The 57671-nt window shown below is 47.8% G+C and carries 56 protein-coding genes, 1 tRNA gene and 2 other annotated features (1 of these 59 running past the window's edge); of the genes, 12 read left to right on the top strand and 45 right to left on the bottom strand.

From position 1 onward, the window contains the following. The 18 genes from EJP77_RS19940 to EJP77_RS19855 all read right to left on the bottom strand — a co-directional run. Positions 1–115, bottom strand: the start of a protein-coding gene (locus tag EJP77_RS19940; protein ID WP_127201019.1) for a Spo0B domain-containing protein. It extends 620 nt beyond the left edge of the window; the window shows 115 of its 735 coding nt (coding positions 1–115); its start codon is at positions 113–115; the stop codon falls past the left edge of the window. A gap of 127 nt (positions 116–242) precedes the next feature. Continuing rightward, positions 243–554, bottom strand: coding sequence for a 50S ribosomal protein L27 (gene rpmA / locus EJP77_RS19935; protein ID WP_127201018.1), 312 nt, complete (start codon positions 552–554; stop codon positions 243–245). A gap of 18 nt (positions 555–572) precedes the next feature. Further along, positions 573–905, bottom strand: coding sequence for a ribosomal-processing cysteine protease Prp (locus tag EJP77_RS19930; protein WP_127201017.1), 333 nt, complete (start codon positions 903–905; stop codon positions 573–575). A gap of 13 nt (positions 906–918) precedes the next feature. Further along, entirely contained in the window at positions 919–1230 is a 312-nt protein-coding gene (gene rplU, locus EJP77_RS19925) for a 50S ribosomal protein L21 (RefSeq protein WP_127201016.1), read from the bottom strand. A gap of 13 nt (positions 1231–1243) precedes the next feature. Beyond that, positions 1244–1320 (bottom strand) — a sequence feature (ribosomal protein L21 leader region). Between the two features lie 79 nt (positions 1321–1399). Next, positions 1400–2629: an Rne/Rng family ribonuclease gene (locus EJP77_RS19920; RefSeq protein ID WP_127201015.1), complete on the bottom strand. Its 1230-nt coding sequence runs from the start codon at positions 2627–2629 to the stop codon at positions 1400–1402. Between the two features lie 62 nt (positions 2630–2691). Beyond that, complete coding sequence (locus EJP77_RS19915) at positions 2692–3546, bottom strand: M50 family metallopeptidase (RefSeq protein WP_185897409.1); 855 nt, start codon at positions 3544–3546, stop codon at positions 2692–2694. Further along, positions 3539–4447, bottom strand: coding sequence for a M23 family metallopeptidase (locus EJP77_RS19910; protein ID WP_127201014.1), 909 nt, complete (start codon positions 4445–4447; stop codon positions 3539–3541). Before EJP77_RS19910 ends, EJP77_RS19915 begins: the two co-directional genes overlap by 8 nt. Positions 4448–4602: 155 nt before the next feature. Then, positions 4603–5748 carry an FtsW/RodA/SpoVE family cell cycle protein gene (locus tag EJP77_RS19905; RefSeq protein ID WP_127201013.1) on the bottom strand — a complete coding sequence of 382 codons (1146 nt, stop codon included), beginning with the start codon at positions 5746–5748 and terminating at the stop codon, positions 4603–4605. A 6-nt stretch (positions 5749–5754) separates the two neighbouring features. After that, positions 5755–6549: a septum site-determining protein MinD gene (minD, locus tag EJP77_RS19900; RefSeq protein WP_127201012.1), complete on the bottom strand. Its 795-nt coding sequence runs from the start codon at positions 6547–6549 to the stop codon at positions 5755–5757. Positions 6550–6552: 3 nt separating this feature from the next. Then, complete coding sequence (minC, locus tag EJP77_RS19895) at positions 6553–7215, bottom strand: septum site-determining protein MinC (RefSeq protein WP_127201011.1); 663 nt, start codon at positions 7213–7215, stop codon at positions 6553–6555. A gap of 79 nt (positions 7216–7294) precedes the next feature. Next, entirely contained in the window at positions 7295–7822 is a 528-nt protein-coding gene (mreD, locus tag EJP77_RS19890; protein WP_342773035.1) for a rod shape-determining protein MreD, read from the bottom strand. Further along, positions 7822–8694, bottom strand: coding sequence for a rod shape-determining protein MreC (mreC, locus tag EJP77_RS19885; RefSeq protein WP_127201009.1), 873 nt, complete (start codon positions 8692–8694; stop codon positions 7822–7824). Before mreC ends, mreD begins: the two co-directional genes overlap by 1 nt. Before the next feature lie 51 nt (positions 8695–8745). Then, entirely contained in the window at positions 8746–9780 is a 1035-nt protein-coding gene (locus EJP77_RS19880) for a rod shape-determining protein (RefSeq protein WP_127201008.1), read from the bottom strand. A gap of 38 nt (positions 9781–9818) precedes the next feature. After that, on the bottom strand, positions 9819–10508 hold the full coding sequence (gene radC, locus EJP77_RS19875; protein WP_127201027.1) for a RadC family protein: 690 nt from the start codon (positions 10506–10508) through the stop codon (positions 9819–9821). A gap of 50 nt (positions 10509–10558) precedes the next feature. Beyond that, positions 10559–11161 (bottom strand): Maf family protein, encoded by a 603-nt coding sequence (locus EJP77_RS19870; protein ID WP_127201007.1) that lies wholly within the window; start codon positions 11159–11161, stop codon positions 10559–10561. A 141-nt stretch (positions 11162–11302) separates the two neighbouring features. Then, positions 11303–12454 (bottom strand): SPOR domain-containing protein, encoded by a 1152-nt coding sequence (locus EJP77_RS19865; RefSeq protein WP_127201006.1) that lies wholly within the window; start codon positions 12452–12454, stop codon positions 11303–11305. Between the two features lie 122 nt (positions 12455–12576). Further along, positions 12577–13902 carry a UDP-N-acetylmuramate--L-alanine ligase gene (gene murC, locus EJP77_RS19860; protein ID WP_246021955.1) on the bottom strand — a complete coding sequence of 442 codons (1326 nt, stop codon included), beginning with the start codon at positions 13900–13902 and terminating at the stop codon, positions 12577–12579. A 59-nt stretch (positions 13903–13961) separates the two neighbouring features. Beyond that, a complete protein-coding gene (locus EJP77_RS19855) occupies positions 13962–15326 on the bottom strand; it encodes a bifunctional folylpolyglutamate synthase/dihydrofolate synthase (protein WP_127201004.1) in 1365 nt (454 codons plus the stop codon). Between the two features lie 276 nt (positions 15327–15602). On the opposite strand from EJP77_RS19855, the gene EJP77_RS19850 reads away from it, so the two are divergent. Then, entirely contained in the window at positions 15603–15845 is a 243-nt protein-coding gene (locus EJP77_RS19850; protein ID WP_127201003.1) for a hypothetical protein, read from the top strand. On the opposite strand, the gene EJP77_RS19845 is transcribed toward EJP77_RS19850, so the two are convergent. The 20 genes from EJP77_RS19845 to EJP77_RS19750 form a co-directional block, all read right to left on the bottom strand. Then, the gene (locus tag EJP77_RS19845) at positions 15842–18487 is read right to left on the bottom strand and encodes a valine--tRNA ligase (protein WP_425464267.1); all 2646 of its coding nucleotides are present in this window, start codon (positions 18485–18487) and stop codon (positions 15842–15844) included. The two genes, EJP77_RS19850 and EJP77_RS19845, sit on opposite strands and share 4 nt — an antisense overlap. Positions 18488–18613: 126 nt before the next feature. Next, positions 18614–18878, bottom strand: a binding site (T-box leader). Between the two features lie 111 nt (positions 18879–18989). Continuing rightward, positions 18990–20453 (bottom strand): LysM peptidoglycan-binding domain-containing protein, encoded by a 1464-nt coding sequence (locus EJP77_RS19840; RefSeq protein ID WP_185897408.1) that lies wholly within the window; start codon positions 20451–20453, stop codon positions 18990–18992. A gap of 117 nt (positions 20454–20570) precedes the next feature. Then, complete coding sequence (locus tag EJP77_RS19835; protein ID WP_127201000.1) at positions 20571–21470, bottom strand: RluA family pseudouridine synthase; 900 nt, start codon at positions 21468–21470, stop codon at positions 20571–20573. Continuing rightward, positions 21467–22768 (bottom strand): glutamate-1-semialdehyde 2,1-aminomutase, encoded by a 1302-nt coding sequence (gene hemL, locus EJP77_RS19830; RefSeq protein WP_127200999.1) that lies wholly within the window; start codon positions 22766–22768, stop codon positions 21467–21469. Before hemL ends, EJP77_RS19835 begins: the two co-directional genes overlap by 4 nt. Positions 22769–22812: 44 nt before the next feature. Continuing rightward, positions 22813–23817, bottom strand: a complete 1005-nt coding sequence (gene hemB / locus EJP77_RS19825; protein WP_127200998.1) for a porphobilinogen synthase — start codon at positions 23815–23817, stop codon at positions 22813–22815. A 47-nt stretch (positions 23818–23864) separates the two neighbouring features. Then, on the bottom strand, positions 23865–25412 hold the full coding sequence (cobA, locus tag EJP77_RS19820; protein ID WP_127200997.1) for a uroporphyrinogen-III C-methyltransferase: 1548 nt from the start codon (positions 25410–25412) through the stop codon (positions 23865–23867). Positions 25413–25419: 7 nt separating this feature from the next. After that, positions 25420–26373, bottom strand: coding sequence for a hydroxymethylbilane synthase (hemC, locus tag EJP77_RS19815; RefSeq protein WP_127200996.1), 954 nt, complete (start codon positions 26371–26373; stop codon positions 25420–25422). A gap of 21 nt (positions 26374–26394) precedes the next feature. After that, positions 26395–27045, bottom strand: a complete 651-nt coding sequence (locus EJP77_RS19810) for a precorrin-2 dehydrogenase/sirohydrochlorin ferrochelatase family protein (RefSeq protein WP_127200995.1) — start codon at positions 27043–27045, stop codon at positions 26395–26397. 10 nt (positions 27046–27055) lie between these two features. Next, entirely contained in the window at positions 27056–27778 is a 723-nt protein-coding gene (gene ccsA, locus EJP77_RS19805; protein WP_127200994.1) for a cytochrome c biogenesis protein CcsA, read from the bottom strand. Positions 27779–27897: 119 nt separating this feature from the next. Next, complete coding sequence (gene hemA, locus EJP77_RS19800) at positions 27898–29286, bottom strand: glutamyl-tRNA reductase (RefSeq protein WP_127200993.1); 1389 nt, start codon at positions 29284–29286, stop codon at positions 27898–27900. 251 nt (positions 29287–29537) lie between these two features. Next, positions 29538–29939, bottom strand: a complete 402-nt coding sequence (gene speD / locus EJP77_RS19795) for an adenosylmethionine decarboxylase (RefSeq protein ID WP_127200992.1) — start codon at positions 29937–29939, stop codon at positions 29538–29540. A 228-nt stretch (positions 29940–30167) separates the two neighbouring features. Next, entirely contained in the window at positions 30168–30755 is a 588-nt protein-coding gene (locus EJP77_RS19790) for a non-ribosomal peptide synthetase module (RefSeq protein WP_127200991.1), read from the bottom strand. A gap of 209 nt (positions 30756–30964) precedes the next feature. Further along, positions 30965–31591: a ribosome biogenesis GTP-binding protein YihA/YsxC gene (gene yihA / locus EJP77_RS19785; protein ID WP_127200990.1), complete on the bottom strand. Its 627-nt coding sequence runs from the start codon at positions 31589–31591 to the stop codon at positions 30965–30967. Positions 31592–31606: 15 nt separating this feature from the next. Continuing rightward, entirely contained in the window at positions 31607–33946 is a 2340-nt protein-coding gene (gene lon, locus EJP77_RS19780) for an endopeptidase La (RefSeq protein WP_127200989.1), read from the bottom strand. A gap of 158 nt (positions 33947–34104) precedes the next feature. Continuing rightward, positions 34105–35814 carry an ATP-dependent protease LonB gene (gene lonB / locus EJP77_RS19775; protein ID WP_127200988.1) on the bottom strand — a complete coding sequence of 570 codons (1710 nt, stop codon included), beginning with the start codon at positions 35812–35814 and terminating at the stop codon, positions 34105–34107. Positions 35815–35976: 162 nt separating this feature from the next. After that, entirely contained in the window at positions 35977–37089 is a 1113-nt protein-coding gene (ispG, locus tag EJP77_RS19770) for a flavodoxin-dependent (E)-4-hydroxy-3-methylbut-2-enyl-diphosphate synthase (RefSeq protein ID WP_127200987.1), read from the bottom strand. 107 nt (positions 37090–37196) lie between these two features. Beyond that, positions 37197–38453 carry an ATP-dependent protease ATP-binding subunit ClpX gene (clpX, locus tag EJP77_RS19765; protein WP_127200986.1) on the bottom strand — a complete coding sequence of 419 codons (1257 nt, stop codon included), beginning with the start codon at positions 38451–38453 and terminating at the stop codon, positions 37197–37199. Positions 38454–38470: 17 nt separating this feature from the next. Then, positions 38471–39061, bottom strand: coding sequence for an ATP-dependent Clp endopeptidase proteolytic subunit ClpP (gene clpP / locus EJP77_RS19760; RefSeq protein WP_127200985.1), 591 nt, complete (start codon positions 39059–39061; stop codon positions 38471–38473). Positions 39062–39333: 272 nt separating this feature from the next. Then, positions 39334–40692 (bottom strand): trigger factor, encoded by a 1359-nt coding sequence (tig, locus tag EJP77_RS19755; protein ID WP_127200984.1) that lies wholly within the window; start codon positions 40690–40692, stop codon positions 39334–39336. Between the two features lie 180 nt (positions 40693–40872). Further along, complete coding sequence (locus EJP77_RS19750) at positions 40873–41700, bottom strand: hypothetical protein (protein ID WP_246021953.1); 828 nt, start codon at positions 41698–41700, stop codon at positions 40873–40875. A gap of 237 nt (positions 41701–41937) precedes the next feature. On the opposite strand from EJP77_RS19750, the gene EJP77_RS19745 reads away from it, so the two are divergent. Then, positions 41938–42011, top strand: a tRNA-Arg gene (locus EJP77_RS19745). Between the two features lie 799 nt (positions 42012–42810). Here EJP77_RS19745 and EJP77_RS19740 read toward each other — a convergent pair. Genes EJP77_RS19740 through EJP77_RS19730 form a run of 3 tightly spaced genes read right to left on the bottom strand, consistent with a single transcriptional unit; the run spans position 42811 to position 45100 of the window. Further along, on the bottom strand, positions 42811–43560 hold the full coding sequence (locus tag EJP77_RS19740; RefSeq protein WP_127200982.1) for an amino acid ABC transporter ATP-binding protein: 750 nt from the start codon (positions 43558–43560) through the stop codon (positions 42811–42813). 11 nt (positions 43561–43571) lie between these two features. Then, a complete protein-coding gene (locus tag EJP77_RS19735; RefSeq protein ID WP_127200981.1) occupies positions 43572–44240 on the bottom strand; it encodes an amino acid ABC transporter permease in 669 nt (222 codons plus the stop codon). A 26-nt stretch (positions 44241–44266) separates the two neighbouring features. After that, entirely contained in the window at positions 44267–45100 is an 834-nt protein-coding gene (locus EJP77_RS19730; RefSeq protein ID WP_127200980.1) for an amino acid ABC transporter substrate-binding protein, read from the bottom strand. 150 nt (positions 45101–45250) lie between these two features. On the opposite strand from EJP77_RS19730, the gene EJP77_RS19725 reads away from it, so the two are divergent. Then, positions 45251–45727 carry a glutathione peroxidase gene (locus EJP77_RS19725; RefSeq protein WP_127200979.1) on the top strand — a complete coding sequence of 159 codons (477 nt, stop codon included), beginning with the start codon at positions 45251–45253 and terminating at the stop codon, positions 45725–45727. 59 nt (positions 45728–45786) lie between these two features. On the opposite strand, the gene pstA is transcribed toward EJP77_RS19725, so the two are convergent. From pstA to EJP77_RS19705, 4 genes are all read right to left on the bottom strand, one after another. Then, on the bottom strand, positions 45787–46668 hold the full coding sequence (gene pstA, locus EJP77_RS19720) for a phosphate ABC transporter permease PstA (protein WP_127200978.1): 882 nt from the start codon (positions 46666–46668) through the stop codon (positions 45787–45789). Continuing rightward, the gene (gene pstC / locus EJP77_RS19715; protein ID WP_127200977.1) at positions 46665–47627 is read right to left on the bottom strand and encodes a phosphate ABC transporter permease subunit PstC; all 963 of its coding nucleotides are present in this window, start codon (positions 47625–47627) and stop codon (positions 46665–46667) included. The genes pstA and pstC overlap by 4 nt, the downstream gene beginning before the upstream one ends. Positions 47628–47720: 93 nt before the next feature. Beyond that, on the bottom strand, positions 47721–48584 hold the full coding sequence (locus EJP77_RS19710) for a phosphate ABC transporter substrate-binding protein (protein ID WP_127200976.1): 864 nt from the start codon (positions 48582–48584) through the stop codon (positions 47721–47723). Positions 48585–48619: 35 nt separating this feature from the next. Continuing rightward, positions 48620–50059 carry a stalk domain-containing protein gene (locus EJP77_RS19705; RefSeq protein ID WP_127200975.1) on the bottom strand — a complete coding sequence of 480 codons (1440 nt, stop codon included), beginning with the start codon at positions 50057–50059 and terminating at the stop codon, positions 48620–48622. A gap of 293 nt (positions 50060–50352) precedes the next feature. Here EJP77_RS19705 and EJP77_RS19700 point away from each other — a divergent pair, with 293 nt between their 5' ends. The 9 genes from EJP77_RS19700 to EJP77_RS19660 all read left to right on the top strand — a co-directional run bounded on the left by EJP77_RS19700 (position 50353) and on the right by EJP77_RS19660 (position 57556). Continuing rightward, positions 50353–50733 carry a PilZ domain-containing protein gene (locus EJP77_RS19700; RefSeq protein ID WP_127200974.1) on the top strand — a complete coding sequence of 127 codons (381 nt, stop codon included), beginning with the start codon at positions 50353–50355 and terminating at the stop codon, positions 50731–50733. A gap of 128 nt (positions 50734–50861) precedes the next feature. Continuing rightward, the gene (locus EJP77_RS19695) at positions 50862–51593 is read left to right on the top strand and encodes an ABC transporter ATP-binding protein (protein WP_127200973.1); all 732 of its coding nucleotides are present in this window, start codon (positions 50862–50864) and stop codon (positions 51591–51593) included. Continuing rightward, positions 51590–52618, top strand: a complete 1029-nt coding sequence (locus tag EJP77_RS19690) for an ABC transporter permease (protein ID WP_127200972.1) — start codon at positions 51590–51592, stop codon at positions 52616–52618. Before EJP77_RS19695 ends, EJP77_RS19690 begins: the two co-directional genes overlap by 4 nt. Before the next feature lie 67 nt (positions 52619–52685). Further along, complete coding sequence (locus tag EJP77_RS19685) at positions 52686–53348, top strand: TetR/AcrR family transcriptional regulator (RefSeq protein WP_127200971.1); 663 nt, start codon at positions 52686–52688, stop codon at positions 53346–53348. A gap of 92 nt (positions 53349–53440) precedes the next feature. Beyond that, positions 53441–53839 carry a hypothetical protein gene (locus EJP77_RS19680; RefSeq protein ID WP_127200970.1) on the top strand — a complete coding sequence of 133 codons (399 nt, stop codon included), beginning with the start codon at positions 53441–53443 and terminating at the stop codon, positions 53837–53839. Between the two features lie 102 nt (positions 53840–53941). Beyond that, positions 53942–54640, top strand: coding sequence for a response regulator transcription factor (locus EJP77_RS19675; RefSeq protein WP_127200969.1), 699 nt, complete (start codon positions 53942–53944; stop codon positions 54638–54640). After that, on the top strand, positions 54637–55989 hold the full coding sequence (locus tag EJP77_RS19670; RefSeq protein WP_127200968.1) for a sensor histidine kinase: 1353 nt from the start codon (positions 54637–54639) through the stop codon (positions 55987–55989). Before EJP77_RS19675 ends, EJP77_RS19670 begins: the two co-directional genes overlap by 4 nt. 48 nt (positions 55990–56037) lie before the next feature. Beyond that, the gene (locus EJP77_RS19665) at positions 56038–56955 is read left to right on the top strand and encodes a helix-turn-helix transcriptional regulator (RefSeq protein ID WP_127200967.1); all 918 of its coding nucleotides are present in this window, start codon (positions 56038–56040) and stop codon (positions 56953–56955) included. Between the two features lie 82 nt (positions 56956–57037). Further along, positions 57038–57556, top strand: coding sequence for a DinB family protein (locus EJP77_RS19660; protein WP_127200966.1), 519 nt, complete (start codon positions 57038–57040; stop codon positions 57554–57556). The last annotated feature ends 115 nt before the right edge of the window (positions 57557–57671 follow it).

Raw genomic sequence — 57671 nt, 5'->3', positions numbered from 1 at the left:
CTCCCCATACACATGCTGCAAGATGCAGAATGAGAGAATGAGCAAAATATACCGCGATCATAGGTACTAAAGCTAACATAAGGGCAACTATAGGAGCCGATTTACGATATTTCATAATTCTCCATTCCTTTTCCGGAGGTGACATCATTAACCAGTATATCACAAAAGAATTCGCGCCGCCCCAGTCAGATGCTAACTACAAAAAAGCCCCCGGCATAACTGCCGGGGGCTTAATCAAATTCTTACGCTTCAACTGCAGCCGCTACCGGAGCGACTTGGGCAGGGTAGACGCTCACTTTTTTGCGATCGCGACCCCAACGTTCGAATTTCACTACACCATCAACTTTTGCGAAGAGAGTGTCATCTTTACCGATTCCCACATTGTTACCTGGGTGAATCTTCGTACCGCGTTGGCGAACGAGGATGCTACCACCAGTAACGGTTTGGCCGTCAGCACGCTTCACACCAAGACGTTTCGCTTCACTATCGCGTCCGTTCTTTGTGGAACCTACACCCTTCTTGGATGCAAATAACTGGAGATCCAATTTCAACATTGTTGTCTACCTCCTTCTTTAAATAGTGATATACTTTATCTTAATATACTTGTCGTATGACTGTTCGATACCCTTCAGCATAACCACCAGGGATGACAACAAAAGCTGAGCCTGATCAAATGCGGCAGACTGGCTGGAATTCGGGAGAACTGCGTTTAGAAAACCGTTCTTCATTTCCGACTCCATAACGATACCGGTAAGTTCTTCAATCGAGTTGACTGTACCTACTGTGACAGCAGAGACGCCTGCACATACAATATCTTCACCGGCCTTGGCATAATTCGCATGGCCTTCCACTTTAAATCCTTGAATAGTACTGCTGTTACGGCGCAATATGGAGACGATAATCAATTACCGCACCTTCTTACGCTTGGATTTTCTCGATGGTCACTTTCGTGTATGGTTGACGATGACCTTGTTTCTTACGGTAGTTCTTCTTAGCTTTGTATTTGAATACAACCACTTTCTCACCTTTGCCGTGTTTCTCAACTTTCGCTGTTACACTTGCACCGGATACGAGTGGAGCTCCTGCTACCAAGCCGTCACCTTTAGAAACTGCCAAAACACGATCGAAAGTAACACTCTCGCCGTCACCAGCATTCAATTTCTCGATGTAAAGAACATCTCCTTCTTGAACACGGTATTGTTTGCCACCTGTTTCAATAATTGCGTACATTTGTCTGCACCTCCTCATTTCTCAGACTCGCCTGATTCAGGTGATGCCAAAGGCATTCTTGTGACCCGATCGGAGCGGTTACAGCATGTGCAGAAGAGTTCACTTAAGACACATACTAAATTATAATAGCATGGGCACTCCCCAAAATCAACTCTATCTTTCAGTTTTCTTAACGTTTCAATCTGCCTGTCCCTTGACATACTGAACAAATATCCAAATGAGCCCCGCTGCCCTCACGCATTTTCTTACGAGTCAACTCAAGCAGACCCAATTTGGTCCAGCCAAGAATATGATGCTGTGTCCGGTCAGGTCTCATCTTCAGTTCCAGCATATTTAATACGCTGCTGCGGTTCTCTTCAATCTCCATGTCAATAAAATCAATAATGACTATTCCCCCGGTATCCCGAAGACGGAGCAGTCTTGCAATCTCAGCTGCAGCCTCCAGATTAGTCTGAAATACCGTATCTTCAAGATTGTCCGTACCCGTGAATTTACCTGTGTTCACATCAATTACAGTTAATGCTTCGGTCCGGTCCCAAATCAGATATCCGCCGCCAGGCAGCCAGGTTTTTCTCTGGAAGTCCTTATTGATCTGATGCTGAATGCCATATGCTTCAAAGATGGGCTTGTTATCCTTGTATTCCTGGACTTTCGGGAGATCAACTTGAAGCATCCCTGCTAGGAAAGCTGCTGCTTCTTCCGCCTGCTTCTTGTTATCAAGAATCAGCTCACCGGTTTGAGGAATATACACATCCCTCATTAACCGCTGAACCATGCTTAAATCCTGATGAAGAAGCGCGGGGGCTTGGACTTCTTCGGCCCGGCCCAGAATAGCTTTCCACTGTGCACGCAGAAATCGTAAATCTTCCTCGATAGCTTCAGCCTGTTCGTTCTCTGCAACCGTCCGTATGATTAATCCCTCTTCTTCATGGCGAAGTTCTTCCCCTAGTTGTTTGAGGCGATTCCTTTCATTCTCTCTCTCAATCCGCTTGGATACGGCAACATACCCGGAGATGGGCATATACACGATCCATCGGCCAGGCAGAGAATAATGTGTAGTTACCCGAGCGCCTTTCGTTCCCAGTGCATCTTTCACAACTTGAACAACAAGTTCTTGTCCAACCCTAAGCAGCTCTGTAATGGAAGGCTTGAGCTTTGGCTGCTTCTCTAAATGGGGGTGCAGAACATCGTCAATATACAGAAAAGCATTCTTCTTCTGCCCAATATCCACAAAGGCTGCCTGCATCCCTGGAATTACATTAATTACGCGCCCTTTAAACAAGCTGCCTACCACGCCGCTCTCTTCAGCACGCTCTACCGCGAACTCCACCAGTCTGCCATGTTCGAGCAGTGCCATCTGTGTAGAGCCCGGCTCGCAGCGCACAATCATCTGCTTCATCTACTCACCCCTGCTTACGCTCTGCCGAACTGTTGCCATCAAATTATACCATGGAACCAGGTTCAGTGATTCGATCTCCCCGTCAAATAGGAGGTAATAATCTTCTGCTCCGGTACAACCGCCATAACCTGTCCCTCATGGTTCATTACATAAATAAAATGATATTTCTCTCGTCTTAATAGACGCAAGATTCGGTCCAAAGGTTTCGAGGTGTCCGCAATTATCGGCTGTACGAGGCTACCCTGGATTAAATGCTGTGAGAATGATTTATCCCGGTTCATCAAAAAACGGAGAAATCGATAATGAACGTTTCGATAATCGGTCAAGTTGGAATACAGAAGAAAGCTGCCGATCAGCAGCAAATTAAGCTGAAGAGCTCCGCCCATCAGCCACGGGCCTACGGCATAGATAATAACCAACCCGCTGAACAGAACACTGACCCTGGTGCACCAAAGAATAGTCGAATGATAAGGCAAGGACAAGCTGCATAAGGCCTGACTGATCTTTCCGCCATCCAGCGGCAGAATTGGCAGTAAATTAAACAAAGCAATCAGCATATTACACTGTATAAAATAATCAGGAAAGGCCCCTTCCCAAACAGCGTTCTGATGTAGAAGCAGCGTGATTCCGATTAGAACCAGGTTTTGAAAGGGACCTGCCAATGCAATTACGATTTCTTTCCCCGCTGTAATATTCCCGGTGTCTTCCATAACGGCATTACCGCCAAACGGAAGCATGGTAACTGATAGGACGGAAATGCCGAACCATCTTGCAGCGGCCACATGACCAAGCTCATGAACAAAGACAATACCGAAGAGGGCAATCAGCTCGAGAAAACGGCCTGTCAGCACGGAGGCAAGCATAATAACAACGAACAAGGGGTGTACGGAGAACTGAATTCCCCCCAATCTAATCAAAAGGCACCACTTCAGACGGGTCAATATATTGACCGTCCTTTTTTAAGGCAAAATACAAGACTTTCTGATGATCTACCCCTGAACTCTTCAAGCTGCCTATTTCTTCTCCCCCTTCAATCCAATCCCCTTGCTGTACATTGGCACCGCTCAAGTGTCCGTAGATCGAGTAATACCCTCCGGGATGCTCTATTTGAACGGTTAACCCCAGGTTTACATCCTGGGAAACCTCGGTTACACGACCTGTCTCCACACTTTTCACCTGCGCCCCGCCCGATTTAAGGATTTTGGCAGAAGGAAGCACCTCAACCCCTTTAAAGTTCAAGGCGAATGGCAAAGTAACGGTTCCCTCCATAGGCGAGGAGAATATCCTTTGGCTTTGAACCTTCTGACCCTTGTCCTTACTTTGACCAAAGATAGGTATGAATGAAGGTGCACCGCCAAAATGCTCTTCGTACCAGACCTGGGCAGCCCCAAAGTCACTCTCCTCCGTAAGCGCCTTGGCGACAAATTGACGGATCGGAAGCGACCATTCAGGCTGGTACTGGTAGATGCCCCAAAGCGCTCCAAATATCATGCCGCTAGCCATGACGCGTAAAAAGAACATTTTCCAAAAGGATGTGGATTTAGGGGGATTCTTATCGTCAGGATTAAAACCTTTTGAACTCGTCCCCATATCGTCTATCCATCTTGTCTTGTTCTGTTTCCATATAAGCTCCGGATCAGGCTCCTGAGCTTCAGGATAGCTAGTACGGCTAGCTTCATAGAAGTGTTCTTCTATCTCGTGGGAGGAAGGATGGACGGGTGCCTCCCATAGCGGGCTACTAAGCACGGAACGATCCTGCGGAGCGGGTACAAGTGTCCGCTCTTCTCTATGCTTGTTCACACTCGACTTTAAGTCCATAGTGCTACTCCCCTTTGCAGCTTGAGTAATTTATAGCTTGTTCCATACTTATGAGAAGAAGCCGCTAAATATGAACATGCACCCTTAAACAACAAAAACCGGAGCAAGAGGGAAGCTGCAAAGTAAATGCAGACCCACTCTATACTCCGGTATGTTCAGACCTGATATTTTTCCTGATACAGACTGATACTAAAAACAATGCCGATACTCAGCATATTCAGCAGCAGTGAGGTGCCCCCATAACTTATAAAAGGAAGCGTAATGCCTGTGATGGGCATCAGACCAATCATCATGCCGACATTCTCAAATATTTGGAAAAGAAACATGGCAATGATCCCCACGATAATAAAGGCTCCGCGCTTATCATAACACCTCATGGCTATTATTATCATTCTATAGATAAACAAAAAGTAGACCATCATAAGCACCGAAGCACCCACAAATCCGAACTCCTCACCGACCACAACGAAGATGGAATCGGAATAAGGATAAGGGACAAACTTCTTATTCTTCAGGTCGCCCTGCATATATCCGTCTCCAAGCAGCCCTCCGGAACCAATGGCAATTAGGGCATAAGCGGACTGATGCTTATCATCACGCGATGCCTCTCCAGGATTAACGAAAGTATTGATTCGCTGATACCAGTGAAGCTTGTCGTGCTCATACATAAAGTCGTGAATCTGCTTATTATATGTATTGAACAAGGTAACGAACAAGACAAGGCCGGCAACTAAAGCTGAAAGTCCGATCAGCACATGATTATACTTAATGCTGCCAATCCACAGCATCCCTACTAGCACAACCAGATAAATAATCGCATTTCCGAGATCCGGCTGTATTAAAACAAGCAAAAACGGCAGTAGGGTTACGCCTGCGATCGGAATCACATCTCTACGGAAATGGAGCGGCTGACCGCCGCGCTTGCCTAATAAATAAGCGGTTGTGAGGATCAGGATGAACTTCACCAGTTCTGCAGGCTGGAATTGAAGTCCCCCAGGAAGCATAAACCAGCTTTTGGCTCCATTGATGTCTGCACCGAACAAATAGACCGCCACCAGCAAAAGACAGCCTGCGCCATAAATGTACCAGCTGTAATCCAGGAGAACCCTGTAATCTATCAGGGAGATGCCCAGAATAACAATGAACCCCAACACATAAAATATCAGGGTTCTAACGTCATAGCCATGAAATTGATCAAGCGAGGGGGCAATCGCACTTCGCACCAGAAGGTAGCTGAAGATCATAAATATGCCCAGAATAAATACCATTGACCAATCTAACTTTTTTATTTTAAAAAGCAAAACCGATCAACCCATTCCAAAAAACTTCTTAAAGCGCGTAAATGCGCCTTTCTTCTGGTCAAGCTGCATCAGGGGAACCGTGTCGCCCAGAATACGCCGGGCTATGTTGCGGTAAGCTATCGCTGCTTTGGAATCCGGATTCATGACTGTAGGCTCTCCAGAATTTGCCGCTTTAATGACGAGCTCATCATCGGGAACAATCCCAATCAGATCGATATTCAGCACCTGCAGAATCCCCTCAATATCGAGCATATCTCCGGATTTGACCATATTCACGCGAATCCGGTTAACCACCAGCTTGGGAGAATTAATGTGGGAACTTTCCAAAAGTCCAATAATCCGGTCCGCATCCCTAACGGCTGCATGCTCCGGAGTAGTCACCACAATAGCCTGATCCGCGCCGGCAATGGCGTTCTTGAATCCCTGCTCAATTCCTGCCGGACAATCGATAATTACATATTCATACTCTTTCTTCAGTTCAAGAATGATGTCCCGGACCTGCTCCGGTGACACCGCATTCTTATCTTTGGTCTGGGCAGCCGGAAGCATATACAGCTCTTCAAAACGCTTGTCCTTTACAAGCGCCTGATTCAAGCGGCAGCGTCCTTCCGCCACATCGCACAAATCGTAAATAATGCGATTCTCAAGCCCCATGACAACATCAAGGTTGCGAAGACCGATGTCCGTATCGACCAGACAAACCTTTTTGCCAAGCAGCGCAAGTGCTGTTCCTATATTCGCTGACGTCGTAGTCTTGCCGACGCCGCCTTTACCCGAAGTGACGACAATAGCCTCTCCCATAATCTACACCCCTTTAAATGAGCTTAAATCCGGCCGTACTCGGACTATATTCGTAATTTTGTCAATTTGCATGGCCCCGTCCTTCAAATAAGCAAATTCCATGCTTGTCTCTCTGTTCTCCCATTCATCCGGAGGTCTGCTAATCACTTCCGCAATTCGCAGCTGGGTTGGTGCCAGGAATGAAGCCGCTATAATCGCTGCCTCGTTCCCGTCAACTCCGGCGTGGGCCATCCCCCGTAATGCACCAATTATAAAAATATCCCCCGTGCATTCTATCGTACCTCCAGGATTCACATCGCCCAGAAACAGCAAATTCCCATCATGATGAAACACCTGTCCCGAACGGATCATCCCTGAATGAATTGCCAATTGATTCTTATCTATGTTCTGCGAATCCAAAGCCGGTGTATCGATTGAACGGATAAGCAGATTTCCTTTTTGCTTCAGCGTATCCAAAATTTCGTCTCTTTGTTCTTCCGTAATCTCTCTGAGGCCCACCTTAACATCCACATGAATGATAGGTCCGGTCAAAATATTCTGATGGCTGTGTTCCAGTTTATATCTAAGATCTTCAAGGAGCTCTGAGAATTCACACTGATCGTCTAGCAGGAATATCAGGCCATCTTTGGTGCCTTTTATAGTTACATGGTTTGATTTTACTGTCATAAGCCTGTCCCTCCCCTTACATCAATTCGTGAATGAGCCTGCCATTTCCTCCTTCGCCACTGAAAATGACGTCTGAAAGTCAGGCAGTCTCCTCCTGGGGACGCCGTCTCACGAGTTTATCGATTTGACGGCGCAGGGGCACATAAATGGCCAGAGCAAAGATCAGCTGTACAATCATAGTTGGAATAATGTGGTCAACAAGCGCGTAGGTGTAAGGCAATTTATAAATCTTAAATACCGTATATATGCCAAATACCATTGAATCCATCAGCAGACTTCCAATCACGACAACAATCATCATCACTAGTAGAGAAGCCCGGCGGGACCGGAATAATAAGCCCATTAAATAACCGGATAGTCCCATGGAAAAGGAATAAGTACCAATCATAATGCCATAAAACACCACATCGTGGAGCATACCGAAAGCAAGTCCAAGCATGAGTGCAACATATCTATGATCATAAACTGCCGCAAACAAGATCACTACAAAGACTAGATGCGGAATGATCCGCGTCTGCCAAGCACCTGGAATCAGAAGTGGGACTATCGTGGTCTCCACGATGAATAAGAGAAATAACAGCAGGGTCATTACATAACGACGTGCCATTATTTCGGTACCTCCCAGGTAATTACAACGAAAAGACTTTTCCAGTTCTCGAAACTGGCTGCCGGCTTAATGGTTGCGGTAGCGGTTAATCCGTTACCAGGCTGACGGCTTACCACTGTGCCGATAGGCAGGTTCTTAGGAAAAGCTCCACCCGCTCCCGAAGTAACGATTTGATCGCCTTTGGCCAGTGGATCATTTTGATTAATCTTGGTCATCAGAAAAGTACCCGTCTGCTGGTCATAGTCCTCAATGATCCCGAAAGAGGTATTCTCTTTCCCTACTGCGGTAGCCGCAATGCCGGGCGAGGTTATATCTCTGGAATCCATGGACGTAAGCAGCTTAACGGTGGAAGTGAAGTTGCTTACTTCACTAACAATACCGACCATACCTTTATCCGAGATTACGGTCAGGCCTTTTCTGATTTTGTCATTGCTACCTCTATTAATGACTAAAGTCCGGTTCGCAGGATCGTTGTTCACGCTAACCACATCAACGATAGCCAGATCGAATTTGTTACTATTCTTCTGAGCTTCAGTGAATTTAAGATCATTCTGCAGGCTCTCTACCTGAGTCTGCAATGCATTAATCTTAGGCATTTCACGGGAATAATGGGCCATCATGATCTTCAGCTCCTTGTTCTCTTCCTGCAGAGAACGCAGATTGCTGATATCTTCAAAGAAGCCCGCTACAGCACGAGCGGGCTTGTAGAATACAGATTGGACAAAACCTACCGTATCCTTGATGAACTTCTCGGGCCAGGACAAGCCTGCCCGTGGTCCGAGTGTAAATCCCATCACAGCAACAAACAGGATAAGTCCAATCAATAATATGAACAATCTTTTATTTCCTAGCAGCTTAAACAGTTCCAACACCCTCTTATCTTACTTTTTCTCTCCCAATACAAGGGCTGTCTTCTACGCACACTATCTTCTAGATTTGATGGCTGAACTGCTTCTTGATTTGAATAAATGAATATTATCTAGTGCACGACCTGTTCCGATAGCTACACAGTCCAATGGATTCTCGGCAACAATGACAGGCATTCCTGTCTCATTCGCAAGGAGTTTGTCCAGATTGCGAAGCAATGCTCCACCACCCGTAAGAACAATACCGCGGTCCATAATATCGGCGGCAAGCTCCGGAGGACATTTCTCAAGCGTTACCTTAACAGCATCGACAATCGCATTAACTGTGTCGCCCAAAGCTTCCGAGATCTCATCCGAAGTAATCGTGATCGTCTTAGGCAGACCTGTAACCAGATCACGTCCGCGAATCTCCATGGTCTCCACCTGATCAAGCGGCATAGCAGAGCCTACATCCATCTTCAACTGCTCAGCCGTTCTCTCCCCGATCATCAAATTATATTGGCGTTTGATATATTGAATAATAGACTCGTCTGCTTCATCCCCTGCAACCCGGACAGAACGGCTGGTTACAATACCTCCAAGCGAGATAACAGCCACTTCAGTTGTACCTCCACCGATATCAACAACCATGCTGCCAGTTGGCTCCCAGACCGGAAGATCTGCCCCAATAGCTGCGGCAAAAGGCTCTTCAATTGTATAAGCTTCGCGGGCGCCCGCCTGCTTTGTTGCATCTTCAACCGCACGCTGTTCAACAGCTGTAATACCGGAAGGCACGCATACCATTACATTTGGATGACGTTGAAACAGCGAACGCTGCTTCTGTGCTTGACGAATGAAATATTTAATCATCGTTGCTGTTGTATCAAAATCAGCAATAACCCCATCTTTCATAGGACGGATAGCACGGATGTTCCCCGGTGTTCTACCAATCATCTTTTTCGCGGATTCGCCAACAGCTACAATGGCTTTTGTATCAGTATTAAGAGCAACCACTGAAGGCTCCCTAACAATAATTCCTTTTCCACGGATATAAACAAGTGTATTCGCTGTTCCCAAGTCAATTCCCAAGTCTTTCGTAAAACCACCTAGCATGTTGTAACTCCCTTTCCTTATGTGTCTAAGCTATTATATTACATGAGACCTTGCTCCTTCAAACTAACGAAAACTCCATCCCCAATGACGATATGGTCCAGGACATCGATCCCTACAATCTGGCCCGCTTCACACAACCTCTGCGTAATCTGGATATCTTCCGGGCTCGGCGCAGGATCACCGCTTGGGTGGTTATGGGCGCATACAACAGAAGCACTGCTGCATTTAATGGCTGCACGGAAGACTTCGCGCGGGTGAACAATCGAGGCATTCAGGCTGCCCATGGAGAGTGTCTCTTGAGCTATGATATGATTTTTTGTATTCAGAAATATACAGACAAAATGTTCCTTCTTCAAATAACGCAGTTGTTCCATTAGTAAATCGGCGGCATCCCGCGGGCTGCGAATCGTAATCCGCTCCGTGCTTCTTGCTGCAGATACCCGGATTCCAAGCTCAAATCCAGCCTTAAGCTGGATCGCTTTGGCCGTTCCGATTCCTTTGGTCTGCATTAATTCTTCCACGCTGAGATCCATCAAATTCCGAATGCCTCCGGCTTGATTCAGAATTCTCTGAGCCATATGCAGCGCAGACTCCTGACGGGTTCCTGTTCGCAGTAGTATCGCAAGCAGTTCGGCATGGCTGAGCGCACCCGCCCCATATTGCATCATGCGTTCTCGTGGTCGTTCATCATGGGGGATGTCACGCAGCATATAGGCAGCTGGCTCCATCATAACTTCCTCTCTTCCATAATTCGTGAGCAGCACCATGATGTTCTGGATTATAGTACATACATATCAAATTTCTTGAGCATTTCACTTAAAAGAGAGAGCGGAAGACCCACTACATTGAAATAGCAGCCCTGAATCTCAGTGACAAGTGTCGCTCCAAGCCCTTGAATGGCATAGGCGCCTGCCTTGTCCAACCCTTCCCCACTCTCTGCGTATGCCGCAATTTCAACCTTGGAAAGTGCTCTCATCATAACCTTCGTAACGCGGTAATCGGTCAAAGTATCGCCCGTTGCCCCATCTATGCAAGACACGCCTGTAAATACCTGATGACTTTGGCCTTGCAAGGCTCGAAGCATGGAGGCCGCTTCTTCCTTGGAAGAAGGCTTCCCGAGTACTCGTCCATTCAGCACCACTATCGTATCACTGCCGACAATAATCGAGTCTGTTCTCGCTGGAGTCAGGGATTGGTAGACCGCCACTGCCTTGCGGTGTGCAAGTTCAGTCACGATCCGCTCCGGCGCCCAGTCTTCTGGTGTCGTTTCGTCCGCATGACTCGGAATGATTTCAAATGGAATATGTAAGCCTGCAATCAGTTCCCTTCTTCTGGGGGATGAAGAGGCTAGAATAATTTGACGTGATTGATTATTTTCCAAAAAAAATGAATCCTCCCTCTGTAGATTCGGATTCCTCGCCATTTTTTGACACTTTATTATTATAAGGTTAATTCCATGGCAATACAAACACAAATCCGGTATGGGGAAGTATTTCCATTTCCCACCCGGATTTGCAGCTAATCATAGTTTATCGATCCCCAGAAGTTCCTTTTGAAGCAGGATATACTCCATCATCGCCGTTTGGACTTCCCATAAATGGGTGTGTGACCCATTTAAATTATATTGTCCAAGTGCTTCAACTGCTGTGTTCATCGCTTTTTCCATGGCATCCGCTGTCTTCTTCCTGTCACTTGGCAGACCGCCTTTTACAGCTGAAGCATTCTCTGTCCATTCCCGGTGCTTTTCTTTCAGATTAGCTACTTCAGCCTGGCTTTGTTTCTGGGCATCTTTCGTCTCCAGCAGTGAGGCGGAAGTGACACTGAGCAGCTTAACGAGATCTGCACTTTCCTCCAGATACTGATCAAGCACCCCGACATCTCCGCTATACTGGATCTCAGCCTCAGACGGGTAGAGGATCTCATGAAGGATCAAATTCACACCGCTTGACTTCAACTGGCTGCTCAACAGCTTGGCCTGTTCTCTCTCGGTGGACACCCCTGCATATACCCGCTTGTTATCGAGCGTATCTCTGGCTGCAGCCACACCGGTTTGCTGGAGTTCCTCCTGTGCCTGCTTCACCCCTTGGGAGGTACTGAAGACACCATATTGGAGGAAGTAATAAGCTTGTTCTGGCAGTACCGCTTTAACCGTAGGAATATGGCCCTTCTGGTTATTCGGATCATCTGCTTGACCCAGAACAGCTACAGACGATGTACCTGCGGAGCTGCCTGATTGAATCGATGATATTCCTGGAATGGGTAGAGAGATGTCTTTATTGAACATGGATAGGACGACAAATCCGAACAAGGTTCCCGTAACCACAGCAGCAGATATGGAACCGGCCAGCTTCCACCTCGAAGGGCGTTTTGGCGATATATAATACACTTCGTCATGGGAGATGATATCGTCTCGTAGCGTCGTATTCATTTCCGAATACTCGGCATTGTTGATGTCCGGGCTAAAATTAGTCTGCGAATGACTATGGGCCAAAAAGGGCTCTCCCCAGTTCTCCAGAGGATTCATCACCAGGGGGACAGTTAAAGGATTCTTCTCTCGGGTCCGCTCGGCCTGCGGCGTGTAATCGGGAGCTGATTCTATGTTATTCTGCGGCCTAGCTTCAAATTTATCCGCCTCCGGCTCATCAAATCGAAATGTCATTCTTGCCTTATTCATATGACACACTCTCCTTGTCCCAACTATATAGATAAGCTATATGTTCGGGATGGGAGAGTTATGCTTGAAGCTGAGGGATCACGACAAAAAACCGCCAGGAACCCCTGACGGTGTGTGCAGTCTTATTCAGATTTCAATCCACTTGCTAAAGCATAACCCACTTTATAAATATCTCCCGCGCCCATCGTCAGAACTAAATCACCGGGCTGAATACGTCCCTCCAGATCCTCGATGACCTCTTGCTTGGTAGGCAGATAACGAGCACTTGCATTGCTGTTCTGCTTGATGAGCTCCACCAGCTTGGAAGAGTGAACCCCTTCAATCTGCTTCTCACCCGCCGGGGAATAAATGTCGGTTATAATCACCTCATCGGCCTCCGAGAAAGCCCGGCTGAAAGCATCGAGCAGGAAGAAGGTACGTGTATAGCGCTGCGGCTGGAACACCGCGATAATTCTTTTGCCAGTGGCTTTGGCTGCGCTAATCGTGGCCTCAATCTCAGTCGGATGGTGAGCATAATCGTCAATAATTAGAATATCCTTCGATTCGCCAAGTACCTGGAAACGTCTTTTGGCCCCCGTGAACAAAACGATCGCTCTCACAATATCCTGAAAAGGAATACCGGCCTCCAAGCAGACGATAATGGTGGCCATCGCATTATAGACATTGTGTTGACCCGGAACCGACAGTTCAACTTGTCCAAGGGTTTCCCCTTGCGTGCTCAGCGTGAAGGTTACTTTTCGATCTCCGAGAATGATGTTCGAAGCCATATAATCACACTGCTGTTGAATACCATAGGTAATCACCTGACCTGAGAGGTTAGGAAGCAGTTCGCGGATATTCTCATCATCCCCGCTGACTACCGCCTTGCCGTCCGGCCTGATCTGATTCAGGAACTGTACATAAGCTTCCTTCAATCGATCAAAGTTACCGTCATAATTCTCAAGGTGATCGGCTTCAATATTAGTAACAACCCCAAGCGCCGGATAATATTGTAGGAATGATCCATCACTCTCGTCAGCCTCGGCCACCACATACTCACTCTGTCCTGCTTTGGCATTGGTACCGATATTCATAATCTCCCCGCCAATAATGAAGGTCGGGTCTGTCCCGCATTCTTCCATAACCAGTGCGATCATAGAAGAAGTTGTAGTCTTCCCGTGAGCCCCTGCAACCGCCACTCCCTTACGCTCATTCAGCAGGCGAGCCAGCATTTGAGCCCGGTGAATTACAGGAATCCCCTGCTTCTCCGCTTCAACCCGTTCCACATTATCCTTAGGCAGTGCGGTGGAATAGACAACCAGATCAGCACCCTGCACCTGCGATGCGGTATGCCCGATATATATTTTTGCCCCCTTGGCGGCAAGCTTCTCAGTCAGCTCCTGGGAGGCCACGTCGGATCCGGTAACTGTATAACCCATCTCCAGCATGACGCGGGCGATCGCGCTCATTCCATAGCCGCCGATGCCGATAAAGTGTACGTGTTCTAATGTTGTATTGGACAAAATGTTCACCAGCCTTTTTCAGAATCGGTTTGATGCAAAAGGGCTGCGCGCACGTCGGAAATCAAATAAAGCGTGCCTGAAACCACCCCAAGATCTTCCCGTTCCGTCCGCGACTTTAGCAGCTCAAGCGCTGCCTTCCAGTCACGTTCTACTATAACTTCCAAGCTCGGCTTCGCTGCCGTATCGCGCAGCTGCTGTACCAGTTCATACAGATTCTGCGCTTCCATAGCTCTGCGAAAATCCGGCTCGGTAAGGATAAGCGTATCCACTATTGGTAATATATGCTTCAAGTAGGCGTGATGATGCTTATTGCTAAGCATCCCCATCATCAAATTAAGTTTTTTGTAACGAAAATTCTCCTGGATGCTCTTCGCGAGCGTCTCCGCCCCTTCCGGGTTATGTGCACCGTCAATCACAATCTGCGGTTCATCCGAGACACGCTCCATTCTACCTGCCCAGAACGTATCTCTGAATCCGGCAATCACATCTTCATCTTCAAGCACAAAAGCCATATACTGCCTGAGTACCTCCAGCACCATCATAACGCCCGCGGCATTCTTGCATTGATGCTCTCCCAGCATAGAAATACTGAACTCAAAGCTTCGGAATGGCCCGCTAAAAGTTAAGTGCTGCTCTGTGGATGTGAGATCGTGACGCTTGTAATCGAACTGATCACCAAGCAGATAGAGCGTGCTCTTTCGCGCAGCGGCTGTCTCTTTGAGAACAGCTACCGCCTCCGGCTGCTGGACGCAGCTGACTACAGGCACACCTGGCTTGATAATTCCAGCTTTCTCCCGGGCAATCTGTTCAACGGTATCTCCCAAAATATCCGTATGATCCATACCGATATTCGTGATCAGAGAGACAATCGGTGTAACAATATTAGTAACATCCATTCTTCCACCGAGGCCTGTCTCCCATACTACAACATCGGGATAGCAGACTTCGCCAAAATAGAGAATGGCCAGCGCTGTACTCACCTCGAACATGGTAGGAGAGCCTAGCTCCGCCTGAGCCAGTTCCTGTACATGCGGATAAAGGCGGTTCGCAAGCTGGACAAGCGTCTCCTCCGGAATGTTCTGCCCGTTATACTGGAATCTATCTGTGAATTTAGTAATGTATGGGGACGTAAAAGTCCCCACCGTGTATCCGCTGACAACCAGCGTTTTGGTCAAAAAAGCGCAGGAAGATCCTTTGCCATTCGTTCCTGCAACATGTATGAACTTTAGCTTCCGGTGCGGATTGTCAAAACGCTCCATAAGCGCTTCAATCCTTTCCAGACCCGGCCGGATGCCAAAAGGAATCAAGCCGTTAATCCAATCGACCGCTTCTGCATAGGTCTGCAGCGGGGTTGTTATGTCGTCCTGCATGTGAGATCTTGCTCCTTTTAGAATTTCATCCCTCCCAAACCCTCCCTTCCTAAGGGAGGGCCCCAAGGGCTTTGCCCTCTGGACACCCGAATGTTTCGGCGGGAGGCGGGGTGATGAGCACCTGATCGGCTGCGGCACATGGAGCGCTTGTCACCCCCTTTGGGGGTACGCTTGACGTCCGTGCTCCTGCCCGTACTTGGATCATGCGTGCTGTAAGTCGCTTGTCGCCCCCTTCGGGGGTACGCTTTAGGCTGGGCGCTCCTTGGATGGAGCACTTTGTTGATACTCCGTGCAGGGAGCGCTCTCCCTGCGGGATTCGCTGCTCATTCGGCGCACAGCGGACTGCTGCTGCTGTACGGTTTATGTCGCTGCGTACGGGGAACGCTCTCCCTGCGGGATTCGCTGCTCTTTTGGCGCACGGCGGATTGCTGCTGCTGTGCGGCTTGTCGCTGCGTGCGGGGAGCGCTCCCCTCTGGGATCGCTGCTCTTTCGAGCGCGCGGGAGTCAGCTGCAGTTTAACCCTTGAGCTCCTCGATGCGGGCCAATACTTTGGCACGCTTCTCGGAGTAGTCCTGCATCTTCGCCTTTTCTTCCTCAATCACTTTGGCCGGAGCTTTGGCAACAAAGCCTTCGTTGCCCAGCTTCTTCTCAACTCGTTCAACCTCTTTGGTGAGGTTGTCGAATTCTTTTTGAAGACGTGCAATTTCTTGTCCGATATCTATTAATCCAGCCAGAGGGAAGTAGAGCTCCGCTCCAGTTACAATGGCACTCATCGCTTTATCCGGTGCTTCCGCATCAACAGATACAGAGAAGTCGGAGGTGTTACAGAACCTACGAACGTAGTTCTCGTTACGGCTGATAATATTATGAACCTTGTCGGAACTTGGTTTCACGATCAGCTCTACCTTCTTGCTCATTGGAACATTAACCTCGGCACGAACGTTTCTCACAGCTCGAATGACATCAATCAAGAGATTCATCTCTTCAACGGCATCCGGCGCCTCTAGAGCCGTATCGTATTTTGGCCACTCGGATAGCGTAATCGTATCTCCATTATGAGGGAGATGCTGCCAAATTTCTTCGGAAATAAATGGCATGAATGGGTGAATCAGCCGCTGTGTGCGATCAAGTACGTAGGCAAGTACGGATTGCGTCTTGCTCTTCGCAGCTGCATCTTCACCATACAAAGAGAGCTTCGCAAACTCAATATACCAGTCACATAGATCATCCCAGATGAAGTTGTACAGTAATCGTCCGGTTTCTCCAAATTCATAGGCATCGATAAGACGGGTAATATCCCGCGCCGTTTCATTGAAACGATGCAGAATCCAGCGGTCTGCTGTACTTAGGTCACCACTAATATCGATATCTTCAAACTTAACGCCTTCCAAATTCATGAGCGCGAAGCGGGAAGCATTCCAGATCTTGTTGGCAAAGTTACGAGCCTGCTCCACCTTCTCCCAGCGGAATCGCAGATCCTGACCAGGCGTACTGCTGGTTGAAATCATATATCTCATCGCATCCGCGCCATATTTCTCAATGACTTCAAGCGGGTCAACCCCGTTGCCAAGCGATTTGGACATCTTGCGTCCTTCGCTGTCGCGAACGAGACCATGAATAAGTACATCCTTAAACGGAATTTGTTCTGTGAACTCCAGCGCGGTGAAGATCATCCGTGCTACCCAAAAGTATATAATATCGTAGCCAGTAACCAGCACGTCCGTAGGATAGAACCGCTTGTAATCCTCATGATCCACATCCGGCCAACCCAAAGTTGAGAACGGCCACAGTGCAGAACTGAACCAGGTATCCAGTACATCCTCATCCTGGCGCCATTCTTCTCCAACAGGTGCCTCTGCACCTACAAAAATTTCACCTGTAGTCTCGTGATACCATGCCGGAATCCGATGTCCCCACCACAGCTGGCGGGAAATACACCAGTCACGGACATTTTCAATCCAGTGCAGATATATTTTCTCGAAACGGTCAGGTACAAAGTTAACGCCGCTGCCGGACTTTTGAGCCTGAATCGCTTTTTCTGCAAGCGGGCCCATCTTCACGAACCATTGAGTCGAGAGATAAGGCTCTACCACGGCGCCCGATCTTTCACTATGCCCTACCTGGTGGACGTGATCCTCGATTTGGATAAGCACCCCAAGCTCCTGCAGATCCCGTACGATTTGTTTGCGGCATTCGCTGCGGTCCAGACCCTGATACTTGGCTGCGTTCGCATTCATCGTACCCGTCTCATCCATAACTGTAATTTGCGGCAGATCATGTCTCAGACCTACTTCGAAGTCGTTAGGATCATGCGCCGGGGTAATCTTTACAGCACCACTTCCAAATTCCTTTTCTACATAGTCATCTGCGATAATCGGGATTTCGCGGCCCACGATCGGTAGCACCAGCGATTGTCCAATCAAATGAGCATAACGCTCATCCTTAGGATGCACAGCTACTGCCGTATCCCCAAGCATGGTTTCAGGACGTGTAGTAGCCACCGTAATATGGCCGCTTCCATCCTTCAGCGGATACTGCAGATGGTACAGGTGACCGTTCACCTCTTTATACTCAACCTCGATATCAGACAGTGCGGTTCTTGCGGCCGGATCCCAGTTAATAATACGTTTGCCGCGATAGATTAACCCTTTGTTGTACAGCTTGACGAATACCTCGCGCACGGCTTTGGACAATCCTTCATCCAAGGTGAAACGCTCACGGGTGTAATCGAGTGAAAAGCCCATTTTGGCCCATTGTTCGTGAATCGTCTCCGCATACTGTTCTTTCCATTCCCATACCTTCTCCAGGAATTTCTCGCGTCCCAGATCATACCGGGTTACACCTTGTTCGCGAAGCTTTTGCTCCACCTTCGTCTGAGTTGCAATTCCCGCATGATCGGAACCAGGAAGCCAGAGAGCGTCAAAGCCCTGCATCCGTTTGGCTCTTACCATGATGTCTTGAAGGGTAAAGTCAAGCGCATGCCCGATATGCAGCATACCTGTTACATTCGGCGGGGGGATTACAATCGTGAAGGTCTCAGCATCCTTACGTTTACCCGCTTCAAAAAAGTTACCTTCCTTCCAATAGCTGTACCATTTCTCTTCCGCAGATTTCGGATCATACGTCGTAGGCATATTTACCGTAGACGTCTCCTGATTCATTTCTGACATTGAACATACCTCCGATAATTTAGGGGCGTTTTGATTTAATTAAAATCCCTTTTTCCAGCAATTATTCCCATATTAGAAGCAGAATAGGTGAAAAAAAAACAAAAAAAGCCCTTCGTCTCAAAGGACGAAAGGCTTATCTTTCGTGGTACCACCTTTGTTTCGCAAATAGGCTTTAAAGCGTTCCTTCAATTTAGAAAAGAAGCTCATTCGCGACACTCAGACAGATAACGGCTGCAACCGGCCCATTCTGACAGAAGAAATCCTGCTCAAATGGACGACTCCCGGGCGACTTCGGTCAGCTGCATCCTGCGAAACCTCACAGCGCCTGCAATTCCGCTCTCTGAAGGGCACACTGCCTACTATTCCCGTTCGATGTCTTTGCTTATTTATCCCTATAATAATAACGTGGATGTCAGCGATAGTCAATAATAGGCATTCGAGCCCGCTATTACGACAAAAAAACCTGTGCATGAGGCACAGGTTCGTCATAAATCTAAGGAATATACAGGATCTGACCTTCTTCCAGACTCTGCTCGGACAATCGATTGTACAGTAGAAGTTCACGGGGGTTAATCTGGTAGCGATCCGCAATCACATCAATGGTCTCTTCCCGCTGCACAATGACCAATTTCACCTGCCTGAAGGGAGTCTGCTCTTGTACGCCTGAGATGAATAAGTTCTTCCAGCGCGCATCTTCCTTATCCTCTGTAAGTGGCTCCTGAGTTTGGGCTTCCTGAACCAAAGTCTCCAAAGCTTCCGGCTCTCTAGGAGGACGCCCGGATTGAAGAAGTGTACTCAGAGGAACATGATCATCAACAGCATGATCTGTCAGCTTTTTGCTGCCAAGTGCAATTTTCAGTTCAGGCCGGTCCTCTACATGAGGTTCAAGTGCAGGTTCCGCGGCTTCGAGTTCCTGAACATTCTCAAGATATTCCTCGGCTGTATAGACTCTGTCGCCTTCTTCCAACTGCACCTGTGCCTGGGCAGGCTGCTCTATTTGCCAGACTGTTGAAGACTCAGAAGACGGAGATTCATTATGCTGTAGTTCAATAGGCTTGGAATCATTATGTTTAGGTTCTTTGGGCTGTGGTTCTTTGGGGTGGGCTTCAAGATGCTGTGATTCATTATGCTTCTGTTCGCTATGCTTAAGCTCACTCTGCTTGGATTCATTTAGTTCTGGTTCATTAAGTTTTAATTCTTTAGACTGCTGTTTATCAAGCTGATCTTCGCCAGGCTGCTGTTCCTCTGAAGACGCTCGCGCGTCGTCCGAAGTCCCTATCAAGCCTGTATCTTGCTTCGATTCCTTGTCCGCCCATAACGGCGAGAATGAGGATACGGGCGCAGAGACTGCTGCAGTATCTTTTTCTCTGTTCCAAGGAGAAGGCTCTGACTGCTCTTGAATTTCTGGCAGTGACCAATAAGACTCGGTGCTTGGCGGATCATATTTAGCAGACAAAGGAGTGAATTCCTCTTCCCGTACATCCAAACTGTCTTTCTGGTCTGCATAAACCTCCAAGCTTTCCGCCTGCTCCTCACGTTCGGTCTCATGAGATACTGAATATTCCTCGTTGCTCCATTCTTCAGTTCCCGGGACAAAAGCTACCGTCTCAATTCCACGCAAAGAAAGAACACCCGTAATATTCAGGCTGTGCGGGTTCAGCACATCGACATCAAAATTCTCAATCTCGACAGTAATATCCTCCAGCCGATTGACCCGGCTCAATGGAACGGTAATTTCAACAGGAATGAGATGCGATAGTTCCTGTGTTCCTTCCTCACCGCGGTATAGACCGGACACATGCAAATGACCCCGAAGCGATGCATATTCATCACCTGGAACAACCTGAATTCTTGGGAGGAGCTCCAGCTCAACCAATTCCTGAATGCCAATGACTTCTTCTGATAAATGAACACGTTCATAAATATCAAACCTTAACCCATAGGATTGATCTGCCAAGGGTATAACCTCCTTTTACGCATATCCAAACAAGGTTTCTTCACTCGTTTAATCTATATGCTTCAAAAAGGAGAGCATGCCATTCTTTTTGTAGAACCCGCAAGTTTATCGCTATGATTACCATGCAAGCCTACGATGCAGCTCTGTAAATTCTAAGGGCCAAGGGTCCTTAATCTCTATGGTTTCTCCTGTTAAAGGGTGTGGAAAAATCAAGGCTTCCCCATGCAGCGCCTGATAATCGAAGTAACGGGTACTGCCCCCGTACAGCGCATCGCCGACAAGGGGATGACCGATATGACTCATATGAACGCGGATTTGATGGGTTCTTCCCGTTTCCAGTGTGACCCGCACCAGACTGGCATCCTGCAGTGTCTCCAGCAGAGTTACTTGGGTAGCTGCAGGTTTGCCCGTCTCGGACACCCGCTGGCGTCCGGCGTGATGACGGTCCCGCCCAATCGGAGCATCAATCCTGAAGGCCGGGCTCTGAACTGTACCCTGAACCATGGCGACATACACCCGTTCAATCTTTTTCACACTCATAGCTTCATCAAGAAAAAGCTGGGCATACTCATTCTTCGCATATAAGACAGGCCCGGAGGTAAACTCGTCCAGCCTATGAATATGGCGAACGGCAGCCTGCTCGCCCTGGCCCATATAATGAGCCGCTACCCTATGGGCGAGCGTTGGCTGCCGTTCGTTACCAGTGGGGTGAACCTTAATTCCTGCCGGTTTATGTACCACAAGACAATAGTCGTCCTCGTACAGCACATTCAGTTCCGTCCAAATAGGCTCAAATCCAAAATCACGAGGAGGGAAGAGCCGTATTCGAATACGATCTCCCGCCAGCTTGATTTCGTCCTGCCTTGCAAGTCTGGAAATCAGCTTCGGATGCATTCCTAAAGTCTCTTTCAGCCACAGATGCACAGCAGAACTTGGACCGTCTATGTTCTGAGGAAGCTTACCCGGCATGACTTCAAGCCATTCACCACGTCTTACCGCACTTCCTCTATAACTCATAATTTCTGGAGTGCCAGGCGGTTGGCTTCAATCGTCGCATCAATGTCCTCTTCGGTATGTACACCCGAGACGAACATGCCCTCAAATTGGGATGGGGGAACGCTGATCCCTTCGTCCACCATAGCGGCGAAATATTTATTGAACATGTTAAGATCACTTGTCTTCGCGGTTGCATAGTTAACAACCTTCTCATCCGTAAAGAACGGACATACCATTGAACCGACACGGTTAATGGATAGAGCTATTCCTTTCTCCTTCGCATTGGCCTCAAGACCTGCTTCCAATCTTGCAGAAAGGACCTCCAGCCGTTCATATACCTCAGGAGTAAGCAGAGACAAGGTGGTGAAACCTGCTGTCATTGCCAGAGGGTTACCGCTGAGCGTTCCCGCTTGGTAGATCGGACCTGATGGTGCGATCTGCTCCATAATTTCTTTACGTCCACCATAGGCTCCAACCGGAAGACCGCCGCCGATCACTTTACCCAGACAGGTAAGATCCGGGGTCACACCAAAGCGCCCCTGCGCACAATTCAAATGCACACGGAACCCTGTCATCACCTCGTCAAAGATCAGCAGGCTGCCATATTGGTTCGTAATCTCTCTGAGTCCTTCCAGGAACCCTGGAAGCGGAGGTACGACGCCCATATTGCCAGCTACAGGCTCCACGATAATCGCAGCAATCTCTTCCCCAAATTTCTCAAAAGCAAGCTTAACCGATTCCAGATCATTGTAGGGTACAGCAATCGTATTAGCAGCTACACCTTCCGGTACGCCTGGACTGTCGGGCAGACCCAGTGTCGCAACGCCGGAGCCGGCCTTGATCAGCAAACTGTCCGCATGACCATGGTAAGAGCCTTCGAACTTCATGATCTTGTTGCGCCCCGTATAACCTCTGGCCAGACGAATCGCACTCATCGTAGCCTCGGTTCCTGAACTCACCATACGCACAATATCTATGGATGGCACACGTTCTGTTACCAGCTTGGCCATCTTCGTCTCAAGTAGGGTTGGCGCGCCGAAGCTTGTTCCTTTGGCCGCAGCCTCCTGCACGTTCTTAACGACTTCCGGATGGGCATGACCCATGATCAGCGGTCCCCACGAACCCACATAATCAATAAATGAATTGCCATCAATGTCAAACACACGCGGGCCTTCGCCCCGCTCGATATAAATCGGCGTTAATCCAACGGATTTAAATGCACGAACCGGGCTGTTCACACCCCCGGGGATATATTTCTTTGCTTCATCAAAAGCCTGGCGTGAATGTTCATCACGGCGGCTTCCGGAATTGTTACTCATGCTTAGACACCCCTTACCTGAATGATTGGATTTGCCAAGTCTGTCTAGTTACGCTCACGCAGCCAGCGGGCCATATCCTTAGCGAAATACGTAATGATGATATCCGCTCCAGCCCGCTTCATGCCAAGCAGCATTTCCGTCACAATCGCTCTCTCGTTAATCCATCCCTGCTGCGCAGCTGCCTTAACCATGGAATACTCCCCGCTGACATTATAAGCAACAAGCGGTAAGTCAAATTGGTCGCGAAGAAGGCGAATGACATCCATAAAGGCTAGCGCAGGCTTAACCATCAGCATATCCGCACCTTCCTGTACGTCAGATTCAGCTTCGCGAATAGCTTCAAGGACATTAGCAGGGTCCATCTGGTAAGTCTTCCTGTCTCCGAACTGAGGAGCTGAGTCTGCGGCTTCACGGAACGGACCGTAGAAGGCCGAAGCATATTTTACCGAGTAAGACATGATAGGAACATGAGAGAATCCGGCTTCGTCAAGTCCCTTACGAATCGCATAGACAAATCCGTCCATCATGTTTGAAGGGGCAATAATGTCTGCTCCAGCCCGTGCTTGAGATACAGCCGTCCGGGTCAGCAGCTCCAAAGACTCGTCATTAAGAACATCTCCGTGCACATGCCCATCACGTTCAAAAGTATGTACCATACCGCAGTGTCCATGGTCGGTGAATTCACATAGGCAGGTATCGGCCACAACCAGCAGATCCGGATATAAGGATTTAATTACTCTCGTAGCTTCCTGTACAATCCCGTTCTCATCAAAGCCTGAAGAACCTACACTGTCCTTCTCGGATGGAATCCCGAACAGGAGCACCGCTGAAATCCCGAGTTCTACGATTTCCTTCAGTTCTTCCTCCAGCGTGTCCAGAGAGAAATGGAACACTCCTGGCATGGAGCTTATTTCGTTCTTAATCCCGCTTCCATAAGTTATAAAGATAGGCTGAATAAAATCATCAACCGTAAGTACAGTCTCACGTACAAGTCCCCGAATTGCAGCATTTTGACGCAATCGACGGTGTCTAACAATTGGAAATGCCACTGTTGTAATGCCTCCTTAATAAGGTCAAAGTGTATAATAACGCCCTTTTAATTATCTAATGTTCCCAAATTCCATTCGCATAATGAATGAATAATTCCATCCAGAGTTGCTTCCCCAGCTACCATCGTAACCTTAAAGCCATATTCTTCGGCAGTCTTCGCCGTTACTGGACCTATACAGGCAATAGCTGCACTGCTCAAAGCGTGGACCGGATCCTTAAGACCCATTCGTGTGAGGGCGTCAACCAGATTTCTGACGGTCGAAGAGCTGGTAAAGGTAACCGCGTGAATACGGCCTTTTTCAATTAATTTCAATAATTCGTCATCTTCTTCACTTACTGGGACAGTCTCATACATGACGGCCTCGGTGACCGATAGTCCCTTCTCGCGCAAAAATTCCGGTAACCAGGCTCTCGCCATGTTCCCGCGGGGCAGGAATACCTTCTGACCAGCTGCAAGCTGCTCTCCATAGGCCTCTGCAAGCCCTTCCGCCTGGAACCGTTCCGGCAAGGCCTCGGCAGTAATCCCTCTGCGCTGCAGTTCGTCCCTGGTTGCTGGCCCAACAGCCACAATACGCGCACCATAAAGGGCTCGTATATCCTTACCCAACAAGTTCAAATGCTCGAAGAAATACTCTACCCCATTCACGCTTGTGAAAAATAACCAGTCGTATGAGGACAGCTGCGTCATGGCATGAGCCACGGCCTGCTTATTCTCCTCACTCTCAGGAAGCCGGGTTTCAATAACAGGGAATTCATAAGGCTCCCCGCCAAGATCCTCAATCTTCTCCACCAGTCCACTGGCCTGGGATCTCGAACGCGTAACCAGGATTCGCTTGCCGAACAAGGGCAGGGATTCCGCCCACTTGAGCTTCTCACGCTGCAGGACTACATCGCCCACAACTATGACCGCCGGGGGCTGGAAGTTAGCCTCCAGAACTTTTTGCTCGATGTCAGCCAAGGTTCCTGTCAGGGTTGCCTGTTCAGCTCGAGTCCCCCATCTAACCAGTGCAACCGGCGTTTCGGAAGATCGGCCGTGCTTGATGAGCTGGCGGCTAATATAACCGATATTGGATACACCCATCATAAAAATCAGTGTTCCCGTAGCTTGAGTTACCTTATCCCATTGAATGGAATGTTCCAGCTTATCCGGACTTTCGTGTCCTGTAATGATCGAGAGTGAGGATGCAAAGTCCCTGTGGGTCACGGGAATCCCGGCATAAGCAGGTACGGAGATCGCAGAGGTAATACCCGGTACGATCTCGTATTCAATTCCGTTCTGGCGCAGCAGTTCGGCTTCTTCTCCTACCCGTCCAAAAATCGTTGGATCTCCGCCTTTAAGACGGGTGACAATCTTGCCTTCAAGTGCCAGATCAACAAGCAGCTGATTAATATCCTCCTGCTTCATCGTATGGCGGTCAGTCCGTTTGCCGACATAGATTTTCTCAGCTCCACGCTTCATATGCTTCAGAAGTCTGGGGCTTGCCAACCGGTCATAGACAACAACATCTGCCTTCTGAATACAAGCAAGACCCTTTACTGTAATGAGTCTAGCATCCCCAGGCCCTGCTCCAACAAGATATACTCTCCCCGCCATGTCTATCTCATCCCCTTAATTCAGACAAAATTTCCTCCGCACCCTTGGATCTCAGGATGGAAGCCACTTCTTGACCCAGCTGCTGTGGGTCTCTGCCAACTGCATTTTCCTTAAGAATCACGTTTCCGTCCGGTGAGCCTACCAGCCCAGTAAGCTCAATGCGGCTGTCTGCCGCATCAGTTGCAGTCCCCGTAGGAACCAATGAAGCAAAGGCCCCGATAGGAATTTGACAACCTCCATTCAGCGCTCCCAGAAAACTTCGCTCAGCTGACACTGTAATGGCAGTCTCCGGATCATTGTACAGCGACAATAAGTGCCTTACTTCTTCATCGTCTTCCCGGCACTCAATACCCAGGGCACCTTGTCCTACCGCTGGTAGACAAATATCTACAGGGAGGTAAGCGGTGATTCGGTCTTCCCAGCCCATCCGGAACAGCCCTGCTGCCGCCAGAATTATGGCATCGAAGCCTTCGGTCTCCAGCTTCTTCAGACGGGAATCAATATTCCCCCGTATGGCCTCAATATTAAAGTCAGGACGGTAAGCCTTAAGCTGGCTGGCGCGGCGCAGGCTGCTTGTACCCACTTTGGCCCCTTGCGGCAGCTCATCGAGCGACAGTCCACCTTTTGAGATCAGCGCGTCTCTTGGGTCAACACGCTTAGGGACTGCACCATTCATGAGGCCCTCCGGCAGCTCGGAAGGCATATCCTTCATACTGTGCACCGCAAGGTCAATCTCCTGGTCCAGCATAGCCTGTTCGATCTCTTTCACGAAGAGACCTTTACCGCCAACTTTAGACAAGGTCACATCAAGGATACGATCTCCTTTGGTGACGATCTTCTTGATCTCAAATTCAAACGGCAGGGAATGAAGTCTGCACAAGTCCTTCAAAGCCTCGATGACCTGCCCCGTCTGGGTTAGTGCCAGCTGACTCTGCCTAGTTCCCACTACGATCGTACGCATCTGCCCAAGCTCCTTTATGTATCAGTTATTAGTAATATTACCCTTAATCCAAGCCTCAATCTCCTGCTCAGTCCACGGTTTGAACTCGCCGCGGCGAATATCCCTAAGTATATCCATTTCGGCCGCCGCCTTAAGCAGTGTGCGCCTCCTTGCTCCGTCAGGAACAGTCGATTTAACGATCTGTCTGACTTTGCTCAGAAAATCAATATAAGCCTCATATTCATCCCCGTAACTATCGTCAATTTCTCGGCTTATTCTTACCGAGGCGGCAGGACCTGCTCCAGACGTACTAACAGCAATAATAAGATCTCCTCGCCTGACAACACTTGGTGAGATGAACGTCCCTCCAAGGCCGGGACCGGAGATATTTACGGGGATTCCAAGCCTTGCGGCTTCTTTAGCCACCCGCTCATTGACTTCAGCTTGGTCTGTAGCTGCATAGACCAGGGATACACCTTGAAGATCGCCTTCCGTATAATTACGATTATACCAAATCAAGCTGCCTTCTTGGGCAGCTTGATGTAGCGGTCCTGTTACAGAAGGACTTATTAGCTTTATGTTCGCTCCAGATTGGAGCAGTTGCATTATTTTACGTTCAGCCACAGGCCCACCGCCGATAACCGCTGCGCGCAGACCCTCCGATTTCAACATAATCGGTATATATTTCTCCATTATTGAGAACCTACTTTCCTGCCCAATGATGAAATGCTGACCATGAATTTAACAAGTAATTGGCTATGGTGACAACATAACCGACAATCGCCCACTCAGCCAGGACCCGGCCGCTGTATTTCTTCATTTTTCGACCGGCAAAATAAAGGATATAGACGACCAAGGCAATGAACGTGAAGAACATTTTCTTGTCAACCAAAAGGTCCCACCGATTCTCCGCAGCCACCGTAGATACCCCGACAATCAAGGACACAGCGAGCAGGGAAGTTCCCCAACGCATGGAAATATTAATATAATTCTCGAGCGCCTCAAGGCTCGGCAGTCTTCGCACCGTATCATTCCATGTCTTTCGCTTCAGCTTCCTGTGAAGGAATAGATACATAACCGCAAATACAGCTGACAGCGTCAAAGCCGCGTAGCTGATGCCCGCAAGAGCAATGTGAAGACTGATCAAGCCTTTGAAGGTCTGCGAGTGATGGAAGGAGTAATCCACCGACCTGTAGCTAAGTCTATTGAGGACAGTTAGCACAAATCCAATAAGGCTGATCAGAAGCACGGTAAACTCTGTCTTTTGACGAAATGTAAGAACAAATGCTGCAGTAACAAGACTTAGACAAACAAGATACACATAATTATAGTTAGAGAGCAGCGCATCCGTACCGTTCTGCCAAAGCCGCATACTGAAGCCCGTTAACTGCAGAGCAAATACACATGCAAGAAGCCCTGCGCCCATCCGCTTTGCACTCCCATTGCGGCGAATACAATCCGAGAAATAAAACAGAAGGCTCAGGGCATATATATAAATTATTGCATCATAAATTTCACTTAGCAGCGTCAAGGCTGATCACCGCCCTATATAGACACCTGCGCTATCTTTAGCGCTTTGTCAGGAATAGACACCTTAGAGGTGTTCTGTGCTTTGGTTGAATCAGCTGCCTGAGTTTTACTTTCCTCTAAGGCTTTGGCTGACTCAAGCTGTTTCTCCAGAGCAAAAATTTGGGTGAACATCTCTAGTGCCTGTTCTCCTTGTTTCTCTCCAGCCATTTCTTTGATCCGGTTAATCGGATCATGCATCATTTGATTCACGATACTCTTCGTAAGACGACGTATAACTGTACGTTGGTGCTCATCCAGCTCAGGAAGCTTGTTGAACATGCTCACCAGCGTCTCCTCGTAGATCGAAGAGGATTTCTCTTGAAGGGCACGAATCACAGGCTTAACCCCTAGAGTCTGAAGCCAGTTCGCGAACACAGCCATCTCCTGGTCAATCATGCCTTCGATCTTCAGCGCTTCTGTCCGTCTCATCTCAAGGTTGCTTTCCACAATGCCTTCAAGGTCATCAATGTCATACAAGAATACATTCGGAAGCTCCGAAATGATGGGTTCAATATCCCGCGGTACGGCAATATCGATCATGAAGAGCGGACGTGATGGACGCTTCTTCATACTTTGGGCAACTTGAGACGAAGTAAGAACATAACCCTCAGCTCCTGTAGAGCTTATAACGATGTCTACATCCTTCAAATGCTCCATGGCTTCTTGCATGGTGCATGGAGTTCCGTTGAACTTCCCTGCAAGCTCCTGAGCGCGTGCAAACGTACGATTGGCTACCAGCACCTGCTCAGCCCCGCTGGCATACAAGTGCTTGACGGTAAGCTCGCTCATCTTGCCCGCTCCGAGAATCAGCACACGTTTTCCAGCGAAATCACCAAAAATCCTTTTACCTAGTTCGACCGCTGCATAACTTACAGAAACCGCACTTTCTCCAATCGCTGTCTCTGAATGTGCCCGTTTGCTCAGCGTAATCACTTGCTTGAACAGCATGTTGAACCAGGTTCCTGTAGCTTTCTCACTCTGTGCCTGCAGAAAACTCGACTTCACCTGACCCAAAATTTGCGTCTCTCCAAGCACCATGGAATCCAGTCCGCAAGCTACACGGAACAAATGACGTATTGCTTGTTCGTCTTCATACATATATAAATGTTGGGTGAATTCTTGACGCGAAACCCCAAACCATTGTTCAATAAAGCTGCGGATGAAGTACCCACACATATGGAGCCGATCAACGACCACATATATTTCCGTGCGGTTGCAGGTGGCAATTACAACGCCTTCCAATACACTCTTGGTACGTTTCAACTCCGACAGCGCTGCCGGCATATCTTTGTCTGCGAATGAAAAACGTTCCCTAACTTCCACAGGCGCCGTTCGATAGTTCAACCCGACTACGACAATGTGCATTGCAAGTCCTCCTGCCTTTAGATAATTCAGTCAATTTATTATGTCTCACCTTGTTAATTATATCACATTCGCTCTGCCATACTCTGTGATTTTTATGAATTGTTTATGAAGTTCTCATGTTCTTTTTAGTAACAGAATAGACAGGTATTAAAACAAATAACCATGGAATTCTCCATGGTTACTTCATTGTCCCACACATACTCATGTGCAAAGTACATACAAATGTTATCGTTAGTCAAATAAATCCCCGGTTACACCAGCTCAGCCTGTTGCCCTAGAGCAGGAGTCTCAACTTTAAGTTCTCCCAGTCCACGAATCAACTTCTTCGCGTAAGCTTTCTCCGGTTTCAAAATGGATACCAGGTAATCAATGGCGAGCTGTGGGTCAACTGTTTCTCCACATGTGTAACAATCAACAGCTGCAAAACCTCTCTCAGGATAAGTATGAATCGAGAGATGGCTCTCTGACAGCATTACAAGGACCGTAGCCCCTTGTGGTTCGAACTGCTTGGCTTGCACGGACAATACCGTTGCACCACACGCTTCGGCGGCTTCCACCAAATGAGCTTGCAATAGCTCAGCGTTGTTCAGCACCTCAAAATCGACTCCCCAAGTATCAACAGCAACGTGTCTTCCGAAAGTTGAATATTCCATCTTCCGGTTCCCCCTTCCTAGGAATAAAATGTTTGAAAAATTTCATCCGCTAGGACCTACGTCATTCACTTCCCGAGGGAAAAATCTCTCGTAACATAATGTCCTGAGTGAATCCTGGTTCCTATATTCTTTTCAACGAGATTAAAAATAACATCTATTCAGGACAAATGCAATACTTTTTAGAACATTAATCAAAAAAAAACCGCCCATTTCCACGGGCGGACTTTCCTAGGCCTCTAATACGAACAATCGGCGTGTATATTGACGAAGTTCCTCATCAATGTGCGTGATAAGCTGCTCATCTTTCAAGGCAAGACGGTGATCCAGCAAATCATTAATCAGACGGTGAATCCGTCCGATCTCCATCTCAACTTCGGTCGAGCGGAACAACCGCTGCAGTTCCTCAACTGTATTTTTATACTCATAAACGAGTTTGTATGTGTCGCCATTGTGTTCGGTAATTCTGCGTACCTGGCCATCTTCATACTGATACATGACCACAAATCCATTATAGATCCGGTTCACGATACCCGAACCTTTATAGGCTGCGAACAACCGACGCATAACATTGGTAATAGGAGGATTTATCAAGCGGAATGATGCTTCACAGATGTAATAACCGTCCTTACGATCAAAAGGCAGGTGAAGTTCCTCTCCCTGGTCATCTTCCAGAACTACTTCCTGTCCTCCCCCGTCCAGCACTTTAATCCGCTGTCTTACGTGAGGATCATCAATTCTGTGAATAAATTCGGCCATTTGAACTTCCGTCAATCGCAAACTGGCTTTAATGTACTCTGTGGCTAACCGCTGAGCCATAAAAATCTCCTCAATTCTTTTAATCCTTTGTAGTTAATTATACACTACTCATTAAAGCAAATGCGCGGTATTTAAATCATGATTTTTCAGCGAATTTTAGAAAAAAACGGAATTTGGCTAGTTAAGGGGCAAAAATACCATACCATGCTCACTTTCCTGCTGGAAGTTCTCCCGTTCCCTCATAAATTCGCGGATTAGTCAATTTTTATTCAGTCCGAAGAAGGGCTTGTCTCCGAAACCTCCGATTCCTGATCTTCAATATGTCTGCTAATTAAACTCCAAAGCTGATCCTTACCTATACCCGCCTCTGAAGAAAACATAATAAGTTCATCGCCTGCGCGCATGACCAGAGCATCCTTAATAATCTTGATATGCTTCTGCCAGCGGCTTTTCGGAATCTTGTCCGCTTTCGTCGCCACTACGCATACTGGCAGATCATAATGTTTAAGCCAGTCATACATCAGCTCATCATCCTTGGAAGGTGGATGCCTTAGGTCGATAATAAGCAGTACCAATTTAAGCGGCTCCCGAACCGTCAGAAACTCCTCGATCATCTTCCCCCAGACCTGGCGCTGTACCTTTGATACCTTGGCATAGCCATATCCGGGAAAGTCAACAAAATAAAGAGCGTCATTAATTCGGTAGTAATTCAAATGCTGGGTTTTACCTGGTGTTGAACTGGTCCGAGCCAAATTTTTGCGGTTAATCATACGATTGATCAATGAGGACTTGCCCACATTGGAACGACCTGCCAGAGCAACCTCTGGCAAGCCGTCCTCAGGGTATTGTTCAGGCCTTACGGCACTGATTATAAATTCAGAACTTGTTACTTTCATTCTAGTGTTTCCTCTCTAGTGCACTTCAACTTGTTCAGCAAGCGCATGCTTCAATACTTGATCCATATGTGAAACGGGTACGAATGTCACGTCACTCCGGACACTTTCTGGAATATCGTTAAGATCACGTTCGTTGTCTTTAGGCAAAAGGATTTTCTTATAGCCCGCACGATGAGCCGCAAGCGACTTCTCCTTTAGGCCACCAATCGGAAGAACCCTGCCGCGCAGCGTAATCTCCCCGGTCATGGCCACATCCTTGGAGACCAGCCGATTCGTCAAAGCAGAAATCAGCGCCGTTGCAATTGTAATTCCGGCCGAAGGACCGTCTTTGGGAATAGCACCTTCCGGGATATGGATATGAATATCATTCTTCTCATGAAAATCCGCCGGGATCCCCAGCTCCTTCGCCTTGGAGCGTGTATAGCTGAATGCAGCCTGTGCAGATTCCTTCATGACATCCCCAAGCTTCCCGGTTAAGGTCAGCTTGCCGGTTCCAGGAACAACGGTAACCTCAATCGTCAAAGTCTCTCCGCCAACCTCAGTCCAGGCAAGCCCGGTTACTGTACCAATCTGGTCTTCCATCTCAGCAACCCCGTAGCGGAATTTAGGTACACCCAGGTAGTCTTTAATCTGATCAGGGAGGATTTCGATGGACTCCATCTCCTCAGAGACAATTCGTTTGGCTGCCTTACGGGCCAGGGCGGCAACCTGCTGCTCCAGATTGCGGACGCCCGATTCACGCGTATATTCACGAATCGTCCTTAGCAAGGCTTCTTCTCCAATAATCAACTGTTCTGGTCCCAGACCATGTTCTCTCTTCTGCTTTGGCAAAAGATAACGTGTGGCAATCTGAAGCTTCTCCAGCTCCGTATAGCCCGGGATATAGAGCATTTCCATCCGGTCCAGAAGCGGACGAGGAATGTTGTGAACTGCATTCGCCGTAGTAACAAACATCACGTTAGACAGATCAAACGGCACTTCAATGAAGTGGTCACTAAATGTGTTGTTCTGCTCGGGATCAAGCACCTCAAGCAGCGCAGCAGAAGGGTCCCCTCGGAAATCTGATGCCATTTTATCGATCTCATCAAGTAGAAATACGGGATTGAGCGTCCCTGCCGTCTTCATTCCCTGAATGATACGTCCAGGCATGGCACCTACGTAAGTTCTACGATGACCGCGAATTTCAGCTTCGTCTCGCACGCCACCCAGGGAGATACGAACAAATTCTCTGCCGAGCGAACGTGCAATGGAGCGTGCCAAGGAAGTTTTACCGACACCTGGAGGCCCTACAAGGCACAGAATCGGCCCTTTCAGCTTCTTGACCAGTTTCTGCACAGCCAAGTACTCGAGCACACGTTCTTTGGGCTTATCAAGACCATAGTGGTCGTCATTCAGAACCTGTTCTGCCTTCGCAAGATCAAGGTCATCATCTGTCTGGTTGGACCAAGGCAGGCTGAGCAGCCAATCCACATAATTGCGGATGACTCCGCCTTCTGCCGAACTGGCCGGCATTTTCTCGAGTCGGTCAATTTCCTTCTCAACCTTCTCACGGACTTTCTCTGGGAGCTGCTTCTCCTCCATCAGGCTGCGCAGTTCTTCTACTTCACCTGCACGGCCTTCTTTCTCACCAAGCTCCTTCTGGATCGCCTTCATCTGCTCGCGCAAGTAATACTCTTTCTGCGTCTTCTCCATCTGCTTCTTGACGCGCTGGCTAATCTTCCGCTCCAGCTCAAGCACTTCCCGCTCATTATTCAGAATATCAAGCAGCTTCTCGAGCCGTTTCTGAACCTCAATCGTCTCCAGAATTTCCTGCTTGTCTTTGATCTTCAGTGATAAGTGACTTGTAATCACATCGGCCAGACGCCCAGGCTCCTCGATGTCCGAGACCGCAGCAAGCGTCTCTGGAGTTACTTTCTTGGACAGATTAATATAATGTTCAAACTGGGTAAGAACCGTACGCATTAAAGCATCGACCTCAGGGTCTGCAGATTCCTCCTCAGGCAGTTCTTTTGCCATCACTTCGTAATACTCTTCCGTATCCAGATAATGAATAATTTCGGCCCTTTCCATGCCTTCAACAAGAACGCGGATCGTTCCGTTAGGAAGCTTCAGCATCTGACGGACCTTAGCCACCGTACCAATTCGGAATATATCCTCTTGGGTAGGGTCTTCTATGTTCACTTCAGATTGAGAACAAAGGAGAATTAAATTATCGTCCACCATTGCCTTTTCCAATGCCTTAACGGACTTCTCGCGTCCTACATCCAAATGCAGGACCATACTAGGATATACTAGCAGCCCCCGCAGTGGCAGCAAAGGAAAACGACGACCTTTTCCTAATTTGTGGGTTCCCATCGTTTCGCACCTCCAATGGTTCTCAGCTTTAATATGTTGCGTCTGCCTGATGGTTCCCCCTAAAAAAACTCAGGTTTCTCAGGAGATATTATTCCTATTTTAGCAAATGTTCCTTTAAAACACCAACGAAGAGCGGCTGCCAGACAGCCGCTCGATCCTTACAGTGATTCCGTATGGGGTGAATCCACCTGGAAAAACGCTTGTGCAGGCGGAGCAAATACTCCATCTGCCAATGTAAATCCAAAGCTGCGTTCCGCCTCAGGACCAAACACATGCTGGAACGCTTCTTTTAACGACTCAACCGGAATAACTTTAACCCCATTCAAGCCTTCGAACAGGCTCTGCCAGTTTTCTTTCGGGATTAATACGGTTGTTGCACCGGCCTGAAAGGCAGCTTCCACCTTGGCCATAACTCCGCCGATCGGCTTGACCTTGCCATGTATGCCAAGTTCGCCTGTCATCGCTATCCGGTTATCCACGGTAATATTTCGTATCGCGGAAGCGATCGCGGTGGCTATAGCAAGTCCGGCAGAAGGACCGTCAATCGGCGTTCCGCCCGGGAAATTAATGTGGAGATCATAATGCGTAGGGTCGAGTCCGATGCTCTTAAGCACCGTCAACACGTTCTCTACAGAGCCTTTGGCCATACTCTTCCGGCGAAGAGTCCTGTTCCCCCCTCCGATCTCCTCCTCATCAACAACCCCTGTTATATTACAGCTTCCCATCCCCTTCTCAGCAAGAACAGCAGTTGCTTCTATTTCCAGTAATGCACCCATATTCGGCCCGTATACAGCCAGCCCATTCACTACCCCTACCTGAGGATGTTCGTATATTTTACGTTCTGGTCTTGGTACCAGCTGGCTGCTTGTTGCCACCCATTCCAGATCCGATGCCAGAAGGTGGTTTCGCTTCTCCGTCAGAGCAAGTCCGGCTGCAAGCTGCACCATATTCACGGCTTCCCGGCCGTTCGTAGCGAACTTCTTGATCACATCGACCGCTTCACTGCACGGCTCAAGTCCAATTCTTTTCACAGCGTCTTCCGCAATTCGGGCAATCTCATCAGGAAGAAGGGGCCGGAAGAAAACTTCCATACAGCGAGATCTCAAAGCTGGCGGGAGCTCCTGAGGAGACCGGGTGGTAGCACCCACTAACCGGAAATCTGCGGGTAGCCCGTTCTGGAAAATATCATGGATATAAGCCGGGGTACCATTGTCTTCCGAGTTATAATATGCGCTTTCGAGGAATACTTTCCTATCCTCCAGCACCTTAAGCAGCTTGTTGATTTGAACCGGATGCAGCTCACCAATCTCGTCAATGAACAATATCCCTCCATGAGCTTTGGTCACGGCACCGGGCTTAGGCTGAGGAATACCCGCGACCCCCATAGCCCCAGCCCCCTGATAAATCGGGTCATGAACCGATCCAATCAAAGGATCAGCAATCCCCCGCTCATCAAATCGTGCAGTTGTGGCGTCGATTTCAGTAAATTTAGCGTCCGAACGGAATGGGGACGAGGGATTTTTCTTCGCCTCCTCCATTACGACTCTCGCCGCTGCTGTCTTACCCACCCCTGGCGGTCCATATATGATGACATGCTGGGGATTGGCACTGCACAAAGCAGCCTTCAGAGCTTTGAGGCCGTCCTTTTGACCGACAATATCACTCATTGTTGCAGGGCGAGCACGCTCGGCCAAAGGCTTAGTTAACGAGACGGCCCTGAGTTTCCTCAGCTTATCCATCTCCTTGCGGGACTCCCGGTCTACCGCACTCCGGTTGCCTTTCTGACTCCGAAGCAGATTCCAAAAATAAATCCCGATAACCACAGCAAAGAACAGCTGTACTGCCATAATAATCATGCTTAAATCCATACTTAACCAACCTCCCATTTTCAAAACCTGTTACTTGGTAGTATAGCCTTTTTGAATGAGGGTAAACGCCAGAGCTCAGGTTTTTTAGGGCAGGATCGATGAACGGAATTAGTCAGCAAAAAAAAGCCGCGAACGGTTCTGATCCGTTCACGGCTTTCATCTTTAACGTACAAAATGTTCCTTGCGGCCAGGTATCTCTCCGGTTGCTTCGAACACCTCGACGATGTGATCAATCTCTTTCTTAAGTTCTGACAGAAGCTCCGCTTCGGGCACTTTACGAATCATTTCCCCGTAACGGAAGAGCATGCCTTCTCCGCGTGCACCGGCAATTCCGATATCCGCTTCACGAGCCTCTCCAGGTCCATTAACAGCACAACCCAGTACAGACACCTTGATCGGCACCTTAATCTTGGAAATATACTCTTCAACCTCATTTGCAATTGAGAAGAGATCAATATCCAGTCGTCCGCAAGTTGGACAGGATACGAGCGTAGCTGCATTCGAGATCAGACCGAATGTCTTCAGCAGCTCGCGGGCTACCTTCACTTCTTCAACCGGATCTGCACTGAGTGAGATTCGCACAGTAGATCCTATGCCCATGGATAACAGCGCACCAATACCTGCGGCACTCTTTACGGTACCTGAGAACAAGGTCCCCGCCTCTGTAATTCCAAGGTGAAGCGGGTAAGGGATAACCTCCGCAGCCTTGGAGTAAGCAGCAATGGCCATAGGCACATCCGAAGCCTTTAAGGACACAATAATATCATGAAAATCCAGTTCCTCAAGGATCCCAATGTGGTAAAGTGCACTTTCCACCATGGCTTCCGGAGTAGGATATCCGTATTTCTCAAGCAGATGGCTTTCCAGCGAGCCTGCATTTACCCCGATACGGATAGGGATGCCACGCTCTTTACAAGCTTTAACTACAGCTTCAACTTTCTCCCTCCGGCCAATGTTTCCCGGATTAATCCGGACTTTATCGATGCCGTTCTCGATCGCCTGCAGTGCGAGCTTATAATTAAAGTGGATATCTGCAACTAGAGGAATATGAATTCTCTTCTTAATTTCCTTAATTGCTGCAGCTGCCTCCTCGTTATTCACGGTGACACGAACCAGCTGACAACCTGCCTCTTCCAGACGTAGAATCTCTGCTACAGTTGCTTCAACATCTGCCGTCTTTGTGGTACACATACTTTGAATGAGCACTTCATTACTGCCGCCAATGGTCAGATTCCCCACTTTGACAGGGCGGGTATCATGTCTCAAGAATGTCATTTTCAGGTCTCTCCCATAACGCCAAACTCCACCCTAGCGCTGGCCGCTTGGGACCATTAGGGTGGAGATTCAGCATATTATTTAATCAAGCCCTTTGCCAATCAGCTTTAGGCGCTCTCTTCTTGTTTGTTCTTCTTCTGAACCTGAAGCTCAGGAATTACTTTCTCTTCAACAACCTTCTCGGTAATTACACAGTTCGTAATATCATCACGGGAAGGAACTTCATACATAACATCCAGCATGATTCCTTCAATGATGGCGCGGAGGCCCCGTGCTCCTGTGTTCCGTTTGATGGCTTCACGAGCAATAGCTTCCAGTGCCTTTGGTTCAAACTCAAGCTTAACATTGTCAAGCTCAAGAAGCTTCTGATACTGCTTCACCAAAGCATTCTTCGGTTCAGACAGAATACGCACCAGGGTATTCTCATCAAGCGGCTCCAATGTGGAAATAACCGGCAGACGCCCTACAAATTCAGGAATCAGACCGAATTTCAGCAAATCTTCCGGAAGAACCATTCCCAGGTATTCACCTGGCTTCAGATCCTTTTGCCCGTCAGCAGCAGCATTAAATCCGATGACTTTCTTACCGACACGACGCTTGATCATTTGTTCCAGTCCATCAAAGGCACCGCCACAAATAAACAGAATATTCGTTGTATCAATCTGAATAAATTCCTGATGAGGGTGCTTGCGTCCTCCTTGCGGAGGTACAGAAGCTACCGTACCTTCTAGGATCTTGAGCAGAGCCTGCTGAACACCTTCACCGGATACATCGCGCGTGATGGATGGGTTCTCAGACTTACGGGCAACTTTATCAATTTCATCGATATAAATAATCCCGCGTTCAGCCTTCTCCACATCATAGTCAGCAGCTTGAATCAATTTGAGCAGAATGTTCTCTACATCTTCACCTACATAACCCGCTTCGGTAAGGGAGGTTGCATCGGCAATAGCGAAAGGAACATTCAAAATTTTGGCCATCGTTTGAGCAAGTAAAGTCTTACCGGAACCCGTTGGCCCCAGAAGCAGGATATTACTCTTTTGAAGCTCTACATCTTCAATTTTGCTTTGTGTATTTACCCGTTTGTAGTGGTTATACACGGCTACTGACAGAGATTTCTTAGCCTGTTCCTGTCCAATAACGTATTGATCAAGAATGTCACGAATCTCACGAGGCTTTGGAATTTCCTTCAGATCGAGCTCTTCTTCATGACCGAGCTCCTCTTCTACGATTTCCGTGCACAGCTCGATACATTCATCACATATATAAACGCCTGGTCCGGCTACAAGTTTGCGTACTTGTTCCTGTGACTTACCACAGAAAGAACATTTCAATTGTCCTTTTTCTTCATTGAATTTGAACATGTATGGTATACACCCCTTTAAGATTTAATGGGTTTATTAATGACCTGGTCAATAATCCCGTAAGCCTTTGCTTCTTCTGCACTCATGAAGAAATCGCGGTCTGTATCCCGTTCAATCTTATCCAGAGTTTGACCGGTACGTTCCAAATATATTTGGTTGACCTTTTGCTTTGTCTTGATGATCCATTCGGCATGGATCTTGATATCTGATGCTTGGCCTTGTACACCACCCAAAGGCTGGTGAATCATCACTTCACTATTTGGCAGAGCAAAACGCTTACCTGGTGCTCCAGCTGTAAGCAGCAAAGAACCCATGCTCGCTGCCATACCTACACAGATGGTAGAAACATCCGGTTCAATGAACTGCATTGTATCATATATACCCATACCTGCCGTAATAGAACCACCAGGGGAATTGATGTATAGATGGATGTCTTTCTCAGGATCTTCAGCTGCTAAAAACAAGAGTTGGGCAATCACGATATTAGCTACTTCATCGTCAATTGCATTACTGAGAAAGATAATACGATCCTTAAGAAGTCTGGAATAAATATCGTAAGATCGTTCTCCCCGACTCGTTTGTTCTATAACCATAGGTACGATACTCATAATCCCAAGCCTCTTTTCTATATTCGTATTATCTATACAGAACTCCACGAAGAAAATACACTGAGGTCATTCTGTATATCACACTTCCTATTTTACCATGTTCAAGGACCTCTGTCATTTTTCACACAAGTGATTAAGCAGCACCTCAATAAAGTTCAGCTAATGGAAGAAAATGTATCCTCCCTTAGTGAAAAAGAAGGCACGCATTTGAAATACGTGCCTTAAGGTTATACCTTGTATATTCTGCCTATATGCTGGATCAGCTTGTAGATTTACTTCTCTTCAGCTGCTTCTTCTTTCACTTCTTCTGCTGCATCAGCAGATGGCTTCAGCTGGTCAGCTGGAACTTCTTTAGCATTCTCAAGAAGGAATTGAATGGTTTTGCGAAGCAGTACTTCTTCACGCATACTTCCCAAAGAACCATTAGCTGCAAGGATATTGCGGATTTCTTCAGGGGTACGTTTGTAAGCTTCAGCCATTGTGTTCAGCTCAGCATTAAGCTCGTCCTCTGTAACTTCAATGTTCTCTTCTTTTGCGATTTGTTCAAGAACAAGGTTATTGCGAACACGTTTCTCAGCGTCACCTTGCATTTGCTCTTGCAGCTCAGGAAGAGTTTGACCCGAGAAGCCAAGGAACATTTCAAGGTTCATACCTTGAGTGCGAAGACGGTTGTCGAAATCGCGGACCATGTTTTGAACTTCACCTTGTACCATGGCAGCTGGAATTTCAATTTCAGCTTTCTCGCCAACCCGGTCAACCAGGTAAGATTCACGAGCAGCTTCATTCTCTTTCGATTTGCGATCAGCAAGCTGCTTCTTCAAATCTTCTTTATATTCTTCAAGAGTATCAAATTCGCTAACATCTTTCGCGAACTCATCATCGAGCTCTGGAAGCTGCTTGCGCTTGATTTCATGAACTTTCACTTTGAATACGGCTTCCTTACCAGCCAATTCTTCTGCATGGTAAGCTTCAGGGAAAGTAACAGTCACGTCTTTGAAGTCGCCTGTTGCAAGTCCCACCACTTGTTCCTCAAAGCCCGGGATGAATGTGTTGCTGCCCAGCTCAAGGGAATAACGCTCAGACTTACCACCTTCGAAAGGAACTCCATCAACAGAACCGTCAAAGTCGATTACGACAGTATCACCGTTCTGAGCGGTTTCTTCATCGATAACAACAAGCTCAGCATGACGCTGTTGAAGACGCTCAAGCTCTTGAGCCACTTCTTCTTCAGTAACTTCTACGTTCTCAGCTGCAACTTCAATACCTTTGTAATCGCCAAGCTTCACTTCTGGCTTAACGGTTACTTTAGCTTTGAATTTGAAAGCTTGTCCTTTGCCAAACTGCTCAACGTCCACTTCAGGACGATCTACAGGGAAGATGTCAGTTTGCTCAACAGCTTCGCTGTATACTTCAGGAAGCAAAATGTCGATGGCGTCTTGGTAGAGGCTTTCAACCCCGTAACGCGCTTCGAAAATTGGCCGTGGTACTTTACCTTTACGGAATCCAGGTACAGTTGCTTTCTTTACTACTTTGTTAAAAGCTTTATCCAGCGCTGCAGATACACGATCCGCATCCACTTCGACCTCGAGAACGCCGAGGTTCTTCTCTATTTTTTCCCAAGTTGCTTTCATTTTATGCTTTCCCCTCCAAAATAAGTTCACATATATTGAATCCTGATATGTATCCGGCTTCAATTTCATTATTCCTTACTCACGTACAGAACAAGAACAACCACTACATTATAAACAACAATACAGCTTTTTACAAGTGTTCCACGGCTCAGGTCCGCAGGAAAAACCTTATCCCGCCGATTATCTTCCCTGACCCGAATGAACAAACTGTTTCATAGATCTGTATACCTGCTCAAATCGCAGGCGGAGCGCGTCTGTAATTCCATATACCAGTCTTATATCGCTGTCGCTTTTGCCATCGGGAAGGCTCTCAGAAATCGTCTGATGCAGCGCAGCAGCCCAGATATCAGCCGTACCGTCATCTTCAGCCAGAATTGAGGTATAATCCCTTGTGCCGTACACGCCCATAACAAATTGATACCAGAACTCCTGGGCGAAATAAAAAAGAGTCGGGTTATGAATTTGGGTCTGATCCCCTACACGCTCCAATATTCTTTGGATCTGCGGCGGGAAGTCGGCTGACTTAAGCGGGACTGTCTCGATCTCAACTTCAACAAGCTCCTGTCCACGAAAAAAAGACACCGTCCCCTGTGCTCCGCGCCGGCGCAAGGTCTGTAGAATATGAAATTGGATCAGCGGGTGAACATTCTTTCTGTCCAGCCAGCTGCGCAGAGCATCATCAATCTCCGGCATGTCAAGATAGGATAGCTGCTCAAGCGCAAGCAGCGAATGCTCGGATAAAGGGCTATCCATAGCGGCCTTCAGCAGCTTATTCCCATAGTCTTTGTCCAAAGCAACCTTGGCTTCGATATGCAGGCGAGCTAGTGATTCCTCATTCTCTTCATAGAAGTCCGGTTCACTTCCTTCACCTGCGACTCCGGGAAAAGCATCTCTAAGCCAATCGAGCAAAGCCTTCCATTCATCATACTGTCTGGGCTCCTGCCCCTGACACTGAAGCAGAAATTCCAGCAGTTCTCCTGCCTCGCCGTAGCGCTCGGTCTCCAGCATCCGTGTGAGCTCCATCTGATAAAAATCTAGTGTCTTGGGAAACAATACAACGTTATCCCTTCCCTCGGGTCCATGCGTATTAATAAATGTCCCTCCTTCCTTCCGTGTTCGATTATTCGTAGATTATAGCATAGTGATTCCCAAATTTAAAAAGAAGGGCTAAACTCATTAGATTTTGTAGTTGCTTAGCAAGCCAGCTTGTGGTAAAATTTTTTTTGCTTGAATTTTTAATCTTATGTCTCAGTAGCTCAGCTGGATAGAGCAACGGCCTTCTAAGCCGTCGGTCGGGGGTTCGAATCCCTCCTGGGACGTCATCAAAAATCTCTCCTTTTGGAGAGATTTTTTGCGTCCTGAGGGATGAGAACCCCAAGTAGGGGTTCGTCGGAGTAAAGCCCCCTATGCCGAATGGCTGGGGGATGAGCGGAGTCTCGAGCGAAGCGAGAGTATACCTCCTGGGACGTCATCAAAAATCTCTCCTTTTTTGGGAGAGATTTTTTTTGCGTCCTGAGGGATGAGAACCCCAGAGAGGGGTTCGTCGGAGTGAAGCCCCCAATGCCGGATGACTGGGGGATGAGCGGAGTCTCGAGCGGAGCGAGAGTATACCGACGGGGACGTCAAAGAAATCTCTCCTTTTGGAGAGATTTTTTGCGTCCTGAGGGATGAGAACCCCATACTGGGGGTTCGTCGTAGTGAAGCCCCCTATGCCGGTTGGCTAGGGGATGAGCGGAGTCTCGAGCGAAGCGAGAGTATACCGCCTGGGACGTCATCAAAAATCTCTCCTTTTTTGGGAGAGATTTTTTTTGCGTCCTGAGGGATGAGAACCCCAGAGAGGGGTTCGTCGGAGTGAAGCCCCCAATGCCGGATGACTGGGGGATGAGCGGAGTCTCGAGCGGAGCGAGAGTATACCGACGGGGACGTCAAAGAAATCTCTCCTTTTGGAGAGATTTTTTGCGTCCTGAGGGATGAGAACCCCATACTGGGGGTTCGTCGTAGTGAAGCCCCCTATGCCGGTTGGCTAGGGGATGAGCGGAGTCTCGAGCGAAGCGAGAGTATACCGACGGGGACGTCATCAAAAATCTCTCCTTTGGGAGAGATTTTTTGCGTCCAAGCCTATTTATTTTCGGTCAGGATATTCAGAAATTGAGCTGCCCGCGGGCTCTTGGGATTTTGGAATACTTCCTGTGGAGAGCCCTCTTCTATTATGCGACCGCTATCCATAAGAATGATCCGATCTGCAACTTCGGCAGCAAATTTCATCTCATGTGTAACGACGATCATCGTCATCCCGCTCGAGGCTAAACTTTTCATCACCCGGAGTACTTCACCAACGAGCTCGGGATCAAGAGCAGATGTGGGCTCATCAAATAACAGCACTTCTGGATTAACAGCCATAGCCCTGGCAATACCTACCCGCTGCTGCTGTCCACCTGATAGCATATGAGGATATGAATCAGCTTTATTTCCAAGTCCAACTCTCTCAAGCAGCTCCAATGAGACCCTTCTTGCCTCCGCTTTGTTCTTCTTCTGTACTGTAATAAGCCCTTCCATCACATTCCCCGCAGCGGTCATATGCGGGAACAGATGATAGGCCTGAAACACCATGCCGCTCTGCTTGCGAAGCTTGAGAATCTGCTCCTGCTTCGGTTTGAACCCCTCTTTGAAATCCAGGACAATCTCTCCCACCCGCAGAGTACCTATATCTGGCTGTTCCAGCAGATTGAAACAGCGCAGCAGTGTGGTCTTCCCCGAACCCGAAGGTCCAATTATAACCAGAACCTTCCCTTTGTCCAGCCTCAGATCAATACCTCTCAGCACCTTTTGTGCACCAAAAGACTTATGTAAATTCTGAACTTCAATCATTGCACATCTCCTTATCTTGTGGTGTAACGGCTGAGCCGTCTTTCCAGGAAATTTTGAAGCCCTGACAGAAGGGTACTGAGCATTAGATAAAGCACTCCGGCTTCCGAGTACAAAAGTAAAGGTTCAAAAGTGATTGCAACAATTTCCTGGGCAGTCCGGAACATCTCCACATAAGTAATACTGGCCGCAAGAGAAGTATCCTTCACCAGACTGATAAAGGCATTCGCCAGAGGAGGAACAGACACCCTTGCTGCCTGTGGCAAAATGATCCTTCGAAGGGCCTGTGAACGAGTCATTCCAATGGAGTATGCAGCCTCCCATTGCCCCGCCGAAATTGACTGAATCGCAGCCCGAACGATTTCTGATCCGTAGGCTCCAACACTCAGCGAGAATCCGATAACTGAAGCTATGAACGGATCCAGTATAATCCCTATACTGGGAAGACCGAAAAAAATGATAAACAGCTGCAGCAGCAGAGGAGTTCCGCGTATGATCCACACGTAGAATCTGGCTACAAGTCTGCCAATTCTCCAATGGGATAACCTAACCAAAGCTGTAATCACAGCCAGAACAAGTCCCAGAGCAAACGAAGTTAAAGTCAGTGGAACGGTAAAAGCTACCGCAGCTTTCAACAGCGGTAGCAAGGAGTCCATCAAAATCTGTACTTTACGCTCATCCATTGGGCATGCATCCTTTTAACATCGAGTTATTTCGAGACATCTTCTCCAAAATACTTCTGCGATATTCTCAGATAAGTTCCATCGCTCTTCATTTCGGCAAGGGCTTTATTCACGGCGGTGACAAGGTCATCCGCTCCTTTAGTGAACAAGCCTGCACTTTGGGAGGCCGCGCTTGCTGTATCCACTACCTTAATTGGCACCTGGGGCTTCTGCTTCTTCAGATCCAGGAAAGACAATTGGTCATTTACAGTGGCATCAATCCGATTGGAGGTTAACAGATCCACAGCCTGATTGAACCCTTCGATAGCTACAATCTGGGCACCGTTCTCTTTGGCGATCTTGGTGAGATTGGTTGTGAGAGACTGCCCTGCCTTCTTTCCTTTCAAATCGGAAAATTTCTTGATGTCCGTGTTATCCTCCCTCACAATCAGCACGGCTTTGGACACAATATAGGGATCCGAGAAGGCGTACTTCGCCTTTCGCTCATCCGTGATGGATACTTCATTAAACACAGTATCAAAGCGATTAGCATCCAGTCCTGCAATAAGACTGTCCCACTGGGACTCCACAAATTCAGGCTGAACCCCAATTCTTTTACTAATCTCCTCAGCAATCTCTACATCAAAACCCGTTAATTTCCCAGCCTTATCATGAAACGTAAAGGGAGCGTAGGTTCCCTCTGTTCCAATCCTCAGCTTACCGCTTGCCTTGACGGTCTCAAGCGCTGTCTGTGCGGCTTTGCCAGATGTATTATTTTGTTCTTGTACTGGCGTGGATGGATTATTACTTTTATTGGCCCCACAACCCACCATAGCGATGGAAAGCCCTAGTACCAGAAGAGCCAAGCTTACTTTTTTCATATTTACAGCCCCTTGTCCTTATCTTGTTCTCAACAAACATAGCTTTTACTTTGTTCTCTGAAATCATGTAAGCTACCGGCCTATTTGAGCTTCATGCACTCAATCATGTAGAATAGCCTTAGTGGATTTTCATAAAAAGGAGGTACGAAAATGTCAATTTATGATTTCGAAGTAAACACGATCGAGGGTGAGCAGACTACCCTGCAACCTTACAAAGATAAGGTACTCCTTATTGTGAATACAGCCAGCGGCTGCGGGCTCACTCCACATTACAAGGGACTGCAGGCTTTATATGAAACTTATAAGGATCAGGGATTGGTGGTGCTTGGATTCCCCTCCAATCAATTTGCCGGTCAGGAGCCTGGGACCGAGGCAGAGATCAAAGAGTTCTGTGAGCTTAATTATCAGGTCACGTTCCCGTTATTCGCCAAAATTGATGTGAAAGGTGAGCATGCTCATCCGTTATTTGTCCATCTGGTCGATCATACCCCTGCCCCCTATCACACGGGCGACATCGAATGGAACTTTGTAAAATTCCTGGTAGACCGGGAAGGAAATGTAATCAAACAGTACAGCGCCCGAACAGAACCGGAAGCGATTGAAGCTGATATCAAGGACCTTCTGTAAAAACGCAAAAACACCCCTTCTTGAAGGGGTGTTTTCTTTAGTTTATGACTGGATTGTGCCTATTTCTTGAGCTTGCGGTTATTGAACCAAAGCGGCACACGGAACAGCAGATTCAGGAAAAGAACCACAAATACGAGGACCGCTGCAGATTTGTCAGCGATTTGCTTCGCATCTTCAACGATGGCTTCAGAGTGAACATACCACAGATGAACGGCAAGCGTCTCACCCGGCGAGAATAAGTTGAAGTCCCACATTTCTCCTGATGTACTAAGCCCCGCTGTCAATATGATAACCGCAGACTCCCCGAAGGCCCGCCCGGCCACCAGGCAGATCCCAGTAACAATGGCATGCAGGGATACGGGCAGAATTACCGTACGAATGGTCTGGAACTTGGTCGTTCCAAGCGCATAGGAGGCATTACGAAGTTCAATCGGAACTGCTCGAACCGCTTCTTCCGTCACACGGGCCAGGGTTGGAAGATTGAGAAACGCCAAGCTGACCGCACCGCCCAGAATCGTAAGTCCGATATCAAAGTACTCGGCGAAAATAGCCAGTCCCAGCATCCCGAACACTATAGAAGGGACTGAAGACAGAGTCTCTACGCAAATCCGCAGCCCTTCAGTAAATTTGTTCTTGGGCGCATATTCCGCCATATAGATCCCTGCGCCTAAGCCGATCGGTATCGAGATGATCAGAGACAGAATGAGAATATAGAAGGAGTTGAACAGAACCGGCCCTATTCCTCCTCCAACATCAATCTCCTCCGGCAGCTTGGTCAGGAATTGCAGATTAATTCCCGGCAGACCTTTACTAAGGATGGTATATAGCAGCCAGAAGATGAACAACAGGACAGCAGCCCCCAGTGCATAAAAAGAACCTGTTGCTGCTTTGTCCCAGATCAGTGCGCGTCTGTTCTTGCGTGTTGGTGTGAAGCTGCTCATGCCACATCTCCTCTCTTTCTGCTAATTAGACGTATGATCATAATCAAGCCAAAAGAGATGACCAGCAGCAGGAATGCCATCATATGCAGCGCATAGTTCCAGGTGGAGTCAAATTCCACATTGGAAATCTGCATCACGATATTACTCGTAAGCACAGAAGTCGGAGAGAACAAGGATGTCGCCAACTGAGCCGTGTTACCTATTACCATGACCACCGCCATAGTCTCTCCAATAGCGCGTGTCATACCTAGAATGATGGCAGCCGCTATTCCTCTTGCTGCAGCCGGCAGCACAACTTTCATAATTACCTGCAGACGGGTAGAACCAAGAGCATAAGCCGCCTCGCGATATTTCTTGGGCACCGCAGATATGGCATCATCACTAATCCGGCTGACCGTAGGCAGAATCATAATCGTCAACACTAAAGATGCTGCCAGGAGACCGTCTCCCAAATTCTCACCACTTAAAGTTCGGATAATCGGGATCAACACGGTTAAGCCAAGATAACCGTACACAACGGAGGGAATACCGACCAGCAGATCGAGAATCGGACGTATGAAAGACTTTAGCCACTTTGGAGCAATTTCAGCAATCAGGATCGCCATTCCAATCGAAATGGGCACGGCAAACAATAAGGTTAGAGCCGTTAAAGATATCGTGTTTACGATAAATGAAGCAGCTCCAAACTTCCCTTCTTCCGGTGTCCAATCAAAGGACAAGAAGAATTGGGCGAGTGAGATGTCCTTAAAGGTCAGAATTGCTGTTTTACCTATGAAGAAAATAACCAAAGCCAGCACCAGACAGAGTGCCAATATGCTGAATAAGAAATAATATTTGAATAATCCATTGGTGAACCGCACTCTTGATCCGCGGCCCCGCTTCCATCTGGATGATTGTTGAACCGGCGTCTGCAATAAAGTTCCCTTTTGTGCAGGTAAATCATGAACTGGTGTGCTCATTTCGTTCTGTTTCCTCCCATACAGCAACCAGCCCCGAACAGGGGCTGGCTGGTTAACGTTACTTTTGAAATTCTAATGCAGTTAGCTTACTTCTTATTTCATTGCTGAAATCGGGATGAATTTAAGCTTCTTCAACGAACCCTCTTGGAACTTCTTGCTTTGTACATAGTCGATGAAGGCTTTAGTAGCACCAGTAGGTTGGCCTTTTGTCATGTAGTAGCCGTAAGACCAAATTTTGTACGTACCTTTGATTACATTATCAACAGTAGCAGCAACACCATTGTGTTTAACCGCTTTAAGGTCACCGCCGCTTACATACACAAGGTCGATATATCCAATAGCGTTAGGAGTCGTAGACACGGCTGTCTTCATATCCCCGCTGGATCCAACTTCTTTATAGTTCTTCGCTTTCTTCACGATATCTCCGCCGCCAAGTGCTTTGGCTTGGTAGTTAACGCGTGTACCGGAACCGAAGGCCCGAGTGATAACCACGATATCTGCATCACTGCCGCCAACTTCTTTCCAGTTCGTGATTTTACCACTGTAAATGCCTTTAAGCTGGTCTGTAGTCAAGTTATCTACACTCACGCTTTTGTTAACTACCGTTGCAAAAGGAATTACAGCAACTTTGTTGGCCACTTGACCTGCGAATGCTTTGAATCCAGGAACATCTGTGCTTGCATCCCAGTCACAAGCTCCGATTTGGGCAATGCCTTTCTTAACGGCTTGAGGACCTGTTACGGAACCTTTACCGGAAGCGGCAATTTTCACCTTCGGATTCAATCTTTGAAATTCTTTTGCAGCCTGCAGAGACAATGGAAGAAGTGCAGTGGAACCATTAATCGTAATTTTACCGGATACAGAGCCTGCTGCTTGAACCGAAGAACCTACACCTGCAGAAGAAAGAACGAATGCTGCGGCTACCGCCACCAAAGAGATTTTCTTAAACAATTTCATGATTGAATTACTCCTCTCGAATTCTCAAATTATAGTTATTTAGTTAGCTCAGTGCCTTTTCCGCCATCTACAACAACAACCTTGCCATCGCTGATCAGAGCGATCTTTCCATCCTTGGATATAGCAACTTCAGTAATAACATTCGGAGTGCTGTAAAGCTCTTTCTTGGTTCCACCCGTTACTTCATACAGGTGTGAAGAACCATCTGCTTTCAAGCCTGCCACCAGCAATTTGCCATCCTTTGTTACCACATCAAGGTTCACATCAATATCCGACACCAAATCTGTAACTTTTGTTCCATCCGCGGAAATGCTCTTCAGTACACTGTTTACGTCTTTTCCATCCGGATCTGCACTTACATAGACGATACTTCCATCCGTAAGGAAAGAAGGCAGCAGCTTGTTGTCCGTTGTCTTAGTCAGCTGTACTGGCTTTGCACCTTTGGTTGTAAGATCCAAAGAGTAGACCTGAGCGCCGGCGCCGGAATAATCGATGGTAAGGGAATCTTCCGTGCTGTCAGCGTCGTTACTGGCAACGCCTGTTGTGTTAACCAGGTAAGCTATTTTCTTCTCATCGTTTGAGACTTGAAGATCTGATTTGTTCTCCACTTTATCTGCAAGGACTTCGGTAAGTACACCGGTGTCTACCGTTATGTATGAGATTTTCTCCTGCTTGTCGCCTTGGATAAAGTATACTTTCTTGCCATCTGCCGACCAGGTAAGATCCGTCTTCACCGTGCTGTCCGACCCGATTTGCTTCGTTAGGCCTGTTCCCAGATCGTAGACAAACAACTGGCCATTTTCATTCGTGAAAGCTCCCCATTTGTGATCGGGAGAAATTACGGCTGTTGCTGCTCCCTCGTTAGAAGAGAACACCTCATATGGAGTTCCAAGCGAAGGGCTGAGTTTGAAGACCTGCAGAGCTTCTCCATCTTCTTTGGTAGCCACAATGCTGCCGTTCTCATCAAAACCAATTGTAGAGAACTGGCCTTCAGCCCGCTTTAATTTGTAGATCTTGCCGCTGCCTGCAATTTCAGCACCGAGCGCGTCTACAGTTGTGTTCAATTCGACATAAATATTGCCATCCTGAAGCTTAGGGGCTACTTTGAAATCTTGGGTAGCTCCTTCTACCTGCAGGCTCTTAATATTAGGTTTGATGGATACGGAATGATATCCATAAGAATCATTCAGAACCACACTTCCATTCTCAAGCTTAAGCCCTGCGTTAAGTGCATCAGCCAGATCACGGATCGAGTACAGCTTGGTTCCATTCACTTCAATGGCTTTCAGCACCACATTGTCGCCATCTACTTGGAGCCCAGAGTTAATCACTTTAAATTTGGCTGCGGTTTGTTTCGATGCAGCCTTTTTGGCCGGACTTGCTGTTTTTGCAGCAGCCGCCCCAGCAGTTCCTGCTAAAGTGGAAGTCACCAGTGCAGAAGCTACTAACATACTGAATACTTTACCCTTCTTCATCAGCTCACCCTTTTCCTAATACATAAGTGCTATGATGTCATTTTCATATAATATTGTTAAAAGAATTCTGGTAGTTTGTAATGGATTGTTAAATTATTGAATAAATTTATGTGAATTTAGGAAAATAGACCCGTGACCATAGAAATATATTTAAAATATGATATATATGGAATAAACTAAAACATAACCAATGTTTAGTTCCATGTAGATATACCTATATAAAAAATTATAAAGTTTAATAGAATCCAATTTTTAGATATAATGGCGTTATACACCTATGTTCTGGAGGGGCTATGAGCAACAATAATAGAAAAGAACCTTTCCGCTACTCTATGGAAGTACCTATGAGCTGCTGGATTCGGATTTCCGAGATTAATGGTACGGCCATCACAAGTAAGCTGGCTGAGGTTGACTTAATTGATATCAGCAAGGGGGGCTGCAAAATTCGGACCCCGCTTGATCTTCATGCTTCTTCCAATTCTATCAAAGGAGTTCTGCGCCTTAAGTTTAGTGAAGAAGAATATGATTTCAATGCCCAAATCCGCTGGCAGCGCCAACTCGAACCCCCTTTCTTTCACTACGGCCTGTCTCTATTGCTCGAAGATGACGAGAAAGAGAAGATAAATGCGGAATTAAGAACACTCGCTGGAAACAAGAAAATTAAAGTGATATAAACGCTGCAAATCAAGATTGCCGATTCAACCCGGCAATCTTTTCTTTTTATCCATTTACAAATTCAGGAACGTCGGATATACTCAGTTCAAAAGTAAGTACTCACTCATTATGTTAAAGGAGTGTTACTATGTCTGATTTTCCAGATGTCGTTACGGCCGCAGGGGTCAGCAAGCGTTTCGGGAACAAGACTGTGCTGGAGGACATTACGCTTGCGATTCACTCTGCGGAGACATTTGGGCTTCTGGGACCTTCAGGGTCCGGGAAGACCACCCTGGTTAAGCTCTTTACGGGAACGCTGCAAGCTACGACAGGCCAGGTCCATGTTCAAGGCACGCTAATGCCAAAGCTCTCCATGCTGAATCAAATCGGCTATATGGCTCAATCCGATGCCCTGTACACCGAGCTGAGTGCCAAGGAGAACCTGGAGTTTTTCGGTGCATTATATGGCTTGAAAGGAGCCTCTCTGCGTAAGCGCATTATGGAGGTCGCTGAAATTGTTGCCTTGGAGAAACATCTGGATAAACGGGTAGATCAATACTCTGGGGGGATGAAGCGCCGTCTCTCTCTTGCTGCAGCCCTTCTTCACCAGCCTCCCATTCTTGTGCTGGATGAACCCACCGTCGGGATTGATCCCCTGCTTCGTCAAGCGATCTGGAAGGAACTTAAATTGCTAAATGAACAAGGAACTACGATTCTGCTGACTACACACGTCATGGATGAAGCTGAGAAATGTGATCGGCTGGGGATGATCCGGGAAGGCAGGCTGCTGGCGGTGGATACACCTGGAGAGCTGATCTCTAAGACGGGCACCGATTCTATTGAAGAGGCATTTGTGTATTATGGAGGTCATCAAGCATGAAAATATCCGCTATCGTCATTCGGATTCTACGCCAATTTCGCCGGGACAAACGGACTCTCGCCTTGATGCTGATTGCTCCCCTATTCGTTCTGACCCTGATGAACCTTGTTTTTAACGGGAAGGAATATAAGCCTACACTGGGTCTCCTGAGTGCGCCTTCAGTATTGTCGTCAAGCTTACAGTCTGAAGGGGCTGTTACTATAAATTATGAGCGGGAAGATCTGGCTGAAGCCGCGCTGAGCGATCGGACGATTGATGCACTCATCACGATTGACGGACAGGTACCCAAGGTCAAGCTTGAAGGCAGTGAGCCTGCGGTGAACCGAGCCGTGCTTCAGGCTGTGCAGAAAGCAGCGGAACATTTCTCACACCAGTCAGCATCCTTCAAACCAGTCATTACTTATCTTCATGGCTCAGAGAATATGACCAGCATTGACCAGTTCGGCCCTATACTTATCGGGTTCTTCATCTTCTTCTTTGTATTTCTGATTGCAGGGGTCTCCTTCCTCAGAGAGAGAACGACAGGAACCCTAGAACGATTACTGGCCACCCCGCTTAAGCGGTATGAAATTGTGCTCGGGTATGTAGGCGGGTTCGGGATATTCACCATTATCCAGGCACTCCTCATTTCATGGTTCTGTACCAAGGTCCTTGGAATCATGATGGTAGGCTCCTTTGGACTGGTCATCCTGCTGACCCTGCTCATGTCCTTGAGCGCTTTAACCTTAGGGACACTCATCTCCGCATATGCAAATAATGAGCTCCAGATGATTCAGTTCGTTCCTCTCATTATCGTGCCGCAATTATTCCTGTCGGGTCTCTTCCCGATGGATACCCTTCCGGATTGGCTCCGCAAGCTGGAAGTCATCATGCCGCTGACCTATGGAACGAAAGGACTCAGCGATGTCATGATTCGCGGGCTGGGTTGGAATGCGATAGCTCTGGATGTCTATGTGCTCACCGGCTTCTCGGCTCTGTTCATCCTTCTTAATATCATAGCCCTGCGTAAATATCGGAAGATTTAATGACATGTGCAAAATGTGGTAGAATACGAAGATTAATCCGAATACGGGATACAGGAGGTTGACCATCATGCCGCAGCATCAGGAGCCGCTCGAACCTTGGCTGGAAGCGCTGCTTCACACCGAGGACCGGAAATTCACCGACAAACAGCTGAAGATTATCGAAGCGGCTGTTGAAGTCTTTTCGCAAAAAGGATATGCCGCAGCCTCTACCAGTGAAATCGCACAGATGGCAGGTGTTGCGGAAGGAACCATCTTCCGTCACTACAAGACGAAGAAGGATCTGCTGCTCTCGATCGTAACTCCGATGATGGGCAAGCTGCTTGCCCCGTTCATTCTTAATAATTTCAACGATGTGCTGGAAAAGGATTATCCAACCTTCGAAGCTTTCCTGAGAGCGGTTCTGATCAACCGCCTCGCCTTTGCGCGCAAGCACCTTAAGATTATTAAAATTCTGCTTCAGGAGATTCCGTTTCAGCCAGCCTTGAAGGAGCAATTTATAGAACATATCGGCGCGAAAATTTTTGAGCGGTTCCAGAAGATAGTGAAGCATTTCCAGGACAAAGGGGAACTGCTGGAAGTCCCTACTTTGGCGGCGATCCGCTTTGCTATCTCTTCCGCCGTCGGTCTGTTTATCTTTCACCTTCTCCTCGCTCCTGAGCTACCGTGGGATGAAGAGCAGGAGATTGAGCAGACGATTCAGTTCATCCTCCACGGTCTGGCTTCCAGGTAAATGCCTATTCATATACTTTTTTCACAATTCTCACATGGGCCTCTCACCAGGTCTTGCTAAGATGAGATTAATCTTAGAAAGAGGTGATACTCATGTTGAATTGGAAAAAGAATCTGGTGGCTCTATTAACGGTTGTGAGTTTGGTAGGAGGCGCGACCAGTGCGATGGCTAGCCCGGCTAAAGCCCCATCCGTTAAGCCTGCGGCCAAGGCAGCAGTAACGGCTTCAGCCAAATCGCCGGTTAAGATTAAGTCAGCTGCATCTGCCGTTAAGAGTTCCACCAAGCCGGCTCCGGTCAAGACAGACAAGAAGACAGCTGCCAAACCTGCTGTGAAGAAGGCCTCCCAGAAGGCCGTTGTGAAAAAGGCGAAAACAACCAAAGCCGTTCACAAGAAGCATCACAAGCATGTAAAGAAAGTTCATCATAGATCAACAGCAGCCAAGCATACTACACACAAGAAAGTAGCCGCCAAGAAAACTACAAAAAAATAGGCTGAGCTAGAGACGGGAAGGCTTAAAGCCTTTCCGTTTTTGCTTGTTTTTGGTAGATTGTAACAAGAGTCTAGTACATTCTGGGAGAGGAGGAGTGAGCTGATGACAAGCATTTTCGTAGTCGATGATGATCCTTCCATTCTGCGGCTGATCTCTGAGTATTTGCGCAAAGAGGATTTTCATGTCACGGAATATCCGGACGGAGAGCACTTAATTGAGGAAGTGCGCATGCACAAGCCGGATTTCCTGGTCCTGGATATCATGATGCCGGGCATAAATGGATTAACGCTGCTGACCGAACTGCGGACTTTTACAGAAATGCCTATCATTATGATCTCAGCACGAGGGGATGAGATGGACCGGATTATTGGATTGGAGCTGGGCTGTAACGACTTCCTCACCAAGCCCTTTAACCCCAGGGAACTGGTAGGACGGGTGAAATCAATGCTTCGCCTTGTCCGGCTCGGACAGGATCAAGATCCAGCAGTCTCCTCCAAAGTCATTCAAGCAGGGAATTTAAAGGTGAATGAGGAGTACCGTAAAGTAGCTGTAGAAGAGACCGATCTCGCCCTCACTTCTCGGGAGTATGAACTGTTAGTATTTTTCGCCAAACATCTTGAACGGCCTTTCACCCGTGAACAGCTTATCCAGCAGGTCTGGCATTTTGATTATCTTGGGGATGTAAGGGTGGTTGATGATTTGGTCAAGAGGCTTCGCAAGAAGCTTTCCGAGCATGCAGCCTCGTTCCAGATTGATACCTTGTGGGGATATGGCTATAAGGCCTTGGTAAAAACGGGATGAGAACACTCAGAGGCCGGGTGCTGCTCTCCTTGATTGCCGGGATGTTCATCACCGTGGGCATCACGGTATTTCTGTTTGTCAGGCTGATTCACAGCCTCACGGTGGACCAAGCCAAGACGGAACTTCACAGCCAGATTGATAAGGCCATTCAGATTCTTAACGATGGAAATATCTCGGACATTGATGACAAGGACTTAAAGCTGAGGTTCAAAGATAAGCTGTATGATGCGGATTTTTTGATTTTGAATGATAAACATGTCATTATTGCCGCAAGTGACCCGAGGAAAATTAATGCCCAATTACATGTGCCTATACTAGAAGAAGATGGTGTGGTGGAGCTCGACAACAGGGAAATGCTCTATGCCACCAAAAAGCTCGATGAGGAGCCATCGCTTCAAATTATCGTATTTGCGCCTCTTTCTTCTCTCCGTGCTATTGTCGGGCAGCTGCTGAGTACCACGATTTATGCCATTCTGGGCAGTTTTCTCTTCGTTCTGGCGATCGGACTTCTCGTTGTATGGAAAACAACACGCCCTCTGAAAAAGCTGACCGAAGCAGTAAGTCAATACGAACCCTATCGGCCGCATAATCCGGTCCTTCCGAAGGCCGACGGGACGGAGATTGGCGAGCTTATCGCTACTTTTCAGGAAATGTCCCAGAGAATCGATCGACATCAGGTCTATCAAATCGAATTTCTGCAAAATGTCTCACATGAACTAAGGACGCCGCTCATGTCCATTCAAGGTTATTCCATGGCTATTAAAGATCAGGTAGTCAGTGTGGATCAGGGCCTTGAAGTCATCAGCAAGGAAGCGCGGCGAATGATTCATATGGTCGAGCGCTTATTGCAATTGTCCCGGCTTGAGTCGCTGGATGATCCCTGGACACTGAGTAAAGAAGACCTAAGAAACATGGCCGAGCAGGCTGCAGATCTGCTCGCTCCTGCGGCTTCAGAGCGCCATGTTATTATTGAGGTTATAGGCGAATCGGTTAATGTCACTTTGCCTGCGGAGCAGATCTTTCAGGTGCTGGTGAACCTGCTCCAGAACGCGGTCCGGCATGCTCGGAGCCGCATTGTTATTCGGATTGAAGCTGAGTTTGGAGCTAACAGCCAAGCCTTACTCGAACAGCTCGATTGGAGTATCCATATTGATGATGATGGCGACGGAGTCCCTGAGGATGAATACGAAGCTATCTTCAATCGCTTCTATAAGGGCCAGCATGGGGTCACAGGTCTTGGACTCGCCATTTGCTATCAAATTGCGGAGCGAATGGGAGCCCGGATGGTATGCGGAAGGTCTCCACTTGGCGGAGCCCGCTTCAGCTTCGTAGTTACGGGTACGCAATAAGTCTCTCCTTAGAAATTAGATATAAAATGGGACGACTGGAGGATATAGATGAAATTAGAACGGTTGATCTCCATAATCTATAAGCTGCTGAATCACGAAGTTCTGTCTGCCTCGATGCTGGCTGAGGAGTTCCAGGTTTCCCAAAGAACTATCTACCGGGATATCGATGTGATCTGTGCAGCGGGCTTCCCGGTCGTATCATATCAGGGAATTAAAGGCGGATATGGCATGATGGACGGATACAAAATGGACCGAAGTTTACTCGGTTCTTACGATGTCGATTCCCTGATCACCGTGCTCAGCAGCCTCTCCTCCGTATTTGAAGACGAGCGTGTGAAAGGAACTATTGAACGGCTGCAAACGATTGGACCTGAGTATGAGGCCCCGAGTCTATCTGTGGACTTGGCAACCCACAGGATTGGTCCAGACGTGCTTCCTCTATTACGCACAGCTATTATACAGCGGAATGTCATTCGTTTTGATTACATCAATGGACAAAATGAACGCACGACCCGTGGTATGGAACCATTGAGGCTTCATTTTAAATACAGCAATTGGTATGTGTATGGTTACTGCCGAACAAGGAAGGATTATCGGGAGTTCAAGTTATCGCGGATGATGAATGTGTTCTTGTCACAAGATATCTTTCAGCCTCATCAAGAGGTACCGCCGATGGCCGGGGATTCATACTCCGCATGGCAGGATCAGGTGGAGGACGTAGTGATTCGGGTGAGAGCGGAAGCTTTGGCCGAAGTGATGGATCAGTTTCATCATGCAGATAAGCACTTTGATCCGGATGGAAGCATGACGATGCGGATTCCTGTATATAAGCCGCTGGAAGCGCGCTGGCTTTGGGCAATTCTGCTAAGCTTTGGCAGCGGCGCCGAAGTCCTTGAACCCTCCGCACTGCGAGGGATCTTAAGAGAGCAGCTTAGAAATACACTCAACCTTTATGAAGAAGTATGACAGACTGCTGTCATACTTCTTTTTTTATACTAATAACAGATTTGAATACAAATCCATGACCATCCAAAAGGAGACGATAATTATGACGAATTATCCAGTAGAAATGTTTAAATACCACATTTGGGCCAACCAGACGATCCTTGGGAGAATCAAGCAGCTCCCGCCCTCTGTACTGAGTCAAGAAGTAAACTCCTCTTTTCCTACAATCGCTCATGCCCTTAGTCATATCTATGCGGTAGATAAGATGTGGTATCTGGTGTTGACAGGCACTGGCATGCCGGAGGCACTGCAAATGTGCATGCCTCTCAATGGGAGCATTCTGGCTTCAGTGGACGAATACGTCAATAGCTTTGCTGAGTTAGCGGGACAATTTGAAGAATGGCTCGAAAGCCAGTCCGATTTGGAGCAGACCCTTCTCCTTGACAACCCATACGCGGGAATTCGCCAAACCCGCTTGTCGGAGATTGTGCTGCATGTGGTCATTCACGGGACATATCACAGAGGCAATATCTCTACAATGCTGCGTCAGCTGGGCCACGCCTCCACCATGAACGATTACGCATTCTTCTGGTATCGGGAACCAGTGGAGAGATTTCTTTGACGTCCCAGGAGGGATACTCTCGCACTGCTCGAGACTCCGCCCATCCTTCTGCCATCCGGCATGGGGGGCTTTACTCCGACGAACCCCCACTCTGGGGTTCTCATCCCTCGGAACG

The organism is Paenibacillus zeisoli (assembly GCF_003994465.1).
Lineage (GTDB): Bacteria > Bacillota > Bacilli > Paenibacillales > Paenibacillaceae > Fontibacillus > Fontibacillus zeisoli.
The sequence above is the reverse complement of the archived record's forward strand: the minus strand, read 5'-3'. Positions and strand labels throughout refer to the sequence as shown.

What these genes read in the sequence shown, in the direction of transcription:
- rpmA (WP_127201018.1), bottom strand. Translation starts at nt 554, where the DNA reads ATGTTGAAATTGGATCTCCAGTTATTTGCATCCAAGAAGGGTGTAGGT.
- rplU (WP_127201016.1), bottom strand. Translation starts at nt 1,230, where the DNA reads ATGTACGCAATTATTGAAACAGGTGGCAAACAATACCGTGTTCAAGAA.
- EJP77_RS19920 (WP_127201015.1), bottom strand. Translation starts at nt 2,629, where the DNA reads ATGAAGCAGATGATTGTGCGCTGCGAGCCGGGCTCTACACAGATGGCA.
- EJP77_RS19910 (WP_127201014.1), bottom strand. Translation starts at nt 4,447, where the DNA reads ATGGACTTAAAGTCGAGTGTGAACAAGCATAGAGAAGAGCGGACACTT.
- minD (WP_127201012.1), bottom strand. Translation starts at nt 6,549, where the DNA reads ATGGGAGAGGCTATTGTCGTCACTTCGGGTAAAGGCGGCGTCGGCAAG.
- minC (WP_127201011.1), bottom strand. Translation starts at nt 7,215, where the DNA reads ATGACAGTAAAATCAAACCATGTAACTATAAAAGGCACCAAAGATGGC.
- mreD (WP_342773035.1), bottom strand. Translation starts at nt 7,822, where the DNA reads ATGGCACGTCGTTATGTAATGACCCTGCTGTTATTTCTCTTATTCATC.
- EJP77_RS19880 (WP_127201008.1), bottom strand. Translation starts at nt 9,780, where the DNA reads ATGCTAGGTGGTTTTACGAAAGACTTGGGAATTGACTTGGGAACAGCG.
- radC (WP_127201027.1), bottom strand. Translation starts at nt 10,508, where the DNA reads ATGGAGCCAGCTGCCTATATGCTGCGTGACATCCCCCATGATGAACGA.
- EJP77_RS19865 (WP_127201006.1), bottom strand. Translation starts at nt 12,454, where the DNA reads ATGAATAAGGCAAGAATGACATTTCGATTTGATGAGCCGGAGGCGGAT.
- murC (WP_246021955.1), bottom strand. Translation starts at nt 13,902, where the DNA reads ATGAGCGCGATCGCCCGCGTCATGCTGGAGATGGGTTATACAGTTACC.
- EJP77_RS19855 (WP_127201004.1), bottom strand. Translation starts at nt 15,326, where the DNA reads ATGCAGGACGACATAACAACCCCGCTGCAGACCTATGCAGAAGCGGTC.
- EJP77_RS19845 (WP_425464267.1), bottom strand. Translation starts at nt 18,487, where the DNA reads ATGAATCAGGAGACGTCTACGGTAAATATGCCTACGACGTATGATCCG.
- EJP77_RS19835 (WP_127201000.1), bottom strand. Translation starts at nt 21,470, where the DNA reads ATGAGTTATAGAGGAAGTGCGGTAAGACGTGGTGAATGGCTTGAAGTC.
- hemL (WP_127200999.1), bottom strand. Translation starts at nt 22,768, where the DNA reads ATGAGTAACAATTCCGGAAGCCGCCGTGATGAACATTCACGCCAGGCT.
- cobA (WP_127200997.1), bottom strand. Translation starts at nt 25,412, where the DNA reads ATGGCGGGGAGAGTATATCTTGTTGGAGCAGGGCCTGGGGATGCTAGA.
- hemC (WP_127200996.1), bottom strand. Translation starts at nt 26,373, where the DNA reads ATGCGTACGATCGTAGTGGGAACTAGGCAGAGTCAGCTGGCACTAACC.
- EJP77_RS19810 (WP_127200995.1), bottom strand. Translation starts at nt 27,045, where the DNA reads ATGGAGAAATATATACCGATTATGTTGAAATCGGAGGGTCTGCGCGCA.
- ccsA (WP_127200994.1), bottom strand. Translation starts at nt 27,778, where the DNA reads ATGGGCGCAGGGCTTCTTGCATGTGTATTTGCTCTGCAGTTAACGGGC.
- hemA (WP_127200993.1), bottom strand. Translation starts at nt 29,286, where the DNA reads ATGCACATTGTCGTAGTCGGGTTGAACTATCGAACGGCGCCTGTGGAA.
- speD (WP_127200992.1), bottom strand. Translation starts at nt 29,939, where the DNA reads ATGGAATATTCAACTTTCGGAAGACACGTTGCTGTTGATACTTGGGGA.
- EJP77_RS19790 (WP_127200991.1), bottom strand. Translation starts at nt 30,755, where the DNA reads ATGGCTCAGCGGTTAGCCACAGAGTACATTAAAGCCAGTTTGCGATTG.
- yihA (WP_127200990.1), bottom strand. Translation starts at nt 31,591, where the DNA reads ATGAAAGTAACAAGTTCTGAATTTATAATCAGTGCCGTAAGGCCTGAA.
- lon (WP_127200989.1), bottom strand. Translation starts at nt 33,946, where the DNA reads ATGGGAACCCACAAATTAGGAAAAGGTCGTCGTTTTCCTTTGCTGCCA.
- lonB (WP_127200988.1), bottom strand. Translation starts at nt 35,814, where the DNA reads ATGGATTTAAGCATGATTATTATGGCAGTACAGCTGTTCTTTGCTGTG.
- ispG (WP_127200987.1), bottom strand. Translation starts at nt 37,089, where the DNA reads ATGACATTCTTGAGACATGATACCCGCCCTGTCAAAGTGGGGAATCTG.
- clpX (WP_127200986.1), bottom strand. Translation starts at nt 38,453, where the DNA reads ATGTTCAAATTCAATGAAGAAAAAGGACAATTGAAATGTTCTTTCTGT.
- clpP (WP_127200985.1), bottom strand. Translation starts at nt 39,061, where the DNA reads ATGAGTATCGTACCTATGGTTATAGAACAAACGAGTCGGGGAGAACGA.
- tig (WP_127200984.1), bottom strand. Translation starts at nt 40,692, where the DNA reads ATGAAAGCAACTTGGGAAAAAATAGAGAAGAACCTCGGCGTTCTCGAG.
- EJP77_RS19750 (WP_246021953.1), bottom strand. Translation starts at nt 41,700, where the DNA reads ATGCTGGAGACCGAGCGCTACGGCGAGGCAGGAGAACTGCTGGAATTT.
- EJP77_RS19740 (WP_127200982.1), bottom strand. Translation starts at nt 43,560, where the DNA reads ATGATTGAAGTTCAGAATTTACATAAGTCTTTTGGTGCACAAAAGGTG.
- EJP77_RS19735 (WP_127200981.1), bottom strand. Translation starts at nt 44,240, where the DNA reads ATGGATGAGCGTAAAGTACAGATTTTGATGGACTCCTTGCTACCGCTG.
- EJP77_RS19730 (WP_127200980.1), bottom strand. Translation starts at nt 45,100, where the DNA reads ATGAAAAAAGTAAGCTTGGCTCTTCTGGTACTAGGGCTTTCCATCGCT.
- EJP77_RS19725 (WP_127200979.1), top strand. Translation starts at nt 45,251, where the DNA reads ATGTCAATTTATGATTTCGAAGTAAACACGATCGAGGGTGAGCAGACT.
- pstA (WP_127200978.1), bottom strand. Translation starts at nt 46,668, where the DNA reads ATGAGCAGCTTCACACCAACACGCAAGAACAGACGCGCACTGATCTGG.
- pstC (WP_127200977.1), bottom strand. Translation starts at nt 47,627, where the DNA reads ATGAGCACACCAGTTCATGATTTACCTGCACAAAAGGGAACTTTATTG.
- EJP77_RS19710 (WP_127200976.1), bottom strand. Translation starts at nt 48,584, where the DNA reads ATGAAATTGTTTAAGAAAATCTCTTTGGTGGCGGTAGCCGCAGCATTC.
- EJP77_RS19705 (WP_127200975.1), bottom strand. Translation starts at nt 50,059, where the DNA reads ATGAAGAAGGGTAAAGTATTCAGTATGTTAGTAGCTTCTGCACTGGTG.
- EJP77_RS19700 (WP_127200974.1), top strand. Translation starts at nt 50,353, where the DNA reads ATGAGCAACAATAATAGAAAAGAACCTTTCCGCTACTCTATGGAAGTA.
- EJP77_RS19695 (WP_127200973.1), top strand. Translation starts at nt 50,862, where the DNA reads ATGTCTGATTTTCCAGATGTCGTTACGGCCGCAGGGGTCAGCAAGCGT.
- EJP77_RS19690 (WP_127200972.1), top strand. Translation starts at nt 51,590, where the DNA reads ATGAAAATATCCGCTATCGTCATTCGGATTCTACGCCAATTTCGCCGG.
- EJP77_RS19685 (WP_127200971.1), top strand. Translation starts at nt 52,686, where the DNA reads ATGCCGCAGCATCAGGAGCCGCTCGAACCTTGGCTGGAAGCGCTGCTT.
- EJP77_RS19680 (WP_127200970.1), top strand. Translation starts at nt 53,441, where the DNA reads ATGTTGAATTGGAAAAAGAATCTGGTGGCTCTATTAACGGTTGTGAGT.
- EJP77_RS19675 (WP_127200969.1), top strand. Translation starts at nt 53,942, where the DNA reads ATGACAAGCATTTTCGTAGTCGATGATGATCCTTCCATTCTGCGGCTG.
- EJP77_RS19670 (WP_127200968.1), top strand. Translation starts at nt 54,637, where the DNA reads ATGAGAACACTCAGAGGCCGGGTGCTGCTCTCCTTGATTGCCGGGATG.
- EJP77_RS19665 (WP_127200967.1), top strand. Translation starts at nt 56,038, where the DNA reads ATGAAATTAGAACGGTTGATCTCCATAATCTATAAGCTGCTGAATCAC.
- EJP77_RS19660 (WP_127200966.1), top strand. Translation starts at nt 57,038, where the DNA reads ATGACGAATTATCCAGTAGAAATGTTTAAATACCACATTTGGGCCAAC.